Source organism: Pseudorhodoplanes sp., assembly GCF_035565795.1.
Taxonomy (GTDB): domain Bacteria; phylum Pseudomonadota; class Alphaproteobacteria; order Rhizobiales; family Xanthobacteraceae; genus Pseudorhodoplanes.
Genome location: NZ_DATMRV010000089.1, coordinates 1 through 42,939, shown reverse-complemented (window position 1 = coordinate 42,939; position 42,939 = coordinate 1). Strand labels below are relative to the sequence as shown.

45 protein-coding genes and 1 pseudogene are annotated in these 42,939 nt (G+C 63.9%); 22 read left to right on the top strand and 24 right to left on the bottom strand.

Going from position 1 to position 42,939, the window contains the following annotated elements; all coding sequences use genetic code 11:
* Positions 1-115 precede the first annotated feature (115 nt).
* The 3 genes from VNZ93_RS08790 (at position 116) to VNZ93_RS08780 (ending at position 1,773) form a co-directional block, all read left to right on the top strand.
* A complete protein-coding gene (locus VNZ93_RS08790) occupies positions 116-358 on the top strand; it encodes a hypothetical protein (protein WP_325703038.1) in 243 nt (80 codons plus the stop codon).
* A gap of 180 nt (positions 359-538) precedes the next feature.
* On the top strand, positions 539-1,330 hold the full coding sequence (locus VNZ93_RS08785; protein WP_325703035.1) for a transporter substrate-binding domain-containing protein: 792 nt from the start codon (positions 539-541) through the stop codon (positions 1,328-1,330).
* 98 nt (positions 1,331-1,428) lie between these two features.
* The gene (locus tag VNZ93_RS08780) at positions 1,429-1,773 is read left to right on the top strand and encodes a hypothetical protein (RefSeq protein ID WP_325703032.1); all 345 of its coding nucleotides are present in this window, start codon (positions 1,429-1,431) and stop codon (positions 1,771-1,773) included.
* 77 nt (positions 1,774-1,850) lie between these two features.
* Here VNZ93_RS08780 and VNZ93_RS08775 read toward each other — a convergent pair whose 3' ends face one another.
* From VNZ93_RS08775 to VNZ93_RS08765, 3 genes are all read right to left on the bottom strand, one after another.
* Positions 1,851-2,267, bottom strand: coding sequence for a CBS domain-containing protein (locus VNZ93_RS08775; RefSeq protein ID WP_325703030.1), 417 nt, complete (start codon positions 2,265-2,267; stop codon positions 1,851-1,853).
* 288 nt (positions 2,268-2,555) lie between these two features.
* The gene (locus tag VNZ93_RS08770) at positions 2,556-3,227 is read right to left on the bottom strand and encodes a DUF1236 domain-containing protein (RefSeq protein WP_325703027.1); all 672 of its coding nucleotides are present in this window, start codon (positions 3,225-3,227) and stop codon (positions 2,556-2,558) included.
* A 220-nt stretch (positions 3,228-3,447) separates the two neighbouring features.
* Positions 3,448-4,377 (bottom strand): DUF1236 domain-containing protein, encoded by a 930-nt coding sequence (locus VNZ93_RS08765; RefSeq protein WP_325703024.1) that lies wholly within the window; start codon positions 4,375-4,377, stop codon positions 3,448-3,450.
* A gap of 152 nt (positions 4,378-4,529) precedes the next feature.
* Here VNZ93_RS08765 and VNZ93_RS08760 point away from each other — a divergent pair, with 152 nt between their 5' ends.
* The 3 genes from VNZ93_RS08760 (at position 4,530) to VNZ93_RS08750 (ending at position 6,302) form a co-directional block, all read left to right on the top strand.
* A complete protein-coding gene (locus VNZ93_RS08760) occupies positions 4,530-5,387 on the top strand; it encodes an amino acid ABC transporter substrate-binding protein (RefSeq protein ID WP_325703021.1) in 858 nt (285 codons plus the stop codon).
* A 166-nt stretch (positions 5,388-5,553) separates the two neighbouring features.
* A complete protein-coding gene (locus tag VNZ93_RS08755; RefSeq protein WP_325703018.1) occupies positions 5,554-5,946 on the top strand; it encodes a hypothetical protein in 393 nt (130 codons plus the stop codon).
* Between the two features lie 104 nt (positions 5,947-6,050).
* Positions 6,051-6,302 carry a hypothetical protein gene (locus tag VNZ93_RS08750; protein ID WP_325703015.1) on the top strand — a complete coding sequence of 84 codons (252 nt, stop codon included), beginning with the start codon at positions 6,051-6,053 and terminating at the stop codon, positions 6,300-6,302.
* A gap of 80 nt (positions 6,303-6,382) precedes the next feature.
* Here VNZ93_RS08750 and VNZ93_RS08745 read toward each other — a convergent pair whose 3' ends face one another.
* Positions 6,383-6,892, bottom strand: a complete 510-nt coding sequence (locus tag VNZ93_RS08745; RefSeq protein WP_325703013.1) for a DUF1993 domain-containing protein — start codon at positions 6,890-6,892, stop codon at positions 6,383-6,385.
* Positions 6,893-7,166: 274 nt separating this feature from the next.
* Entirely contained in the window at positions 7,167-9,002 is a 1,836-nt protein-coding gene (locus tag VNZ93_RS08740) for a caspase family protein (RefSeq protein WP_325703011.1), read from the bottom strand.
* A gap of 273 nt (positions 9,003-9,275) precedes the next feature.
* On the opposite strand from VNZ93_RS08740, the gene VNZ93_RS08735 reads away from it, so the two are divergent.
* Entirely contained in the window at positions 9,276-10,517 is a 1,242-nt protein-coding gene (locus VNZ93_RS08735) for a TIGR03862 family flavoprotein (RefSeq protein WP_325703008.1), read from the top strand.
* Entirely contained in the window at positions 10,514-10,963 is a 450-nt protein-coding gene (locus VNZ93_RS08730; RefSeq protein WP_325703005.1) for a YqaA family protein, read from the top strand. Before VNZ93_RS08735 ends, VNZ93_RS08730 begins: the two co-directional genes overlap by 4 nt.
* Positions 10,964-10,969: 6 nt before the next feature.
* On the opposite strand, the gene VNZ93_RS08725 is transcribed toward VNZ93_RS08730, so the two are convergent.
* Positions 10,970-12,781 carry an ABC-F family ATP-binding cassette domain-containing protein gene (locus VNZ93_RS08725; RefSeq protein ID WP_325703002.1) on the bottom strand — a complete coding sequence of 604 codons (1,812 nt, stop codon included), beginning with the start codon at positions 12,779-12,781 and terminating at the stop codon, positions 10,970-10,972.
* A 112-nt stretch (positions 12,782-12,893) separates the two neighbouring features.
* On the opposite strand from VNZ93_RS08725, the gene VNZ93_RS08720 reads away from it, so the two are divergent.
* The 5 genes from VNZ93_RS08720 (at position 12,894) to VNZ93_RS08700 (ending at position 18,593) form a co-directional block, all read left to right on the top strand.
* Entirely contained in the window at positions 12,894-14,051 is a 1,158-nt protein-coding gene (locus VNZ93_RS08720) for an acyl-CoA dehydrogenase family protein (RefSeq protein ID WP_325702999.1), read from the top strand.
* A 160-nt stretch (positions 14,052-14,211) separates the two neighbouring features.
* Complete coding sequence (locus tag VNZ93_RS08715; protein WP_325702996.1) at positions 14,212-15,420, top strand: acetyl-CoA C-acetyltransferase; 1,209 nt, start codon at positions 14,212-14,214, stop codon at positions 15,418-15,420.
* 7 nt (positions 15,421-15,427) lie between these two features.
* On the top strand, positions 15,428-15,886 hold the full coding sequence (locus VNZ93_RS08710) for a cupin domain-containing protein (RefSeq protein ID WP_325702993.1): 459 nt from the start codon (positions 15,428-15,430) through the stop codon (positions 15,884-15,886).
* A gap of 128 nt (positions 15,887-16,014) precedes the next feature.
* Positions 16,015-16,389, top strand: a complete 375-nt coding sequence (locus tag VNZ93_RS08705) for an endonuclease domain-containing protein (RefSeq protein WP_325702991.1) — start codon at positions 16,015-16,017, stop codon at positions 16,387-16,389.
* Entirely contained in the window at positions 16,386-18,593 is a 2,208-nt protein-coding gene (locus VNZ93_RS08700; protein ID WP_325702988.1) for an FAD-dependent oxidoreductase, read from the top strand. Before VNZ93_RS08705 ends, VNZ93_RS08700 begins: the two co-directional genes overlap by 4 nt.
* On the opposite strand, the gene VNZ93_RS08695 is transcribed toward VNZ93_RS08700, so the two are convergent.
* The 3 genes from VNZ93_RS08695 to mscL form a co-directional block, all read right to left on the bottom strand.
* Positions 18,594-19,787 carry a pyridoxal phosphate-dependent aminotransferase gene (locus VNZ93_RS08695; RefSeq protein WP_414710021.1) on the bottom strand — a complete coding sequence of 398 codons (1,194 nt, stop codon included), beginning with the start codon at positions 19,785-19,787 and terminating at the stop codon, positions 18,594-18,596.
* Between the two features lie 31 nt (positions 19,788-19,818).
* Positions 19,819-20,820, bottom strand: coding sequence for an outer membrane beta-barrel protein (locus VNZ93_RS08690; RefSeq protein ID WP_325702985.1), 1,002 nt, complete (start codon positions 20,818-20,820; stop codon positions 19,819-19,821).
* A 147-nt stretch (positions 20,821-20,967) separates the two neighbouring features.
* Complete coding sequence (gene mscL / locus VNZ93_RS08685; RefSeq protein ID WP_325703051.1) at positions 20,968-21,390, bottom strand: large conductance mechanosensitive channel protein MscL; 423 nt, start codon at positions 21,388-21,390, stop codon at positions 20,968-20,970.
* A gap of 164 nt (positions 21,391-21,554) precedes the next feature.
* Between mscL and VNZ93_RS08680 the strand changes: the two genes are divergently transcribed.
* Positions 21,555-25,043 carry a NahK/ErcS family hybrid sensor histidine kinase/response regulator gene (locus VNZ93_RS08680; RefSeq protein ID WP_325703048.1) on the top strand — a complete coding sequence of 1,163 codons (3,489 nt, stop codon included), beginning with the start codon at positions 21,555-21,557 and terminating at the stop codon, positions 25,041-25,043.
* Between the two features lie 248 nt (positions 25,044-25,291).
* Here the strand turns inward: VNZ93_RS08680 and VNZ93_RS08675 are convergent, their stop codons facing one another.
* From VNZ93_RS08675 to VNZ93_RS08665, 3 genes are all read right to left on the bottom strand, one after another.
* A complete protein-coding gene (locus VNZ93_RS08675; RefSeq protein WP_325702982.1) occupies positions 25,292-25,969 on the bottom strand; it encodes a response regulator transcription factor in 678 nt (225 codons plus the stop codon).
* 130 nt (positions 25,970-26,099) lie between these two features.
* Entirely contained in the window at positions 26,100-26,585 is a 486-nt protein-coding gene (locus VNZ93_RS08670) for a secondary thiamine-phosphate synthase enzyme YjbQ (protein ID WP_414710023.1), read from the bottom strand.
* A 14-nt stretch (positions 26,586-26,599) separates the two neighbouring features.
* Positions 26,600-27,052: a hypothetical protein gene (locus tag VNZ93_RS08665; protein WP_325702976.1), complete on the bottom strand. Its 453-nt coding sequence runs from the start codon at positions 27,050-27,052 to the stop codon at positions 26,600-26,602.
* Between the two features lie 245 nt (positions 27,053-27,297).
* Here VNZ93_RS08665 and VNZ93_RS08660 point away from each other — a divergent pair, with 245 nt between their 5' ends.
* The 6 genes from VNZ93_RS08660 to VNZ93_RS08635 all read left to right on the top strand — a co-directional run bounded on the left by VNZ93_RS08660 (position 27,298) and on the right by VNZ93_RS08635 (position 30,694).
* Positions 27,298-27,678, top strand: a complete 381-nt coding sequence (locus tag VNZ93_RS08660) for an AtpZ/AtpI family protein (RefSeq protein WP_325702973.1) — start codon at positions 27,298-27,300, stop codon at positions 27,676-27,678.
* A gap of 43 nt (positions 27,679-27,721) precedes the next feature.
* Complete coding sequence (locus tag VNZ93_RS08655) at positions 27,722-28,471, top strand: F0F1 ATP synthase subunit A (protein WP_325702970.1); 750 nt, start codon at positions 27,722-27,724, stop codon at positions 28,469-28,471.
* A 45-nt stretch (positions 28,472-28,516) separates the two neighbouring features.
* A complete protein-coding gene (locus VNZ93_RS08650) occupies positions 28,517-28,744 on the top strand; it encodes a F0F1 ATP synthase subunit C (RefSeq protein WP_325610028.1) in 228 nt (75 codons plus the stop codon).
* Positions 28,745-28,803: 59 nt separating this feature from the next.
* On the top strand, positions 28,804-29,340 hold the full coding sequence (locus tag VNZ93_RS08645) for a F0F1 ATP synthase subunit B (protein ID WP_325702967.1): 537 nt from the start codon (positions 28,804-28,806) through the stop codon (positions 29,338-29,340).
* 3 nt (positions 29,341-29,343) lie between these two features.
* Positions 29,344-29,835 carry an ATP F0F1 synthase subunit B gene (locus tag VNZ93_RS08640; RefSeq protein ID WP_325702964.1) on the top strand — a complete coding sequence of 164 codons (492 nt, stop codon included), beginning with the start codon at positions 29,344-29,346 and terminating at the stop codon, positions 29,833-29,835.
* Positions 29,836-30,037: 202 nt separating this feature from the next.
* Positions 30,038-30,694 carry an HAD-IA family hydrolase gene (locus tag VNZ93_RS08635; protein WP_325702961.1) on the top strand — a complete coding sequence of 219 codons (657 nt, stop codon included), beginning with the start codon at positions 30,038-30,040 and terminating at the stop codon, positions 30,692-30,694.
* A 28-nt stretch (positions 30,695-30,722) separates the two neighbouring features.
* On the opposite strand, the gene VNZ93_RS08630 is transcribed toward VNZ93_RS08635, so the two are convergent.
* The 12 genes from VNZ93_RS08630 to coxB all read right to left on the bottom strand — a co-directional run bounded on the left by VNZ93_RS08630 (position 30,723) and on the right by coxB (position 41,464).
* Complete coding sequence (locus VNZ93_RS08630) at positions 30,723-31,385, bottom strand: hypothetical protein (RefSeq protein WP_325702959.1); 663 nt, start codon at positions 31,383-31,385, stop codon at positions 30,723-30,725.
* A 121-nt stretch (positions 31,386-31,506) separates the two neighbouring features.
* On the bottom strand, positions 31,507-32,085 hold the full coding sequence (locus VNZ93_RS08625; RefSeq protein WP_325702956.1) for a GNAT family protein: 579 nt from the start codon (positions 32,083-32,085) through the stop codon (positions 31,507-31,509).
* Between the two features lie 108 nt (positions 32,086-32,193).
* Positions 32,194-33,465, bottom strand: coding sequence for a pitrilysin family protein (locus VNZ93_RS08620; protein WP_325702953.1), 1,272 nt, complete (start codon positions 33,463-33,465; stop codon positions 32,194-32,196).
* Positions 33,462-34,877: a threonine synthase gene (thrC, locus tag VNZ93_RS08615; protein WP_325702950.1), complete on the bottom strand. Its 1,416-nt coding sequence runs from the start codon at positions 34,875-34,877 to the stop codon at positions 33,462-33,464. Before thrC ends, VNZ93_RS08620 begins: the two co-directional genes overlap by 4 nt.
* A gap of 184 nt (positions 34,878-35,061) precedes the next feature.
* Positions 35,062-35,802: an SURF1 family protein gene (locus VNZ93_RS08610; protein WP_325702947.1), complete on the bottom strand. Its 741-nt coding sequence runs from the start codon at positions 35,800-35,802 to the stop codon at positions 35,062-35,064.
* Positions 35,799-36,176, bottom strand: coding sequence for a DUF983 domain-containing protein (locus VNZ93_RS08605; RefSeq protein ID WP_325702944.1), 378 nt, complete (start codon positions 36,174-36,176; stop codon positions 35,799-35,801). The genes VNZ93_RS08610 and VNZ93_RS08605 overlap by 4 nt, the downstream gene beginning before the upstream one ends.
* 144 nt (positions 36,177-36,320) lie before the next feature.
* Positions 36,321-37,172 (bottom strand): cytochrome c oxidase subunit 3, encoded by an 852-nt coding sequence (locus VNZ93_RS08600; RefSeq protein ID WP_325702940.1) that lies wholly within the window; start codon positions 37,170-37,172, stop codon positions 36,321-36,323.
* Positions 37,173-37,223: 51 nt separating this feature from the next.
* The gene (locus tag VNZ93_RS08595; RefSeq protein ID WP_325703045.1) at positions 37,224-37,823 is read right to left on the bottom strand and encodes a cytochrome c oxidase assembly protein; all 600 of its coding nucleotides are present in this window, start codon (positions 37,821-37,823) and stop codon (positions 37,224-37,226) included.
* 2 nt (positions 37,824-37,825) lie between these two features.
* A complete protein-coding gene (locus VNZ93_RS08590) occupies positions 37,826-38,002 on the bottom strand; it encodes a CoxF protein (RefSeq protein ID WP_325702937.1) in 177 nt (58 codons plus the stop codon).
* Complete coding sequence (locus VNZ93_RS08585; protein ID WP_325702934.1) at positions 37,996-38,982, bottom strand: heme o synthase; 987 nt, start codon at positions 38,980-38,982, stop codon at positions 37,996-37,998. Before VNZ93_RS08585 ends, VNZ93_RS08590 begins: the two co-directional genes overlap by 7 nt.
* A 25-nt stretch (positions 38,983-39,007) precedes the next feature.
* Complete coding sequence (ctaD, locus tag VNZ93_RS08580; RefSeq protein ID WP_325702931.1) at positions 39,008-40,630, bottom strand: cytochrome c oxidase subunit I; 1,623 nt, start codon at positions 40,628-40,630, stop codon at positions 39,008-39,010.
* A 42-nt stretch (positions 40,631-40,672) separates the two neighbouring features.
* Positions 40,673-41,464: a cytochrome c oxidase subunit II gene (gene coxB / locus VNZ93_RS08575; RefSeq protein ID WP_325703042.1), complete on the bottom strand. Its 792-nt coding sequence runs from the start codon at positions 41,462-41,464 to the stop codon at positions 40,673-40,675.
* Positions 41,465-41,916: 452 nt separating this feature from the next.
* On the opposite strand from coxB, the gene VNZ93_RS08570 reads away from it, so the two are divergent.
* Together VNZ93_RS08570 and VNZ93_RS08565 are read left to right on the top strand one after the other, a co-directional pair.
* Positions 41,917-42,438 (top strand): invasion associated locus B family protein, encoded by a 522-nt coding sequence (locus VNZ93_RS08570; RefSeq protein ID WP_325702928.1) that lies wholly within the window; start codon positions 41,917-41,919, stop codon positions 42,436-42,438.
* Positions 42,439-42,631: 193 nt separating this feature from the next.
* Positions 42,632-42,939, top strand: a pseudogene (locus VNZ93_RS08565) (hypothetical protein); the annotation flags it as partial.

The following is a 42,939-nucleotide window of genomic DNA, read 5'->3' as shown; positions in this document are numbered from 1 at the left end:
GGCGGCGCGGAACATCGACGTCGCGTCGTGACGCTTCAAGTCTGCAACTGAATTTAAATGCGCTGTTAATCCGCGGACCTTATGCGTGGCCGCATCGTTTCAACGAGAGGCCACCATGCGTGCATTGTTCCTCGCGGCAATCGCTGCCGCGACCGTTACCGTGACTATCAGCTTCAATTCGACCGACGCCGAGGCCGCCTGTGTTCGCGGCGCGCGCGGTGTCGCCTGCGCCGCGCCGCGCCCCGTGGTGGTCGCGCCGGTGGCTCGCCCCGTGGCGGTTGCTCCGCGCCGCGCGGTGGTGGTTGCGCCGCGTCGCGCTGTCGTCGTCGCTCCGCGCCGCGCCGTCGTGGTGCGCTGAGGCGCTTCGCCTCGCTGACAGGTTCTGAACCGGACCGTGCAGCCCGCATTCTCGGAATGCGGGCTGCATGTCGTTTCGGGCGGCCTGCCCAAGGCCCGGTCCGCGCTTTTGCGGCAACGAGCGGCGGCGGCGATGTTGCGCTAGTGTCGTGCCCGGTTGTCCCGCACGCATGGTGTCGTAATGATCGTCCGCTTCGCGCTCGTCTCGCTCATCGCCCTGACCGGCACGCTCGCCCATGCCGGCGACGTCGCGACGCGCAAGACCCTGCGCGCGGCCTACCTGGCGACCAATCCGACGCAGGCGACGCGCGATGCCGCATCCGGCGAGATGCGCGGGCCGGCGCCGGCGCTGGCGCGCGAACTGGCGCGGCGCGAAAACCTCGAGCTTGTGCTGAAGCCGATCTCCAGTCCGCCCGCGGTGATCGATGCGGTGCGGAGCGGGGAGGCAGATATCGGTTTCGTCGCCTATGAGGCGACGCGGCTCGGCACCGTCGATTTCTCGCAGGTCTACATGCTGGTGCGGCAGAGTTTCCTCGTGCGCGAGGATTCGCCGATCCGTTCGGTTGCCGACATCGATCGCGCCGGACAGGCGATCGCCGGGACGGCGAATGACTCGATCACGCTGTGCATGAAGCGCGTGCTGAAACATGCGAGCGTCGTGGAGGTGCCGAACGATCCGGCCGAAATCGGCAAGGCGCTCGCCGCGCGATCGATTGCCGCGTTCGGCGCGAACCGGCAACGCCTGACGGCGATGATGAAGGCGGCGCCCGGGACGCGCATCCTCGCGGACGATTTCTTCAGCGTGCCGCAAAATATCATCGTGCCGAAGGACCGTCCGGCGGCGCTGGCGGTTGTCAATGCAGTGATCGACGAGATTCGCGCATCCGGCGCCCTGCAGCGCGCGATCGAGGCCGGCGGCGCCTCGGGCGTGGCTCTCGCACCGGCCGGCGTGAAAGCGGGCTGTCCGGGTTAACGCCTGACCGCGATACCGTGGTTGCGGTGCCGGCATGCCGCATATTTGGCAACATCCGCCCGCAATGTGCTTGACGGCCGGTCAATGGAGTATGCGTTATGATAGGGCAACATCGCTTCAACCCGTGGATTTTCGCCGGCGATCTGGTGGTCGCGAACATGCAGATCGGCGCGGTGCTGTGGCATCGGCTGGCTGCGCCGCAGACCAGCGTGGAACGCGCGCGCATGATCAGCGAAAAGGTGGCCGCCGCATCGAGTGGCGTGTTCGAGACGCAGAAGGCGGCGCTACGCCTGTCGCGCGACATCTCGCTCGGTAAAGTGTCTGCCACGCGCATGGCCTGTGCGCCTGCCGAACTCGGCGCAGCCGCGTCGAAGCCCGCATTGAAGACCGTGAAGGCCAATGCGAAGCGGCTCGGCAAGCGCAGCGCGAAGAAGGTCAAGTAGGCGGGCATTTGCACGGCGCGCATGTGCTGCGCGCCGGCGAGGTAAGCCGGCCGCCACCGGCCGGTTCTGCAAACGCATCAGTGATGTGACGACACCGCCTGCGTGAGTTCGGCGGTGAGGCTCGGCGTTGCCGCATGCGAGATATCGCCGAGCGACAGCATGCCGACCATGCGCTTGTTCTGGTCGATCACCGGCAGACGGCGGATCTTGCGCCGCTCCATCATCTCGGCCGCATCCTCGACATCGTCGCTGTCACGGCACCAGGCGATGCCGACGGTCATCACATCACGCGCGGTCAGCATGTCGATGTCATGACCGTTGGCGACACCCTTGCAGCAGATGTCGCGGTCGGTGACCATTCCGATCAGCTTGTCGTTCTCGCCGACCGGGATCGCACCGATGTCGCTCTTGCGCATCTTCTTCGCGATGTCGGTGACCTTGGTGTCGGGGGACACCCACTCGCAGCCCTCGTGCATTGCGTCTTTCACTTTCATGGCGGCACTCCTTCCATGCGTGTTACATGCGCGCTCACCGCGTGTGCGGCACAAGTCAGGTCCCCCATCACCTATGGTGTGATTGTCCGCCTGTGCCCGGCGCTTGTCCACGTCCCGAATGGCCGAGACGTCGCATGTTGCACGCGCTGCGCGCATAGCTTCACACGCAACCAAATGCCCCAAGATGAATGGGCCCGGGCTGGCGCTCCCGGGCCCATTCTGCGCGGTGGATCGGGGTCGCAGATCCGCCGTGCTATCCGCGTCGCCGTTGCGGATGTTCTCTATGATCTAGCGAAACACGTAGACGATGCGCCGCGTCGCCGGATCGACCAGCACGGCCGTGTCATTCACGTAGACATACTGGTAGCGATAGTCGGGCACGTTGTTCAGCACGATAGTCTGCGGCAGGCTCGCGCCGACCACGACTTCACCGACATACGGGAATGACGGCGCCGGATTGGTGGTGACATAGGTGTTCACCGCGGGCGGCGGCGGTGCGTAAGTCGATGCATAGATGGTCGGCTTCGGTGCGCCGATGGCGCCTGCGCCCGTGCCGCCCGCACCGACGACGGGAGTGGTGATGGCTTCTGCGACCGGCGCGACATCCGCGCGATAGGTCGGCTCGACGTAACCGTTATAGGTGACGACCGGAACGCCGGCGACCGCGACATTGGCAGGCTCGCGCACGACAATGCGGCCGCCACCGGCCTGCAGCGCCATGTATTGCGAATAGGCCCAGCCCTGCTTGCCGCGATATTCGACCTGGCACCACAGGCTGCCTTCGACGCAGCCCAGCACCTGCGCTTTGTGACGCGCCTTGATCAGGCCGATCACTGGCTGTTCGGGTCCGGGTCCGGAGCGGAGATTAAGATCGGTCGTTGCTGTGCCGACGGTCTGCGCGTGCGCCGCGCCAGCCAGCGTCAATGTCAAAACAGCTGCGGCAATAAGAATGCGTTTCATGATGTGCCCCTCTGTGATCGGACGTCTGAAATGAATGTCCAACCGCCTAACGGGGATGTGGGAACTTGGTTCGTGTTCGACGAGGCGCGCCGCCATCAAAGCGCCGTGACGTTGCCGTGATCCCGGCACGCGAAGCCGTGATCACGATTGGCCTGAATATTGCGGAGACCGGAAAAGGCCAGGGCGGACGACGCCACATGCCGTCCGCCCTGTGATTGTGTTATCGCGACACGTAGACGATGCGCCGGCTGCCCGGTTCGACCAGCACCGCATAGTCGTTCACATAAGCGTATTGATAGCGCGATCCCGGCACGGGCATCAGGTCGACCTCTTCCGGAAGACTCGCGCCCGTCACGAGACTCCCCTCCAGCCAGACCGTGTCAATGGGATTGGCCGTCAGATAGGTCCGTACCGCCCGCGGCGGAACGTAAGCACGTGGCGCGTTGGTCGCTGCATAGATCGTCTCGCGCGGCGGGATTAGCCGGCCGGCGAAATCTCGCGGCGCCGCGGCGGTGGTCTCGACCACAGTCGTTGCGGGAGCGCGATAGGCCACGGTCGGAGCCGTCTGGTAAGTGACGGCCGGAGCCGTCTGATAGGCGACCACAGGCGGCGCCTGATACGTCACTGCGGGCGCGGTGTCATAGGCCACGACCGGTGCGGGAGACTGATAGGTCACGGACGGGTAGGCCGGCTGATAGGTTGCGACCGGCTGGTAGGTCACGGGCGGGTACGCAGGCTGATAAGTCGCAACCGGCGCCTGATAGGTGGCGACCGGCGGCTGATAGGTGGCCACAGGAACGGGCGCGCGATACGCAACGGCCGGCGGCGCGGCGATGACCGGACGCGTCGCAACGTCTACCTCGAGCTCCGGCACCGGCAGTACGGCTGCGATGTCGCCGGACATCAGCATGTATTGCGAATAGGCCCAGCCGGTGCGGCCGCGCAGATCGATCTGGCACCATCGGCTGCCTTCGATGCAACCGATGACGGTGGCTCGTTGGTTGTTCCGAAGCATGCCGATCACGGGAAATTGCGGATCGGGACCGGACCGAATGTTGAGATCGGTGGTGGCGGTGCCGATGGTCTGCGCCTGCGCCGCAGTCAGCATCGCGGCCGACGCGAAGGCGACGGTGATCAAGGTGCGCTTCATGGCATCCTCGCAAGATTGTGAGTTGTCGAGCTTGCGGTGAACGCAGCGCAGCAAGGGTTCGTTCCGCCGCCGTTTCCACCGGCGCGGGACGAATTGCCGGTTCCATCGCAACCCGGTAACGTCCCGCCGCCAATTATTGGGGGGATCTGCTGATGCTGCGTGCTGCGATTGCCTTTGTCGCCCTCGCCCTGACCGCCTCACTTGCGAGCGGGCAAACCCCGGCGGACAGCCGTCTGAAGCGGATCACGGACTCGAAGACGATCAAGATCGGCTATCGCGCGGCGGCGACGCCATTCTCGTTTTATAACGAGCAGGCGAAGGAGCCGGCGGGCTACACCATCGACCTCTGCAAGCTCGCCGTGGACTCGATCGGCAAGTCGCTGAACATACCGCTCAAGATCGAATGGGTCGAAGTCACGACGCAGAACCGCTTCGACATGGTGGCGCAGGGCAAGGTCGATATGGAATGCGGGTCGTCCACCATGTCGCTGTCGCGCATGAAGCAGGTGGATTTCTCGTTGGTGACCTTTGCAGAGAGCACGGGTCTTGTGGTGCGCAACACGGCCAATGTCGCAAAGGCAGCGGACCTGAGCGGGCAGAAGATCGCGGTTGCCGCGAATACCACGAACGAGGCCGCGCTAAACAATCTGGTCAAGCAGGGCAAGCTCAAGATCACGGTCGTTCCGGTGAAGGACCGCGCCGCTGGTATTGCCGCACTCGAAAAGGGTGAGGTCGATGGTTATGCGAGCGACAAGCTGCTGCTTGTCGGTGCGAAGTTCCAGGATGCCAAGGCACTCACCATGTTGCCCGACGATCTCTCGTTCGAGCCCTACGCCATCGTTCTGCCCCGCGGCGACTGGGCATTCCGCCTCGCCGTGAATTCGGCGCTCGCCGAGGTGTTTCGCACCGGTCTCATCTTTACGGTATTTGGGAAGTGGTTCGATCAGATCAATCTGAAGCCTGGCCCGGTGCTGCTGAACACCTTCGCGCTCGGTGCGCTGCCGCAATGATCGCGGCACTGCACTCGGCAGAAATGCATTAATCTGTCTGGCAATTCGTTCACCTTCATTCATGAAAGTGTGAACGCTGTTCAGAAAGTCGAAGCCTCCTCGCGTGTTATAGTTCTGCCGGGTTCGATCCCTGTGGGGCGATCCAACGCGTGTTGAGGAGAGTGTGATGCGTAAGATTCTGTTGACGCTTGTCGCCGTCGCGTCGATCGCTGCGGCGACCGTCGTCGCGCCGAAGAACGCCGAAGCGCGCTGCTATGGCTGCTGGGTCGGCGCGGGTGTCGCTGCGAGCGTGATCGCCGGTGCTGCTATCGCCAATGCAGGCTACGGCTACTATGGCTATCCGGCCTATTACGGCAGCTATGGCGGTTACGGCTATGGCTATGGTGGGTACGGCGGCGGCTATTACCAGCCGGCCTATTATGGCTATCGCCCGTATTACGGCTATTACGCGCCGCGTTACTATGCGCCGCGCTACGGCTACGGCTATTACGGGCCGCGCTACTACGCGCCGCGTTATGGCTACGGCTATCGTCCGTATCGCTACGGATATCGCTGGTAAGGGTCCCTCATGACGGCGCCAATTGGCGCCTTCATGAGAGAGAAACATCACGAAGCGGCGCGACTGAGTGCGTGGTTTACAGGTTCAACAGGAGAGGAGACGTCATGCGTAAATTGATGATGTTTGCCGTCGCTGCTGCGAGCCTCGCTGTCGCGGCTGTCGCCGCGCCGACCAACGCCGAAGCCCGGTTCGGTCCGTCGCCGGGAATGCCGGAGGCGACGACCGCTCAGCCCGTGTACTACTATGGCTACCGTCCGCGCTATTACGGCTATTACGCACCGCGCTATTACGCGCCGCGTTACTATGCGCCTCGCTACTACGCACCGCGCTACTACGCGCCGCGCTACTATTACTGATCGTCTCGCGCGACCGTTTGAAAGGTGGGTTGAGTTCTGCTCAGCCCGCCTTTTGCTTTTTGGCTGGTGTTGCGATTTGGCTATCCCTGCAACCTCAGAAAGTCGCGCTTGCTGAGCGGCACGCCGCGGTGGCGCAGGATGTCGTAGGCGGTGGTGACGTGAAAATAGAAGTTCGGAAGGGCGAACCCGAACAGATAGGACGTGCCTGAAAATACCGGATTGTAGTCGCGCAGCTTGAGTTCGATGCGCCTTGTCTCCGCTCCGGACAGCTGAGCTTCGGTGACGCCCTTTATGTAGGCCGTGGTTTTCTGAATGCGTGAGTGCAGGTCATCGAATGTCTTTTCGGTGTCCTCCATCTTCGGCGCCGGCAAGCCGCTCAGCCGCTCGACCGACAGCTTCGACGTGTCGCTCGCCCGCTGCACCTGACCGGCGAGCGTGAGCATGTCCGGCGCGAGCCGCGCGTCGACGAGCGATTGCGGATCGATGCTGCTGGTGCGGGCATGTTCTTCGCCCTTACGCAAAATATGGGAGAGCGTATCCAGTCCCTGGATCAGAACGGGGACGGAGGCCTGGTAGATCGAAATGGACATGGGTGTGTTCCGCGATTGTGACCACGCACCATGTAGGGTGAATTGGCTCTGCAGGCGCTGCCCTCAACCAATGATATTTTCGCATGCGAAAGAGCCGCCGCATGCAAAAAGAAGATCACGGGCCTCGCGCGTAAATCACAGTCGCGCCGTGCGTTCGCGCAGCCTGCACTTCTCGCAAGACAGCGCGTGCGTTCGACATGGAATAAACTCGAAGCGCCGCGGGCCTTCCGGCGCGCGGCGTTTCCTTTTCGGTTCGGTTGTCCGTGGTGCGTCGTCAGCGGATGTTCATGCGTCCGCCGCCGCCTCCGCCCATTCGTGGAATGCCGCCACCGCCCATCCGGGGAGGTGCCTGGAAGCGTGGCGGCGCTTGAATCCGCGGCGCTGCAATTCGTGGCGCTGCAACGCGAGGCGCCGCGGTTCTTGGCGCTGCGATCCTTGGCGCTGCGCTCCGCGCGGCGACACGGCCGCCGGTGCCCCGCCTGGTTATGCGAGGTTGGTCGGGAATTTTCGGTTTGGTTGCGGGAGGTCGATTGCCGGCGTCGGGTTTGACGGGTGTCGTGCCGGCTTTGCCTGTCCCGCGATCGGTCGGCTTTGCCGGATCGGTGCTGCTGGTTTTGGATGGTCCAGCGGACGGCTGATCCGTCTTGCCGGTCCCGCGATCTCCGGGCTTCGTATGGTCTGTCCCGCGATTGCCCGGATCCGGATATCGGTCGGGCTTGTGCGGATCGCGAATGCGCACCGGATCGATGCGCGGCTGGATGATCGGGACGATCGGAACATAGACCGGGCCGGTTGGCACGATGACCGGGCCTCCCGGCCCCACCGGCGCACCCGGTCCGACCGGGGTGAATCCGGGTCCGCCCGGCGCGACCGGGATGGATGCGCGCGTACCCGGAGGCGTCGCGCCCGGATTGGCTGGCTGGTTCGGCGCGCCGCCGGGCTGCGAGCAGGGGCATGTGCCGCCCGGTGTCGAGACCGCGCGGATGAGATTCGCGTCGCGCCCGCCGCTCAGGACCGACGCCATCGCCATGCGACTCTGTGCGCGCTGCTGCATCCTGCGCGCGGTCGCACTGAGATCGGTGTTCGGATAGCGCGCGAGAAACGCCGCAAAGCCGGCTTCGCTGTTCAACGCCACGGCTTCCTGCCACGCCAGCATCATCAACCGGCGATCGAGAATGGAGCGCAAGCCCGCTGCCAGCGGGTCGTTGCCGTAGATCGCGAGATATTGCTCGTAGACCACGACATCATTCTCTTGCACCGCGACCGCGAAGGCGTCGCGCGCCGTCCTGCCTTGCAGATCCTTGCGCCACTCTTCGGCAGTCTTCTCCGAGCTCGCAACCGGCTTCACGCCAGCACCCGGAAAGAATGCGAAAGGCTCGGTCAGAGCCGACACTTCCCACGGCGTCTGGCGTCCGCCGGTTGCGCCATGCACGGCGAGCCGCACATTCTTCAGGGCTGCCTCGATCGGCAGGCCGGGCTCGCGCGCCGACCTCAGCAGCGCCTGCGCGAACGGCGAGTTGCTGCCGGACCCGTCCTCGGCGGTGTGGCCCGGTGAGGTCGAATAGGCGAGTAGCGTACCGGCCGGGGCGTTGACCAGAGCAAGTCCGCGCGGGGCGGTCTTGGCGATGTCGTCGAACGGATTATCGCGGCATGCGTCGAGGATCACGATGCGGGTCTTGCTGCGAACCGATTCGAACATCGACATCAGGTCGGCCATGCGCATGGCTTCGAGTGGAACGTCGGCTTCGCGCGCGATCGTGGCATCGACCGGGACGAGGAAGTTTTCACCATCGACTTGCACGCCATGACCGGCGAAATAGATCAGGACGACGGTGTTTTCCGGCTTCTCCGCAACATTGTTCGTGAAGAAGCGGATCACCTTGCTCATGCTCGCCTTGTCGAGGTCGAACGCGGAGGTAACCTGGAAGCCGGCATCCTTGAGGAGTGTGCCGACCGCGTCGGCATCGCGCACGGGATTGGTCAGCGCGCTGACGCTCCGGTATTTCGAATTTCCGATGACCAGCGCGAACCGGTCTTGCGCGAAGGCGGTGATCGGGGCGGACGCGAAAACGGCCAGCGTCACGCATGCGCATGCGAGTTGCTTCAGCATTCCAGCCTCCCTGGTCGAGCCGGCCGCAAGATTTTTGCGGCGCCTCACCCGCAGATCACGGTTGCTGTACGCACGCCGTTGCGACGGCGGGACTGAACGCGGTCGGTCTTGCGGGCCTGTCGCTTGGTCGACCTGGATTGTTCAAAGGTTCATGCATTTCTGATGGCTTGGCGCAGACACCGCATTATCGGAACCGGCATGCGCGCTATCTTCGATCCTGCCTGAGCGTGCGACCGCTTGCATCCGAAAGGCTGCATCTGTCACATGAAGGTGATGGATACGGAACTTCGCAAAGCTGCAATCGTGGGCGGCGGGCCTGCTGGCCTGATGGCGGCAGAAGCGCTGGCGCGCGTAAATATTGATGTGACCGTATTCGACCGGATGCCGTCACTTGCGCGCAAACTCCTGATGGCCGGGCGCGGCGGACTCAACCTGACGCATTCGGAAAGTCTCGCGACATTCCTGCCGCGCTATGGCGCGGCGGAATCGCGTCTGCGGCCGGTCATCGATGCGTTTCCGCCCGAGCGCCTACGTGCCTGGAGCGAGGAACTGGGGCAGCCGACCTTCGTCGGAACCAGCGGCCGCGTATTCCCGAATGCGATGAAAGCATCGCCGTTGCTGCGCGCATGGTTGCGGCGGCTCGATGCGATGGGCGTGAAGGTGGCATTGCGCCACCGCTGGTCGGGCTGGTCGGACGAGGGCGCGCTCACCTTCGAAACGCCGGACGGCGCGATCCATGTGACACCGGACGTCACGGTGCTGGCGCTCGGCGGCGCAAGCTGGCCGCGGCTCGGGTCGGATGGCGGCTGGTCCGATGTGCTGATCCGCGAAGGCATCGCGGTCTCGCGCCTGAAGCCCTCGAATTGCGGCTTTCGCGTGGGCTGGTCCGATCACATGCGAACGCGCTTTGCCGGGCAGCCGCTGAAAAACATTGCGCTGTCGTTCGAGGGCCATCGCGTGCGGGGCGAGGCCGTGGTCACGGAGGAGGGCCTGGAAGGCGGCGCCATTTATGCGCTGTCGCCGATGCTGCGCGACGCGATTGAGAGCAATGGCGCGGCCGTTATCGCTATCGACCTTCTGCCGGACAGTGGCGCTGACGATGTTGCGCGCAAGCTGGGCGCGCCGCGCGGCAAGCAGTCGTTGTCCAATGTGTTGCGAAAGGCCTTGTCGCTGTCGCCCGTTGCGATTGCGCTGGCGCAGGAGGCGACGCAAGGAAGGCTCGGTGCGCTCGAGCCGGGAGAGATGGCGGCCTTGCTGAAAGCTGTGCCAATCACGCTGATCGCGGTTGCGCCGATCGACCGCGCGATTTCAAGTGCGGGTGGCGTTGCTTTCAGTGAGATCGAGGAGACCTTCATGCTGAAGAAAAGGCCAGGCGTCTTTGTTGCCGGCGAAATGCTCGACTGGGAAGCGCCGACCGGCGGCTATCTGCTGCAGGCCTGTTTTGCGACTGGCATTGCCGCAGGTGAGGGCGCAGCGCGCTATCTTGCGGCATCGAACGCGGCGCAGCCGGCATGACCGAGCTTGCGGCTTACGCCGGCCTGTTCGCGGTGGCGTTCGTCGCCGCGACCATTCTGCCGGCGCAGTCGGAATTGGCGCTGGTCGGGCTGCTCCTCACGGGCAAGTTTTCGCCGGTGCTGCTGATCGCGGTTGCGGCCGCGGGCAATATTCTTGGCTCCTGCGTGAACTGGCTGCTCGGCGGATTTGCCGAGCGCTTCCGCGATCGCAAATGGTTTCCGGTATCGGCGCAGGCGCTCGACAAGGCGCAGGGCTGGTACCGGCGCTATGGCCGCTGGTCGCTGCTGCTGAGCTGGATGCCAGTCATCGGCGATCCGCTGACGGTCGCGGCCGGCTTCCTGCGCGAACCGTTCTGGTCGTTTCTTGTTCTGGTGACGATCGCGAAGACGGTGCGCTACGTGCTGCTGGCGTTGGGCGCTCTGGGAGCGATGGGACCGGTGGTGTAAGCGCCGCTACCCTTCGATTTCCTCGCGGAGCATTTCCAGCTCCAGCCATTTCTCTTCCGCGGCGGCGAGTTCGGCCTGCGCTTTCGCCATCGCCTCGGTTGCCGCATCGAACGCCTTGCGGTCGCGCGTGAAGAGATTCGGATCGTCGAGCTTCTTCTGCAGCGCGCCGATGTCGGCTTCCAGCTTCGCGATCTGCTTTGGCAAATTGTCGAGCGCGTATTTCTCGTTAAACGAGAGCTTCTTTTTCGGCTTCGGCGCGGACGGAGCCGTGCGGTCGGCTGCTTTCGTTTCCTTCGGTGCGGCATCGCGTACCGGCTTGGTCGACGCGATGTCGGCGCCGCGCTGCGCCAGCATGTCGGAATAGCCGCCGGCATATTCGTTCCAGACACCGTTGCCTTCCGGCACGATCACCGCGCTCACCACGCGATCGAGAAAGTCGCGGTCGTGGCTGATCAGGATCACGGTGCCGGTATAGTCGGCGAGCGTCTCCTCAAGCACGTCGAGGGTTTCGAGATCGAGATCGTTGGTCGGCTCGTCGAGCACCAGGAGGTTCGACGGCTTGGCCAGCGCGCGCGCCAGCATCAGCCGCCCCCGTTCTCCGCCGGACAGAGCGCGCAAGGGCGTACGGATCTGCTCCGGCGCGAACAGGAAGTCCTTCATGTACCCGACGACATGCTTGGTCTGTCCGCCGATCGAGACGGTGTCTCCGCGACCGCCCGTCAGCGCTTCGGATAGCGTCCAGTCCGGATCGAGGCTGTCGCGGTCCTGTTCGAGCGATGCCATTTCGATATTGGCCCCGAAGCGCACGGAGCCTTCGTCCGGCTGCAGCGTGCCGGTGAGAAGGGAGAGCAGCGTGGTCTTGCCGCTGCCGTTCGGGCCGACGATGCCGATGCGGTCGGCACGATTGATGCGCGTGGAGAAGTCCGTGACGATCGGACGGCCGTCATAGGCCTTTCCGATGTTTTTTGCCTCGATCACCAGCGCGCCGGACTTGTCGGCTTCCGCCACGCTGATGCTGGCCTTGCCGAGGCTGCCGCGATAGTCGTGCCGCCGCTGGCGCAGCGCCTGCAATTCGCCCATGCGGCGCATGTTACGCTTGCGGCGTGCGGTGACGCCGTAACGCACCCAGTGCTCCTCGGCGACGATCTTGCGGTCGAGCTTGTGCTGCTCGCGTTCTTCCTCGGCGAGGATCTCGTCGCGTCGTGCTTCGAAATCCTTGAACCCGATTTCAAGCCTGCGCGTGCGGCCGCGATCGAGCCACACCGTGACGCGCGACAGCGTTTCCAGAAAGCGCCGGTCGTGGCTGATCAGCACCAGCGCGGAGCGCCGGCTCTTCAGTTCGCTTTCCAGCCATTCGATGGTGACGAGGTCGAGATGGTTTGTCGGCTCGTCGAGGAGGAGAATATCGGGGTTGGGCGCCAAGACGCGCGCGAGCGCCGCGCGCCGGGCTTCTCCGCCGGAGAGGTGGGCGGGGTCTTCCGCCCCGGTCAGTCCGAGTTGCTCGATCAGGTAGCGCGCCTGGTACGGATCGTCGCCCGGCGCGAGCCCGGCCTCGACATAGGAAAGGGTGGTGGCGTGGCCGGAAAAGTCCGGTTCCTGCGGCAGGTAGCGGATCGTGGCGCCGGGCTGGATGAAGACGCTGCCGCGGTCGGCCTCGATCATGCCGGCGGCGATCTTCAGGAGCGTCGATTTGCCCGAGCCGTTGCGGCCGACAAGGCATACCCGTTCGCCCTCCGACACCGAGAGATCGGCCGAGGTCAGAAGTGGCGTGCCGCCGAAGGTGAGGGCGATGTCGCGAAGCTGGATCAGGGGAGCCATGAGGGGTGGGTGTATAGCGCGGCTGCCGCTTTGCACCATCGAAAATCGATCAGACGCTCTCGCGCCCGTCAATCGCCCGGAATAAACTTCTGGCTCCGGGAGAGAATCGCCAATGGACGTCCTGAACCTGCCGCGGCCGTCGTGGATGACGGAAGACCTGGTGCTGCTGGAAGACCAGGCCCGCCGGTTCATGGCGGCGGAATACGCCCCCAATATCGAACGCTGGAACGAGGCCGGGATCTACGACCGCGCGATCTGGAACAAGACCGGCGAGGCAGGTCTGCTCTGCGCCGCCATACCTGAGCAATACGGCGGGGCCGGCGGAACATTCGCGCATGAGGCGGTGATCAACCGCGAAATCGCTTTGTGTGGCTTCGACTCGTTCGGCGCGCCGCTGCATTCCGGCATCGTCGCGCCTTACATCCTGCATTACGGTACCGAGGATCAGAAGAAGCGCTGGCTGCCGAAGATGGCAACCGGCGAAATGGTCGGCGCGATTGCGATGACCGAGCCCGGCACCGGCTCCGACCTTCAGGGCGTGCGTACGACCGCGAAGAAATCCGGCAACGGCTACGTGCTGAACGGCTCGAAGATCTTTATCACCAACGGCCAGCATGCCGACCTGATCATCGTGGTTGCGAAAACCGATCCGTCAGCGGGTGCGAAGGGTGTATCGCTGTTCGTGGTCGAGACGGCGGATGCGCCCGGCTTTCGCCGTGGACGCAAGCTGAAGAAGCTCGGCCTCGATTCATCCGACACGTCGGAACTGTTCTTCGAAGAGGTGAAGCTGCCGGCCGAGAGTCTGCTCGGTCCGCAGGAAGGCCAGGGCTTCGTTCAGCTCATGCAGCAATTGCCGCAGGAGCGGCTGACGGTCGGCATCCATGCCGTGTCAATGATGGAGCGCGCGCTGCGCCTGACGATCGACTACGTCAAGGAGCGGCAGGCGTTCGGAAAGGCAATCCTCGATTTCCAGAACACGCAGTTCACGCTGGCCGAATGCAAGACCGAGGCGACTGCAGCCAGGGTGTTTCTCGACCATTGCATCGAGCGGCACATCAGGGGCGAACTCGACAGCGTCACTGCGTCGATGATCAAATACTGGACCACGGACGTGCAGGCAAAAGTGATCGACCGTTGCCTGCAATTGTTTGGCGGCTATGGCTATATGGACGAATATCCGATCTCGCGCATGTACCGGGACGCGCGGGTGCTCCGCATCTATGCCGGCACGAACGAGATCATGAAGCTGCTGATCGCGAGGAGTCTATGACGGAGGCCTTCACCTCCCCCTGAAAGGGGGGGCGGCGAGCGAAGCTCGCCGGGTGGGGGTCCTGGGCGACGTTGAAATTATGATCCCTCCCCGGACCACCTTCGGTGGTCCGACCCTCCCTTTTTAAGGGAGGGTGACAAGAGAAAGCGGATACAGAGTCATGGCCGACGCCTTCATCTACGATCATCTTCGTTCTCCGCGCGGGCGCGGCAAGGTGGATGGCTCTCTGCACGAGGTGCAGACGGTCAACCTCGCGGCGCAGGTTCTGAAAGGCGTGCGCGAGCGCAACAACCTCGATCCTGACCTCGTGGACGATGTGGTGATGGGCTGTGTCGATCCGGTCGGTGAGGCGGGCGGCGACGTCGCGCGGATTTCCGCGCTGCTTGCGGGCTATGGCGACCACGTGCCGGGTATCCAGATCAACCGCTTCTGCGCATCCGGGCTCGATGCCGTGAACTTTGCGGCGGCCGAGGTGATGAGCGGCCAGCACGACATGACGATTGGCGGTGGCGTGGAATCGATGAGCCGCGTCGGTATCGGCGCGTCCGGCGGCGCGTGGTTCATGGACCCGATGGCGGCGATCCCGACCTACTTCATGCCGCAGGGAATTTCCGCGGACCTGATCGCGACCAAATACGGATTCTCGCGCGATGACGTCGATGCCTACGCGGTGGAAAGCCAGAAGCGCGCGGCGGAAGCCTGGGCCGATGGCCGCTTCAAGAATTCGATCCTGCCGATCAAGGACGTGAATGGCATCACGCTGCTCGACCGTGATGAACATATGCGCCCGACGACCACGATGCAGTCGCTGGCATCGCTCAAGCCATCCTTCGTCGAGATGGGGCAACTTGGCGGCTTCGACGCCGTCGCGACGCAGCGCTATCCGGAGGTGGAAGAGATCAACCACGTGCATCACGCCGGCAATTCGTCCGGCATCGTGGATGGCGCGGCAGCGGTGCTGATCGGCAACAAGGACGCCGGCAAGGCGGCCGGCCTGAAGCCGCGCGCACGCATCAAGGCATTCGCCAATATCGGTTCCGAGCCGGGCATCATGCTGACGGGTCCGATCCCGGTGACGCAGAAGGTGTTGAAGAAGGCCGGCATGTCGACTGCCGACATCGACCTGTGGGAGCTGAACGAGGCGTTCGCGTCCGTGGTGCTGCGCTACATGCAGGCGCTCGACATTCCGCACGACAGGATCAACGTGAATGGCGGCGCCATCGCGATGGGCCATCCGCTCGGCGCGACCGGCGCGATGATCCTCGGCACCGTGCTGGACGAACTGGAGAGGCGCGATCTCAATACCGCGCTGGTGACATTGTGCATCGGCGCCGGAATGGGCACAGCGACGATCATTGAGAGGGTGTGAGCGCCGCATGCCGAAGATCGATGTGTCAAAATGCCCGGTGCGCACCAGCACCATCTATCCCGCGGAATTCGCGAAGGTCACGCACGGCCGCGAAAAGATCGCGCTCGGCAATGCGGCGGGCCTCACGCAATTCGGCGTGAACCTGACGAGGCTGAAGCCCGGTGCAGCATCATCGCTGCGGCACTGGCACGAGGGCGAGGACGAGTTCGTCTATGTCCTGGAAGGCGAGGCGACGTTGTGCGAGGACGGCGGCGAGACCATCCTGCGCGCGGGCGAGTGTGCGGGTTTCAAGGCCGGCGTCGCCAATGGCCACTGCCTGGTGAACAAGTCGCAGGCTGATGTCGCTTATCTCGAGATCGGCACCCGCGCATCGGTCGACCGCTTTCATTATTCCGAGGTCGACATGACGGGCGACAAGAGCGAAACCGGCGTGCGTTTCACGCGCAAGAACGGTGAGGCGTATTAGATTTTTCCGCGACGGCGCATTTCCCCTTTCCCCGCGAAGCGGTGGGGAGGGGTTAGGGGTGGGGGCGATGAATGGTCAGGCTTCGCAGTGATCCTAGAACGCCAAGTGCAAGGAGCCTTCGCCGTCAGATGACCGATGCGGAAAGGAAGCTGTGGCGGCGGTTGCGGAGCGATTTTCCCGAACTGCATTTTCGGCGACAAGCGCCCGTCGGGCCGTATTTCGCAGACTTCGCCTGCCACAAGAACGGGATCGTTGCTGAGGTCGATGGCGGTCAGCATATGCTTGCGGATCACGCAGCGAAGGACAGCGCCCGGAATGCGTATCTCGCGAGGCACGGCTACCGTCTGTTTCGCTTTTGGAACAAGGATGTCTTGAAGAATATCGACGGTGTCGTGACGGCGATCCAAGACGAACTCGCCCGTGGTTCCGAAAGTGCCCCCCACCCCCGACCCCTCCCCACCGCTTCGCGGGGGGAGGGGAGCGCCGCCCGGAGCAATTCATGACGACCAATTTCTCTCTTGATACTGACGCCGATGGCATCGCGCTCATCACGTGGGATATGCCGGGACGTGCGATGAACGTCATCGACATCGCCACGATCCAGGAATTGTCCGAGCTCGTCGAGCAGACGACAGCGGATGAGAAGGTGAAGGGCGTCGTCATCACCTCCGGCAAGGATACGTTCTGCGCCGGCGCCGACCTCACGCTGCTCAATACGATGAGCGCGACCTTTGCCGAAATGGTGAAGACGCAAGGCGAGGAGGCCGCGGCCAAGCGCCTGTTCGAGGAAAGCCGCAAGCTGTCGCAGCTGTATCGGCGGATCGAGACCTGCGGCAAGCCGTGGGTCGCCGCGATCAACGGCACGGCGCTCGGTGGCGGCTTTGAACTCTGTCTCGCCTGTCACCATCGCGTCGCATCCGACAACGACAAGACCCGCGTCGGTTTGCCCGAGATCAAGATCGGTCTGTTTCCCGGCGCAGGCGGGACCACGCGCATCTCGCGGATGATGTTGCCGGCCGATGCGCTGCAATTCCTGGCGAAGGGCGACCAGCTTCGCGTCGCGCGCGCCAAGGGCATGAAGCTGATTGACAATGTGGTGCCCGCGGCCGATCTTGAGAAAGCCGCGAAGGGCTGGATCAAGGCCGGCGGCAAGGCGGAAGCGCCCTGGGACGTGAAGGGCTTCAAGAATCCCGGCGGACTTGTCTGGTCGAAGGCCGGGATGATGGTGTTCTCGCCGGCGAGCGCGCTGTATCGCAAGCAAACCTACGACAATTATCCGGCCGCACGCGCCATCATGCAGGTGGTGTTCGACGGCCTGCAGCTTCCGTTCGATCTCGCGCTGACGGTGGAGTCGCGCTACTTCGCGCACATCCTGCGCTCGAAGGAAGCGGCGGCGATGATCCGAACGCTGTTCGTGTCGATGGGCGAATTGAACAAGGGTGCGCGCCGGCCGGCGAACGTGCCGCCATCGAAGCTGAAGAAGGTTGGAGTCATCGGCGCGGGTTTCATGGGCGCCGGCATCGCCTATGTCAGCGCGCAGGCCGGGCTTGATGTGGTGCTGATCGACCGCGATCAGGATGCGGCCGACAAGGGCAAGGCGCTGTCGCACAAGCTGATGACCGAACAGATCAGCAAGGGCAGGACGAATTCAGCGGCGCGCGACGCGCTGCTCGCGCGCATCACCGCGACGTCCGACTACGACGCACTGAAGGGCTGCGATCTTGTGATCGAGGCGGTGTTTGAAGATCGCAAGGTGAAGGCGGATGCGACCGCGAAGGCGCAGGCGGTTGTGCCCGACATTGTGTTCGGGTCAAACACCTCGACGCTGCCGATCACTTCGCTTGCCGAGACTGCGAAGGACCCGTCGAAATTCATCGGCATCCATTTCTTCTCGCCGGTCGAGCGGATGATGCTGGTCGAGATCATCATGGGCAAGAAGACCGGAGACGAGGCGCTCGCGATGGCGCTCGACTTCGTGCGCGCGATCCGAAAGACGCCGATCGTGGTCAACGACTCGCGCGGTTTCTACACCTCGCGCGTGGTGGGTACCTATATCCGCGAAGGCCATCTCATGCTGATGGAAGGCGTGCCGGCCGCGATGATCGAGAATGTCGGGCGCATCGCCGGCATGCCGGTCGGCCCGCTGTCGCTCAACGATGAGGTCGCGGTCGATCTCGCGTGGAAGATCCTGAAAGCCACCGAAGCCGATCTCGGCAAGGACGCGGTCGACCCGCGCCAGAAGTCGTTGCTTCAGGCGATGGTCGAAACGCATAACCGGCTCGGTCGCAAGAACGCCAAGGGCTTCTACGATTACCCGGAAAAGGGGCCGAAGACGTTGTGGCCTGGCCTCGCCGATCTGCAGCAGACCACGCTCGACCCCGACACGATCGATGTCGACGAATTGAAGAAGCGGTTGCTTGTGATCCAGGCGCTGGAGACAGCGCGCTGCTTCGAGGAGGGCGTGCTGACCGATGTGCGCGAGGCCGATGTCGGCTCGATCCTGGGCTTCGGTTTTGCGCCATTCAGCGGCGGCACGCTGTCCTATATCGACTTCATGGGCGTGAAGACTTTCGTCGCCCTGTGCGAAGCGCTGGAGAAGAAATTCGGTCCGCGCTTCAAGGCGAATGCGCTGCTGCTCGATCTAGCCGCCAAGGGCGAGACGTTTTACGGGCGGTTCGCGAAGGCGGGCGAGAAGGCCGCGGCGTAGTCACAACACTCGCGCGATCCGCTCGCACGCGTCGCGGATCTGCTCCGGGTCGCGTGCGAAGCACAGGCGCAGGAAATGCTCGCCGCCCTTGCCGAAGGCCCTGCCCGGCGCGAGCCCGACCTGCGCCTCGTCAACCAGCCTGCGCGCCAGCTTCTCGCTGTCGCTTTCGCCATCGACCGTGAAGAACAGATAGAATGCGCCCTGCGGCGGCGTGAAGCGGCAGCGGCCGGTGCGTCCCAGGATATCGCAGGCGATGTCACGGCTCGCGCGTGCGCGCGCGACCTGTTGGGTGACGAAGTCCTCTCCCTGATCGAGCGCCACGACTCCGGCGCGCTGCATGAATTGCGCGACACCCGAGGTCGAATATTGGATCAGGTTTTCGACCACCTGACCGAGTGACGGATGCGCGACGATCCAGCCCATGCGCCAGCCGGTCATGCACCAGTTCTTGGAAAACGTATTGACGAACAGAATCCGGTCGTCCGGCGCCATGATGTCGAGGAAGGACGGCGCGCGTCTGCCGTCGCCGTACCAGAACCGTGCATAGGTTTCGTCGGCGACGATCCATAATCCGTGCTGCCGCGCAAGTGCGAGCACGGCGTGAAGGTCGTCACGCGATGCGGTCCATCCGGTTGGATTGGATGGTGTGACGAGAATGATGACGCGGGTGCGGTCGTTAATGGCAGCCGCGATGCGCTCGAGATCGAGCGCCCAGCCGGCATTGCCGAACTGCATCGGCACTTCGACTGGGCGCGCGCCGATCAATCCCGTCGCTCCGGCCGCGTTCGGCCAGGCGGGCGTCGGGATGATCACCTCGCTGCCTTCGGTCGCCGTCATCGCGAGCGTGATCTGGATCGCCTGCATGCCGGAGCCGGTGACGTAGAATTCGTCGGCGGAGAAGGCGCGTCCGTAGAGCCGCGTGTGATAGCGCGCCAGTGCTTCGCGCAAGTCCGGAATGCCGCGCTGCCAGGTGTAGAAGGTTTCGCCGGCTGCAAGGCCGCGATTTGCGGCTTCGATGATGAAGGCCGGCGTCGGCGTGTCGCCTTCGCCCGCCCACAGGCCCATCACGCCGCCGCGCGCGCGGCCGTATTTCATGATCTCGACGATGCCGCTGACCGGCGCCTCGCGCGCGGGTGCGCGCAAGGCCGCAGTCAGGGTGCCGGTCAGGGCGGGGGGCTCGGGTGCGAGTGACACCCGGTTCAGGTGGGCCGCCGGCGCGCCGCCGTCAATATCCTCCGAGCTTGTGGGCGATGCCCGCGAGGAAGGTATGGGTGGATAGGCTGATCGTGGTGTCGAGATTGCCGTCGCAGAAGCAGCCCGTCACCGGAATGAAGAGATGGTTGAAATCTCCATACTGCGAGTAGCGATACTCAATGCGGCCGGTCCAGCCGCCGGCCAGTATGGATTCGACGCCGGCGCCGAATGTCCATCCGGTCAGTGTCGTCTTCTGTGTGTCGACATGGCTGGCGCTTACGCAGACGAGGCCAAAGTTCTCGTCGCAAGTCGCCTGCGCCGTGATTCGCTGCCAGGACATTCCGCCGGTCAAATAGACGAGCGTGTCGGGCATGATGAGGGCCCCGATCCGCGCGCGGAGGCTCGCATCCCACGCCGTTTCAAACGAACTCGTGTCGGTCGGCAAACCTGGGAACAGCGGGGCGAGGCCGACCCAAGTGCCGGGGATCAGATTGGTGTTGGACTTCGTCTTGCCCCAGGCGATGTCGGCTTCGATGCCGGCTACGACTTTCGAATTCAGCTGGAGATTATATCCGAGAAAGCCACCAAACCGCGCGCTGGTGTCGTTGAAAGCTTCGCGGTTCGGTACCATCATGGCCAAGCCAAGGAACGAATTGGTCGTCCATGTGTGATGTTCTCGACGCATGCCACCGGACGCGCCGAGGTAAAGGCCTGTCCAGTTGCGCGGCTGCTCGACGACCGGAACCGCGGCAAAGGCTTGGCCGGCTGCGGGCGCAAGCGTCGTGGTCACGGGGGTACGGCCACGCTGGGCCGGGGCGCCCTGGGGCACGGACGTGGGCAGCGACGCCACGACCGGCCGCTCGCGATCGCCGGCTTCGAGCCGCTGCACCCGCTTGCGCAACGTGGCGTTTTCCTTTTCGAGCGCCTCGAGCCGCGCCAGAACGTCGTCCAGCGTGCGCGACGCATGCGCCACCGGAGCAAAGGAAATCGTCGAAACCGCAATCAGCGCGGCCGCAAATATGACGCGGACCATAGCCACCCCCCAAAAATTGCTGGGGCGAAGGCTAGGGACTTTTACCTCCGGAACCTAGGTCAAAAACGCCGCGGGCAGGCTTCAGCGGCGTTGCTGTGGATGGCTGTTGCGCGCAGGTATCATTCTGCGCGCCGCCGGACCGGCAAATCAGCCCTTCTTGGCGAGGAGGTCACGTATCTCCTCCAGCAGCTTCTCCTGGCGGGGCGGCTCGGCCGGCTTGGCGGCTTCGGGCTCGGATGCCGCCTTGCGGCGCAGGTAGTTGATGCCTTTCACCACGAAGAACAGGGCGCCCGCGACGATCGCGAAATTGATGGCGACGGTGAGGAAATTGCCCCAGGCGATGACCGGGCCCTGCTTTTTGGCATCGGCCAGGTTGGTCGCCGTCACGTCCTTGGACAGGGCGATGAAATAGTTCGAAAAGTCGAGCCCGCCGATGGCGCCGAAGATCGGCATGACCATGTCACCGACGATGGATTCCACGATCCGGCCGAAGGCTGCACCGATGATCACGCCCACCGCCAGATCGACCACATTGCCCTTGACGGCGAACTCACGAAACTCGTTGAGCATCTTCTTCATGCGCGGCTCCTCTTCCAGGTCCCGGGTTAACGATAGGGCGGAACGGGGGATTCTGGAAAGCCGGGGCGATGCATGGCCGGTAGCCACGAACCGGAATTTGTGATGTTTTGTCCTGCGGGAGTGCAGAGGCGGCCCTGGAAGGGGCAAAAGCCATGATGCTTCAAGGCTGGGTCGTTATAGCGATTGCGCTGGGCTATATCGGCCTGCTGTTCGTCGTCGCGAGCTATGGCGACCGCCTGCACAAGATTGCGCGGGGCGATCGCTCCCGGCTGCTGATCTATCCACTCTGCCTCGCGATCTATTGCACCTCGTGGACGTTTTTCGGTTCCGTCGGCCTCGCTTCGAAATCGGGGTTCGACTTCCTCACCATCTATGTCGGTCCGATGCTGATGATCGGGCTGTGCACGCCGCTGGTGCTGCGCGTCGTGCGGCTCGCCAAGAGCCATAACATCACTTCGATCGCCGACTTCATCGCCGCGCGCTATGGCAAGCGCCAGTCGGTCGCGGCCCTGGTCGCGCTGATCGCGATCGTGGGAACGATCCCTTATATCGCGCTGCAGCTCAAGGCCGTGTCCGCAATGTTCGGCACGGTGTTTATGCATGTTGCGCCGCAATTCACCCCGAACGCGTTGGGCGACACCGCGCTCCTTGTCGCGCTCGCAATGGCGGCCTTCGCCATTCTGTTTGGCACGCGTCACATCGATGCCACCGAGCACCAGGACGGCCTGATGCTGGCGATCGCGACCGAGTCGATCGTCAAGCTTGCGGCGTTTCTCGCGGTCGGACTGTTCGTCACCTACTGGATGTTCGGTGGTCCGGCCGATCTGTTTTCGCGCGCGTTGAGCCGGCCGGATACGGCGGCGGTGCTGACCACGCCGCCGAATTTCTCCACCGTGATCGCGATGACGCTGCTCTCGACCGTTGCGATCATCCTGCTGCCTCGGCAATTCCATGTGACGGTGGTGGAGAACCACTCGGAAGCCGAGGTCAAGCGCGCGCGCTGGCTGTTTCCGCTCTATCTCGTGCTGATCAACCTGTTCGTTGTGCCGATCGCGCTTGCAGGACTTCTCACGTTTCCCGCCGGCAAGGTCGACAGCGACATGTTCGTGCTGGCGCTGCCGCTCTCGGCGGATGCGTCGTTCTTCACCATCGCAGCCTTCATCGGCGGGCTCTCCGCTGCCACCGCGATGGTGATCGTGGAATCGGTCGCGCTCGCGATCATGGTGTCGAACGATCTCGTCGTGCCGCTGTTCCTGAAGCGGCGCTCGCAACTCGTCACCGGCAAGGGCGATGTCGGCGAATTCCTGCTGCTCATCCGCAGGATCGCGATTTTCCTGATTCTCTTGCTGGCCTATCTCTATTACCGGTCGGTCGGCGACGCCCAGTTGGCTGCCATCGGCCTTCTGTCATTCGCAGCGGTTGCTCAGCTCGCGCCGGCCTTTTTCGGCGGGCTGTTCTGGCGACAAGGCACCGCACGCGGCGCGATTGCGGGCCTGACGGTCGGCAGCCTTGCGTGGTTCTATACGCTGCTGCTGCCGAGCGCGGTCGCCACCGGGCTGGTCAGTCCGTCGGTCCTGTCGGACGGCCCGCTGGGCCTCTGGTTCCTGCGGCCGACGGCGCTGTTCGGGCTCGATCTGCCGCAGCTTGCGCACGGCGTATTCTGGAGCCTCGCGCTCAACATCATCGCCTATATCGGTTTTTCGCTGAGCCGCGCGCCGGAGGCGATCGAGCGCGTGCAGGCCGATCTGTTCGTGCCGGATTCGGCGCCAGCGCCAAGCTTCCGGCTGTGGCGTTCGGCGGTGACGGTGGACGAACTGACCACAGCGGTCGCACGCTATATCGGCGAGGAACGTACGCGATCCTCGTTCGAGAGTTTTGCAGCGGCCAAGCGCATCGACCTTTCGCCGGGCAGCTCTGCCGATTTCCAGCTCCTGCAGCATGCGGAGCATCTGCTCGCTTCCGCGATCGGCGCGGCATCGTCGCGCCTCGTGCTGTCGCTGCTCCTGCGCAAGCGAACGGTGTCGACACGCGCCGCGCTCAAGCTGCTCGACGATGCGAATGCCGCGATCCACTATAATCGCGAGATCCTGCAGACCGCGCTTGAGCACGTTAGCGAAGGCATCGCGGTGTTCGACAAGGAACTGCAACTCGTCTGCTGGAACCGGACCTTTGGTGAAATCCTCGATCTGCCGCGCGACATGATCGGCATCGGGACGAGGCTCGATGAAATCCTGAGACTGCATGCCGAGCGCGGTGTCTACGGCGCGGGCGACATCGACACGCTGGTCGACGAGCGGCTGCAGCGTTACGCCGCCGGTTCGGAGCCGTTCACCGAGCGCTTTTCAGAACGTGGCCTTGTGCTCGAGGTGCGCGCCAACCAGATGCCGGGCGGCGGCATCGTTACGACCTTCACCGATGTCACGCCAAGTGTGGAAGCGGCCGAGGCGCTGGAGCAGCGCGTGCTGGAGCGCACCACCGAACTGACGCGGCTGAATGCCGAACTCGCTCGGGCGAAGGCTGACGCCGAGGAGGCCAACATCTCGAAGACGCGGTTTCTTGCGGCCGCGAGCCACGACATCCTGCAGCCGCTCAATGCCGCGCGTCTTTACGTGACCTCGCTGGTCGAACGGCAGGGGCAGGGTGAGGACGGTCGGCTGGTCGGCAATATCGATGCCTCGCTCGATGCCGTGGAAGAAATCCTCGGCGCGCTGCTCGATATCTCCCGGCTCGATACCGGCGCGATGAAGCCCGAGATCGGCTCGTTCCGCGTTGACGAGATGATGCGCCAGCTTGAAGTGGAGTTTTCGCCGCTCGCGCGCGAGAAGGGACTGGACCTGACCTTCGTCCTGTCCAGCGCGACCGCGCGCTCCGACCGGCGCCTGTTGCGCCGGCTGCTGCAGAACCTGATCTCGAACGCGATCAAGTACACGCCGAAAGGCCGCGTGCTGGTCGGATGCCGCCGCCAGAGCGGAAGCCTTCGGATCGAGATCTGCGATTCAGGTCTCGGCATTCCCGAGAACCAGATGCGCGCGATCTTCCGCGAATTTCACCGCCTGCAGGAAGGCGCCAGAGTGGCGCGCGGCCTTGGGCTGGGGCTTTCGATCGTGGAGCGCATCAGCCGCGTGCTCGGACATAATGTGCGGCTAAAATCCGAACCGGGACGTGGCTCCGTCTTTTCGGTCGAAGTGCCTGTGACCGCGCCGGTAAGCGCGAGCCCGCCTCGGCATGGTCCGGTGCGCACCGATCCTGCGCAACTCTCCGGCATGGCGGTGCTGTGTATCGATAACGATCCGCAGATTCTGGACGGCATGGAAGCGCTGCTCGGCGGGTGGGGCTGTCAGGTCCTCAAGGCCTCCGATCTGCCGTCCGCGGTTGCGACCATCGAAGCCACGCGGCCGATCCTGAGCGGGCTGCTGGTCGATTATCACCTCGACAACGGCAACGGCATTGACGCCATTGTCGAGTTGCGCCGGCGTTTCGGTTCGGACCTTGCCGCCATCCTGATCACCGCCGACCGCACCCCGCGCGTGCGCGACGAAGCGCGTGCGCGCGATGTGCCGATCCTCAACAAGCCGGTGAGACCCGCCGCGTTGCGTGCATTGCTCGCGCAGTGGCGCATTCAGCACGCGACCGCGGCCGAATAGTCTTAAAGCCTTCTCACGGACGCGTTCTGTTCAGTCAAGCGGATCGGCCGGCAGGCCAATGCGGAACTTGCCGTGATTTTCATACGCCGTATCGCTCATCACCTGATGGATGCCGGCGGTGTTCAGATCGCGCAGCAACCGTCCGATCACGTGCGGATGATGAAGTCCGGTGTTGCCCGCAAAAAGCGTGGGAGATCGCGCGCCGTCCGTGCCCGGATCTGCTCCGCGAGTAGACTGTCAGCAGGCGGTCAGTTCGGCATCGAAGCGGTCTGCGGCCACTGACCAACCTCGATCTTGGAGGCTGCGATCACCGCCTGGGTGCGGCTCTCGACGCCGAGCTTCTGCAGGATCGCCGAGACGTGGGCCTTCACGGTCGCTTCCGACACCGACAGCTCGTAGGCGATCTGCTTGTTGAGCAGGCCTTCCGACAGCATCATCAGCACACGCACCTGCTGCGGAGTCAGTGTCGCGAGCCGCGACAGCAGGGCAGTGGTTTCCGCGTCGGTGCCGGCATCGAGATTGACGTCCGGCGGGGTCCAGATGCCGCCCTTCAGCACGGTCGAGATCGCCGCGCGCATTCCTTCCGTATCCAGCGTCTTGGGGATGAAACCCGAGGCGCCGAAATCCATGCAACGCCGGATCACCGCGGGGTCGTCATTCCCCGACACGACGACGACCGGAACGCCGGGATATTGGGCCCGCAGATACATCAGCCCGGAAAAGCCGCGCACGCCGGGCATCGACAGATCGAGCAGGATCAGATCGACATCGGCGCCGGCATCAAGGAGTTTGGACACCTCGTCGAAGGAACCGGCTTCCGAAAATTCCACGCGCGCGAACATGCCGCTTACGGCTTCGCGCAAGGCGCCGCGAAACAGCGGATGGTCGTCGGCGATAACCAGCCTGTAGAGTGTGGTGTCGGTCACTCTGGCATTAATCCCTCGCGCTCCAATTCCCGGGGCACGTTCTGTGGCCACTTTACAACATTTTCGCCTGAGTCGAGAGGCGCTGTTTGGCCCGCGTCGAGCTCGGGAGGTTCATCGTTTACACCGGCATTCATGCCGCTCGCTGGCTGCCTGCGAACTGAAGAACGATCTGCCGCCGGTGGGGTCGCGCGCGGTGTTCGACCAGGTAGACGCCTTGCCAGGTCCCGAGCTGGAGCCGGCCTTCCATGACGGGAATCTGCAGCGAGACACCCGTCAGCATGGTCCGGATATGCGCCGGCATATCGTCCGGTCCCTCGGTATCGTGGACCCAGCCGAAATCCCGCGGCGCCAGATGGCGCAGGGCCGAGACCAGATCGCGCAGCACATCCGGGTCGGCATTTTCCTGAATGGTCAGCGACGCCGATGTGTGCCGCAGGAACAGCGAGGCGGCGCCTTCATGCGCCCCGGCTTTCCCGATGAACTCACGCAGCTGCGCTGTGATATCGAGAAAGCCTTCGCCAGGCGTGTCGATGACGAGTTCTGCGGTGGCGATGACCGTGGGTGTGACGATCGAGATGGGCGAGAGACTTCGGGGCACGGTCGCGCGCGATGTTATTGGCACGAGTACGCTCAGATGATCTCGCGCTGCCAGCGCTGCACCATCTCGACCAGCCGCTTCCATAACCGCTCCATCGCCGCCATGGCGCGGTCGAGGTCGGCATCGCTCGGCATTTTCAACGCCGGCTTGTCCGATGTCGCAGGCGGCTGTCCGGCCTGTCCGCCGGGCGGCGTGATGCCGCGTGCCAGCATCTCCTTTTTCAATGCTGCGTTGTCGCGCTGCAGCCGTGCGATCTCCTCCTCGAGCGCGGCCCGCTCGTCCGGGACCGGATGGCACGACCAGCCCATCGCGCGGCTGGAGCAGATCGAGACCTGACCGGTCCGCTGATCGAGGCGCAGATAGCCCTCGTCAATCCGGTTGAAGGAATATCGGCCGTTCTCGGTGTCGGGCGCGCTCTGCGCCGAAACGGTCACGGGGAGGGCGGCGAGGAGCAGTGCCAACGGCATGGTGGACGAACGAGTCATGGCGTTGAGTCTCCGGTCTTGGTCATTTTCGTTCTAGCACTCTGTGCGCCTGCGTCGAAAGTCGTGGGTCCGGTCCGTGAGGCGCGGTGTCGCCGCGCGCTAAGTGACTGAATTTACTTGCCTATCCATCTATTGCGCGGCGCACAGCGTTTCTTGACTCGACTTGACCCCATAAGTATGGTCCGCGCGGTTTTTGAGGGGTGCGAGGACGTTTGGTCGTCTTCCCGGATACGGGTGTCGAAAGCATGGCTGACGGCGCGCGTGACAAGGGTAACGGGTCTACGAATCGCGCTTCCGAGGAAGCCGCTCTCTCCGCGAGGCTCAAAGGTCTTGGCGCGAAGCTCGGCGAGGCCGGGCGTCCGAAGCCGGACGAAAACGACTCCCGGAAATACGCGTCCGATCCGCAGGCGATGGCGAAAGGTTTTCGCCTCTCCACGGAGCTGGTCGCGGGCGTAATCGTGGGAGCGATCATCGGCTGGGTCTTCGACCGGCTGACCGGGTTCTCGCCCTGGGGATTGATTGTGTTCCTGCTGCTGGGTTTTGTGGCGGGCGTGTTGAATGTGATGCGGGCAGCCGGTGTGGTTGCTCCGAGCAAGCTTCCCGGCGGCGACGCCGACAAAATGTAAAGTCGCGCTTCCGCGCGGCGATTGAAGGACAAGACCAAAGGCCATGGCCGATCCGATCGCACAATTTCAGATCAAGAAGATCGCCACGCTCGGCACGATTGGCGGGCACGAGATCGCCTTCACCAATTCCGCGCTCTACATGCTGATCGCGGTCGCCGGCATTTCGCTGCTGATGATCGGGGCGACCACGAAGCGCCAGCTGGTGCCGGGGCGCATGCAATCGGTGGCGGAGCTGACCTACGAATTTGTGGCCGACATGTTAAAAAGTTCGGCCGGCAACGAAGGGATGAAGTTCTTCCCGCTCGTCTTCTCGCTGTTCACCTTCATCCTGTTCGCCAACATGATCGGGTTGATCCCCGGCACCTTCACGGTGACGAGCCACATCATCATCACGGTGATGATGGCGATGATCGTGTTCCTGACCGTTCTCGGCTACGGCATCTACAGGAACGGCGCGAAGTTCCTGAAGCTGTTCGTGCCGAGCGGCATTCCCATCGTCATCCTGCCGCTGATCGTGATGATCGAGCTGATGTCGTTCCTGTCGCGGCCGCTGTCGCACTCGGTGCGTCTGTTCGCCAACATGCTGGCGGGCCACATCACGCTGAAGGTGTTCGCGGGCTTCGTCACGATGCTCGGCGGCATCGGCGCGCTCGGCTGGCTGGTTGCGGTCCTGCCGCTGAGCCTGACCGTCGCCCTGACGGCGCTCGAATTCCTGGTCGCGTTCCTGCAGGCCTATGTGTTCACCATCCTGACCTGCATCTACATCAACGACGCCATTCACCCGGGCCACTAAAGCCCGACACTGAAATCCAACGGACAAACGAAAGAGGAGTTCTCCATGGATCCCGTCGCAGCGAAGTACATTGGTGCCGGCATTGCCTGCATCGGCATGGGTGGCGCCGGCGTCGGCGTGGGCACGATTTTCGGCAACTACCTTGCCGCCGCGCTCCGCAACCCGTCGGCCGCTCAGGGCCAGTTCGGCAACCTGATCTTCGGCTTCGCCGTGACCGAAGCGCTCGGCATCTTCTCGCTGCTGATCGCGCTGCTGCTGCTGTTCGCGCTCTAATCTGACGTAACGCGTGCGCGGGCCAACCGGTCCGCGCGTGCGCCTTGAGGCGCTTTCCGATGGCCATCCTTCTCGCGACAACGCAAGCTCCGGGCGGCGCCAAGCCGCAGTTTCCGCCGTTCAATTCGGAAACCTTCGCGTCCCAGGTCTTCTGGTTCGCGATCACTTTCGTGCTGCTCTACCTCCTGATGTCGCGAGTGGCATTGCCGCGTGTCGGCGCGATCGTGTCGGCCCGTGCCGACAGGATCGCCGGCGATCTTGCGGATGCGCAGAAGACCAAGGACGAGACCGACGCGGCCATCGCGGGCTATGAAAAGAAGCTTGCCGATGCGCGTGCCAATGCTCAATCGATTGCCGCGCAGACGCGCGACAAGCTGATGGCGGAAGCCGATGACCGGCGTAAGTCGGTCGAGGCCAAGCTTACCGAGCGGTTGCACGATGCCGAGAAGACCATCGCCCAGACGAAGACTGCGGCGATGGCCAATGTCAAAAGCATTGCGACCGACGCCGCATCGGCCATCGTGGAGCGGCTGATTGGTAACAAGCCCGATGCGGGTGCCGTGAACGACGCGGTCGAGAAGTCTCTGAAGGGCTAGGTTATGCACCTCATTTGGGAAGCGGAGTTCTGGGTCGCGGTTGCGTTCGTGATCTTCCTTGCCGGCCTGCTTTATGTCGGCGTGCACAGGACGATTTCCGATACGCTCGACAAGCGCACATCGCGCATCCAGTCCGAGCTCGACGAGGCGTCGCGGCTGAAGAAAGAAGCGATGGCCCTGCTTGCCGAATACAAGCAGAAGACCGCCAATGCCGAGCAGGAAGCTGCTGCGATCATCGAAAGCGCGAAGGCCGACGCCGAGCGGCTGGCCGCCGATGCCCATGCCAAGCTTGAGGATTTCGTGACCCGCCGCACCAAGATGGCGGAGACCAAGATCGCGCAGGCCGAGGCCCAGGCGCTCGCCGAAGTCCGCAGCATCGCTGCCGACGTCGCTGCGGGCGCTGCCGAGAAGCTCCTCGCGCTGAGCGCCAAGGGTGCGGTCGCGGAGCAGCTGATCGCGCGCGGCATCGACGACGTGAAGAAGAAGCTGAATTGATCGTCGCTTCAGGCGTCGCAGACGTTCGCCCAAAAGACCTCGTTTCGCATGGCCGCCGGTATTCCCGGCGGCCATGCTTTTTTGTGTGCAATGGGTCGCGCGTTTCGCGCCCCGTTCGCACGACGTTCACCCTGTCGCATACTCTTCCGCCACGAATCAGCCGTGAAAGCGGGCCACTGAACAGGCGGTGGGCGATCGATTCATGATTATCTTCGATTGCAACGGCGTATTGGTCGACTCCGAGCCGATCGCGACCGCGGTCGCGGCGGAGGCGTTTCAGCGCGTCGGCATCAACATGACGCCCGAGATGGTGACGCGCTATTTCACCGGCCGGCGCCCGACTGACATGTTCGTCGATGTCGAGAAGGCCGCGGGCGTTCAACTCCCCGCGCGATTCGCAGCAACGGTGGCGGCCGCGACGCTGGTCCGGATCAGCCAAGAGGTGCGGGCGATCCCCCACGTGGAGCATGCGCTGAGCTGGCTGCGCGGGCCGAAATGCGTGGCTTCGTCGTCAAGCCTCGATCGTGTGCGCGTCAGCCTCGATTCGACCGAACTGGCGCGCTTCTTCGGACGCAACGTGTACTCGGCGAACGATGTTGCCGAAGGCAAGCCGGCGCCGGATCTGTTTCTGCATGTGGCGCAGCAGACGGGGGTGGAACCGAAAGACTGCATCGTGGTCGAGGATTCCGCAGCCGGCGTCTCGGCCGCAGTTGCTGCCGGCATGGTCGCGATCGGTTTTGTTGGCGGCAGTCATGCCGATGAAGCGCTGCCGGGCAAACTCGAAGCTGCTGGCGCGACGCTGGTCATCGCGGATATGCGCGCGCTGAAGGGTGCGGTGATGGAGCTGCGCGGCTTTTAACGTCGCGCGCGTTGCTGCGTTCGGCAGCCTATTTCGCCGGACGCTTCTTGGCAGGCTGCTTCTGCCGGTCCTGCGCCGAACCAAGCGGGTCGAAGCCCACATAGATGACATAGCGCTCGAATACCGCCGCTGACGGCATCGGGACTGACATGGCCTCCTCGATATGCGTGAAGGACACGCTGTTCTGTCCTTCCGAGACCGTCACCGGAACGCGATAAAGCTTCGAGTAGAGCGTTTTTGGCTCCGCGCCTTCTTCGACGAGCGCGTAGCGCACCGGAACTTCGATCGAACCGGGCGTGCCGGCAGGTCCGAGGACCACGCGTCCCTGAAGCCCGACCTTGATGTTCAGGTTGCCGGCGACATTGGCGCATTCGCGCGCGGTCTGACCGACCGAGATCTGATACCGCAGCTGCATCGCCTGGGGATCGCGCGCGTTCGTGTTGATCGAGATGGTGCCGGCGCCCCTCCGGATGTCGACGTTGGGACATGTATCGAGATTGGTGGCGGCGCCGGTGGTCGAGGGCGCGGCCGGCGCGGTCGGTGTCCCGGTTGCGACCGATTGGTTGAAGCGCTCGCCAAATGACGTGCCATCGCCGCCCGATGACGAACAGCCGGCAAGCGCCAGCGTCAACGCGGCAAAGGACGCAACATGGACAATGCGGCCGCGACGGCCGCCCGATCCGCAACACATAACCTGGTTTAGCCCGGTTCTTATTGCCCGTCCGTACGGACGGACCCCAATTCCCCGCCGGTTATAGCAAGGGAACCATGGCCAGCCCAAGGCACGATGAAGCCGCATTCCGGTCCGGTGGTTAATCGCCGCGCAGCCGCGCGTAGAGCAGGTGGTCCTGCCAAAGGCCGTTGATGCACAAATATTCGCGGGCATAGCCTTCGCGCTTGAAGCCGGTGCGCTCCAGCAGCCGGATCGAGGGCTGGTTGGTCGGGATGCAGGCGGCCTCGACGCGGTGCAGCCGCAGCACGTCGAAAACGAAGGGCACCAGCGCCGACACGCCATCGGTCATGAACCCTTGCGCCGCGAAAGGCGCGCCGACCCAATAGCCCATGCTGGCGGCCTGCGCGACGCCGCGCCGCACATTGGTCAGAGTAATGCCGCCGAGCAGTTCGTTGTCGGCTTTCCGGAACATCAGGAACGCGTAGGCCAGGTCGCAACGCGTGTCTTCCGCATAGCGCCGCAGGCGGCGACGGAAGGATGGGCGCGTGAGATCGTCCTCGGGCCAGGTCGGCTCCCACGGTGTCAGGAAATCGCGGCTTCGTTCGCGCAACTCCGACCAGCTGTTGAAGTCCGACATCTGCGGTGCACGCAGATACACGCCATCGCCGTGCACGATCGGATGCGTTTCGCTGAGCTGGATGGATCGAAAGAAAGCCATGGCCACCGTGGCGCTTGTTAGACCGCCCGCCCCCGCTAAAGCGGGGAGCTGATCCTAGCGCTGGATTTCGCGGGAATGAACGGAGAAACGAAATCCGTTCGTGCGCCGTTATGCTGCGGCGCGAGCGAAATTCTCGACGATCTCCGCCGCACGCTCGACGCCACGGCCCGGTCCAAGACCCGCGATCGCAAGCCGGCTGCGTGCCAGCAGCGCAAGCCCTGCGGCCTGGGTGCTTTCCGCGGTGACCCCTTCGATCTTGGCGACGATCTCCGGGAGCGGCAGCGGACGGCCATGGACCATGATCTGACGCGCGATCTGCTCGGCACGCGCGCTGGAGCTTTCCAGCGCCATCAGCAGGCTGGCCTTCATCTGCGCCTTGGCGCGCGCCACTTCCTCTTCGGTGATCGAGGTGACGGCGCGCTCCAGCTGGTCGACCACGACCTGCACGAGTTCAGGCGCATCGTTGTCGTCGGTGCCGGCATAGATCCCGAAGAAGCCGGTGTCCGAATAGGCAATGTGGAAGCTGGAGATCGAGTAGCAAAGGCCACGGATCTCACGCACTTCCTGGAACAGCCGCGAGGACATGCCGCCGCCGAGAATGTTGGTGAAGACCTGCAGGCTGAACAACTGCGGGTGACGTTGTGGCAACCCCTCCATCGCGAGCGCGAGATGCGCCTGTTCGAGGTCCTGCCGCTCGATATAGGTTCCGCCGCCAAAGCGCGCCGGCTCGCGGGTATGATGCTCTGCGCCATTGAAGCCGCCGAACAGACGCGCGGCTTCCTCGACGATCATGCCGTGTTCGACCGAGCCCGACGCCGCGATGACCATGTCCGGTCCGCGATAGTTGCGCGCAAGATACTGGCGCAGTCGGTTCGCGTTGATCGAGCGCACGCTCTCGCGCGTGCCGAGCACCGGCCGGCCGATGGCTTGATCCGGGAAAGCGCAGCGCTGGAGGTGATCGAACACGATGTCGTCCGGCGTATCTTCCGAAGCGCCGATTTCCTGAATGATGACGTTCTGCTCGCGCGACAACTCTTCGGGATCGAAAGCCGGGTTGCTCAGAATGTCGGACAATACGTCGAGCGCCAGCGGCACGTCCGCCTTCAGGACGCGGGCGTAATAGGTCGTGGTCTCGATCGAGGTCGCGGCATTGAGATCGCCGCCGACGGCTTCGATCTCCTCGGCAATCTGTCGCGCGGTGCGCAGCTTCGTGCCCTTGAACGCCATGTGCTCGAGCAGATGCGAAATTCCGTGCTCGTCGCCGAGTTCGTCGCGGCTGCCCGCGCCGACCCACACACCGAGCGAAGCCGTCTCGAGATGCGGCATGGCATCGGTCACGACAGTCAGTCCGGAGGGGAGGCGGGTGACTTCGACACTCATGCGGCGGCTCCTTCACGCGCGGCCCGGGAGGCCGCAAGAACAAACGCTTCGATCTTCTTCTGGTCGGGCGGCAGCACGGTCACGTGCTCGCGTCGCTCGTTCAGTCCGGACAGCCATTCCGGCAGCGGCGGACGCGCGCCACAGGCCTGCTCGACCGCGTCGGGGAATTTCGCCGCATGCGCGGTGGAAAGGACAACCATCGGCAGCGACGGGTCGCGCGGTTCCTTCTCCGCGACCGCAATGCCGACGGCCGTATGGGGATCGATGAAATGGCCGGTCTCGCGCAGCGCTGTGCGCATGGTCGCGGCGACTTCCTCCTCGCTGGCGCGGCCGGCGGCAAAACCTGCACGGATCTCCGCGAGCGGATCGCTCGCGATCTCGAAGCGCTTCGACTGCGCAAAGCCGTTCATCAGGCCGCGGATCGCTGCCGGATCGCGGTGATAGGCCTCGAACAGCAGGCGCTCGAAATTCGACGAGACCTGAATATCCATGGAGGGCGAGGAGGTCGCAATCACCTCGCGCGGTTCATACGCGCCGGTGGTCAGCGTGCGCACCAGGATGTCGTTGACATTGGTTGCGATCACCAGCCGGTCGATCGGCAGCCCCATGCGGCGTGCGACGTAACCGGCGAAGATGTCGCCGAAATTTCCGGTCGGGACCGTGAAGCCCAGCTTGCGCTGTGGCCCACCAAGCGCGACGGCCGCGGTGAAATAGTACACCGCCTGCGCAACGATGCGCGCCCAGTTGATGGAGTTCACGCCGGCAAGCCGCACGCGATCGGCGAAGGCGTGGTGATTGAACATGCCTTTCACCAGCGCCTGGCAGTCGTCGAACGTGCCTTCGACGGCGACCGCGTGAATATTCGCGTCCTCGACCGTGGTCATCATCCGGCGCTGCACATCGGAGACGCGGCCATCGGGGAACAGCACAACGAGATCGATGCGGTTGCGGCCGCGGAATGCTTCCACGGCGGCGCCGCCCGTATCGCCGGAGGTGGCGACCGCGATGGTGACGCGCTCGCCGCGCTGCTCCAGCGCATAATCCATCAGCCGCGCCAGGAACTGCATCGCCAGATCCTTGAAGGCGAGAGTCGGCCCGTGAAACAGTTCCAGGAGGAAGGTGTTGGCGTCGACTTGCGAGAGCGGCGCAACGGCAGGATGGCGGAACGTGCCGTAGGCTTCGCGCGCGATCCGCGAAAGCTCGTGGACGCTGATCTGATCGCCGGTGAACGGACGAATCACCTCGACCGCAACTTCGGCATAGGGGCGACCGGCGAAGGACGCGATGGTCTCATGTGTCAGACGCGGCCATGACTGCGGCAAATAGAGTCCACCGTCGCGCGCGAGACCCGCGAGCGTCACATCGATGAAGCCAAGTGCCGGGGCTTCGCCGCGTGTCGAAATGTATTGCAATGCCGGTCCTCAAACCCGCCGCCGGCGGACCTATCCACAGGCGAGGGAAGTCTTAACTGTTTGATTTGCTGGAGATTTCCGAACTTCGGAAACGCCGGGCCGGCTATTAGACTAGTAGCTCGGGGGCGCTTCCACAAGGAAGCTCGCGTCGGGAACACGGTTCCATCGTACCAATCGCACGGGGCTATGCGGTTCTTGAATACCGTTCCCGGATTGCCCAGGCGAGGAATACCGCAACCAGGGACAAGGCCAGCCCGAACCAGGTGATGGCGTAGCCGAGGTGGTCGTTCTTCAGTTTCACAGTGAGCGGCCCCGGCTTCGGGAGCCGGTCCGGGGGAACTGGCGCTTCCTGGTCGATATAGAACGGCGCGACGGGGCCCCAGCCATGCGCGTGCGCCATCGCAGCGGGGTCGCGTAGGAACCAGACGTCATCTTTTTCGTCGCGGGCCGGGACGAACCAGCCGGATGATTCGGGCCAGCGCAGATAGCCTGTGATCTCAATCGGGCCGGTGGATGGTTCGGTCTTGCGGTCGGCGGGAACGTAGCCGCGATTGACCACCACGGTCTGACCGCCCGGAAGTCTCACCGGCGCGAAGACGAAATAGCCGGCCTGCTTGACGTCGGTGCGCAGCGCCGACGCGCCGGTGTACAGATAGACCGGCTTTGCATCCGCGATAGCGTCACCGCGCAGAGTGACGCGCCGGAACTCCGAATTGTCGCGGTTCAGCGCGGGCCATTGTGAGGGCGGGGGCAGCGGGACCGGTGCGGCGGCGAGTTGCGCATCGAGCGTTGCGATCAGGCCTTCCTTCCACGCCTTGCGGTGCAATTGCCAGACGCCCAGCGAGGTCAGGATAACGAGGCTCACGATGGTGAGGAGCCCCGGAACGATGATCCGCCGCAGATAGGGACGGTCAGCAGCCGTCACGGTTTCGGCTCTCGCAGCTCGATGCGGCCCTCGGCAGCCTTGTTCCGGTACTGGAGCGCGATCAGCAGCGCCTTGATGGGACGCAGCGGCAACAACGTGGTCGCAAGGATGAGCGGCAGCCAGAGCAGCGCATGCACCCAGAAGGCCGGCTGGTACACGACCTCAACGATCAGGGCCGCGAACACCACGATGAAGCCCGCGCCAAGAATGACAAACACCGCCGGGCCGTCGCCCGCGTCGATGAAGTTGTAGTCGAGCCCACAGACCTCGCAGCGTGGCCGCAGCGACAGGAAGCCCTGAAACAGCTTGCCCTTGCCGCAATGCGGGCAACGGCAGGTGAGGGCAGTGGCGAGAGCGGAGGGTTGTGTCGTCATCGGTGTTCAGTGCGGAAAGCCATGTCCAATGTAAGGTCTGTCACTCACAGGCGTAAGCCGCAATTCCGCTTCCGTGACCCGCCTGCACCAAAAGAAAAAGGCGGCCGGGTGGCCGCCTTTTCCAGATCCGTCAGATGCTTGCCGTCAGGGCGCGATGCCGGCGAAGTGCGACCCTGCACCCCAGACGTAGATGCAGGCGAACAGGAAGATCCAGACCACGTCGACGAAATGCCAGTACCAGGCGGCGAATTCGAAGCCGAGGTGCTGCTTCGGCGTGAACTGGCCCGCATAGACCCGCAGGAGACACACGATCAGGAAGACCGTGCCGATCAGCACGTGGAAGCCATGGAAGCCGGTCGCCATGAAGAACGTGGCGCCGTAGATGTTGCCTTTGAAGCCGAAGACGGCGTGGCCGTATTCGTAGGCCTGCACGCAGGTGAACAGCGCCCCCAGGATAACGGTCAGCCACAGGCCCTTCTTCACCGATTCGCGGTCGCCCTCGAGCAGAGCGTGATGCGCCCAGGTCACGGTGGTTCCGGAGGTGAGCAGGATCAGCGTGTTGAGCAGCGGCAGGTGCCAGGGGTCGAAGGTTTCGATGTTCTTCGGCGGCCACACGCCTCCGATGAACTCGGCGCGCAGGAATTGCTGCGCGTCGCCCGGGAACAACGCGACGTTGAAATAGGCCCAGAACCAGGCGACGAAGAACATCACCTCGGAGGCGATGAACAGGATCATGCCGTAGCGGTGGTGGAGCTGCACGACGCGGGTGTGGTCGCCGTGCTCGGCCTCGTTGATGACGTCGCGCCACCAGCCGATCATCGTGTAGAGGATGCCGATCATGCCGGCCGCGAATACCAGCGGCGCCAGGGCGAAACTCTTATGCATCCAGGTGATGGCGCCGACCGCCATAACGAACGCAGAAAGAGAGCCGACCACAGGCCACGGGCTCGGATTCACGAGGTGGTAGTCGTGATGCTTGGTATGACCCCCAGCCATGTCTTCAGTCTCCGTCTCGATCCTTATGCGGCGCGACCAGCGCCGTAGCTTCTAAATCCGTCCCGCTTCGGCGCCCGTGCCGGTCTGTGCGACCGGCCGCTGCGGCGCGCGCTGCGGGTAGAACGTGTATGACAGCGTGATGCTCAGGTTGCCCTCAGCATCCGGGTCGTTCGCGAGCGCCGGGTCGACATAGAATACGACCGTCATCGCGCGCGTCTCGCCCGCCTTCATCGTCTGCTCGGTGAAGCAGAAGCAGTTGATCTTCTGGAAATACGCGCCCCAGCTCAGCGGGGCAACGTTGTACCCGGCAACGCCGGACGTCTCGCGCGCCACCAGGTTGGTCACGGTGTAGTCCACCGTCACGACCTCGCCGAGGCGCGCCTGAATCTCGGTGCGTTCGGGGGTGAATCTCCACGGCAGGCCCGGCCCGACATTGGAATCGAATCGGATCGTCACCATGCGATCGCTGACCTGGGCGGGTGCGGCCGTCGCGACCTGGGTGGTGCCGTTGAAGCCGGTCACCCGGCAAAACCAGTCATAGAGCGGTACGGAGGCGTATGCGGCCCCGACCATTAGCGCGACGAAGGCGCCGCAGGACGAGGCGACGACAACGTCACGAACGGGGGTGCTGCGTTTTGGCTGTGCGGTCATGGTCACAGCGGCCGGTTCAGGACGCCGGGGCCTTTCACCAGCGTCACGACATAGAACAGCACGACAAGCACGCCGAGCAGGATTGCGAGAGCAACCGAGCGCTGGCGGCGTGCGCGCTTCTGTTCGGGGGTGAGGACAATGCCCTCCTCGTCGCGCTGATCGTTCACGGCGGTCACCATACCAATTGCCCGAACGACCAGCCGACGCTCTTCTCGGCGAGAAGCACGGCGAACAGCAGGAAGAGATACAGAATCGAGAAGCCGAACAGGGACTTCGCTGCCTTTACGGTCGCTTTGCCCTCGGCGGCCTTGCGCAGGCGCAGGGCGTACATGACGAACATTGCGCCGGTCACGAGGGCGACGGCGCCATAGACCACGCTGGCATAGCCGAGGATCCAGGGCAGGACGCCGACCGGCGCCAGCAGCCAGGAATACAGCGCGATCTGACGGCGGGTTTCGCTATCGCCCGCGACGACCGGCAGCATCGGAATGCCCGCGCGCGCATATTCGTCGGAGCGCAGCAGGGCCAGCGCCCAGAAATGCGGGGGCGTCCAGACGAAGATGATCAGGAACATCACGATCGGCTCGAGCGCGATTGTGCCCGATGCAGCCGCCCAGCCTATGACCGGCGGGAGCGCGCCGGCGGCGCCGCCGATCACGATGTTCTGCGGCGTCGAGGGCTTCAGCCAGACCGAATAAATCACGGCGTAGAAGAAGATGGTGAAGGCGAGCAGCGCGGCCGAGAGGACATTGACCAGGAGGCCCAGCGCCACCACCGAGAACACGGCGAGGAAAATCGCGAAGCCAAGCACTTCGCCGCTGCGGATGATTCCCTGCGGAATCGGGCGCTTGGCCGTGCGCGACATCTTCGCGTCGATATCGGCTTCGTACCACATGTTCAGGGCGCCAGACGCGCCGGCGCCGATGGCGATGAACAGCAGCGCGGTAAATCCAAGGACCGGATTGATGTGGCCGGGCGCGGCCACCATGCCGGTGAGTGCGGTGAAGACCACCAGAGACATCAGCCGCGGCTTCAGCAGCGAGAAATAGTCGCGCGGCGTCGCAAGGCTGGGAGTGAAGGCGTCCGAACCGACGCGCGCGCCCGCATCCGCCGCGGAGAGCGGCGAGTGCAGGGGCGCAGTATCGGTTCGGGTCGACATTGTCAGCAGATCACCAGACGGAAGGTCACTTCACCTTCGGCAGGATTTCGAACTGATGGAACGGAGGAGGAGAGGACAAGGTCCATTCCAGGGTCGTTGCACCAGGTCCCCACGGATTGTCCGCAGCCTTTTCCTTGCGGCTGAAGGCGACGATGAGACCGTAGAAGAAGATCAGCAGGCCGATTGCCGAGATGTAGGAACCGATCGAGGACACGTAGTTCCAGCCCGAATAGGCGTCCGGATAGTCCGCGATACGGCGCGGCATGCCGGCGAGGCCGAGGAAGTGCTGCGGGAAGAACAGGATGTTGACGCCGATGAACGTCACCCAGAAGTGCAGCTTTCCGATGGTCTCGTTGTACATGTAGCCGGTGATCTTCGGGAACCAGTAGTACCAGCCCGCGAAGATCGTGAAGACCGCGCCCATCGACAGAACGTAGTGGAAGTGCGCGACCACGTAGTAGGTGTCGTGCATTGAACGATCGACGCCGGCATTGGCGAGCACGACGCCGGTGACGCCGCCGACGGTGAACAGGAAGATCATGCCGACCGCCCAGAGCATGGGCGTACGGAACTCGATCGAGCCGCCCCACATCGTGGCGATCCAGGAGAAGATCTTCACGCCGGTCGGAACCGCGATCACCATGGTGGCCGCGACGAAATAGGCCTGCGTCGAGGTGTTCATGCCGACCGTGTACATGTGGTGCGCCCACACGACGAAGCCGATGCCGCCGATCGCGACCATGGCGTAAGCCATGCCGAGATAACCGAAGACCGGCTTGCGGGCGAAGGTGGCGATAATCTGGCTCGCAATGCCGAAGCCCGGCAGGATCAGGATGTACACTTCCGGATGGCCGAAGAACCAGAACAGGTGCTGGTAGAGGATCGGGTCGCCACCGCCGTCAGGCGAGAAGAACGTGGTGCCGAAATTGCGGTCCGTCAGCAGCATGGTGATCGCGCCGGCGAGCACAGGAAGCGACAGCAGCAGCAGGAACACGGTCACCAAGATCGCCCACACGAACAGCGGCATCTTGTGCAGGGTCATGCCCGGCGCGCGCATGTTGAAGATGGTGGTGATGAAGTTGATCGCGCCGAGGATCGACGAGGCGCCTGCGATGTGCAGCGCCAGGATGGCGAAGTCGACAGCCGGCCCGGGATGGCCCGTCGTCGAGAGCGGGGCATAGAGCGTCCAGCCGCCGCCGACGCCGGGAGCGCCCGGCTCGCCTTCTACGAACAGCGAGATCAGCAGCAGCGCGAACGAGGCGGGGAGCAGCCAGAACGAGATGTTGTTCATGCGCGGGAACGCCATGTCCGGCGCGCCGATCATCAGCGGCACGATCCAGTTGCCGAAGCCGCCGATCATCGCCGGCATGACCATGAAGAAGATCATGATCAGGCCGTGCGCGGTCGTGAAGACATTGAACATATGCGCGTCGTGGAAGATCTGCATGCCCGGCTGCTGCAGCTCGAGCCGCATCGCGATCGACAGGATGCCGCCGATGACGCCCGCGATGATCGCGAAGATCAGGTACATCGTGCCGATGTCTTTGTGGTTGGTCGAATAGACGTACCGCCGCCAACCGGTCGGATGGTCATGCGCATCGTGCGCATGGTGGTCGGCGTGGGCGTCGGTATGCGGCGTGGCTGCCATGGTCTTACCCTTCAGTCGTTCTAGTCCGGCGGTTAGCCGCGCTTATTGAGCGTTCGGAGCGTCCTTCGAGGCGACGGCAATGCCGTCTTCCGACGAAGGCTTGTATGCAAACTTCTTCTTCGCCTGATCGAGCCAGGATGCGTAATCGCGGTCATTCACGACGCGGACCGTAATCGGCATATAGGCGTGATCCTTGCCGCACAGTTCGGAGCATTGACCGTAGTAGATGCCCTCGCGTGTGGCGCGGAACCAGGTTTCGTTCAGGCGGCCCGGCACGGCGTCGATCTTGATGCCGAAGGACGGCACGGCGAATGCGTGGATCACATCGGCGCCGATGACCTGCATGCGGATCACCTTGTTGACCGGAACCACGATCTCGTTGTCGACCGCGAGCAGGCGCGGCTGATCGGGCTTGCGGTCCTTGTCCTGCAGCATCAGCGAATCGAAGCTGAAGCCGTTGTCCGGATAATCGTAGGTCCAGAACCACTGCTTGCCGGTCGCCTTGATGGTGACATCGGCGGCAGGGATCGTGAGCTGGTTGAACAGCAGGCGGAAGGACGGAATTGCGATCGCGACGAGGATGATCACCGGGACCACGGTCCAGACCACCTCGATCAGCGTGTTGTGGGTGGTCTTGGAAGGAACCGGATTGGCGCGCGCGTTGAACTTGAAGATGACGATCAGGAGCAGCGCCAGCACGAAGACGGTGATCAGCGTGATGATCACGAGCAGGAAGTCGTGAAACCACGTGATCTGTTCCATGATCGGGGTGGCGGCCTCCTGGAATTTGATCTGCCAGGGCGAGGGCTGTCCAAGTCCGGCCATTGCCTTCATCGGGATCAGGGCTGCCGCCGCACTTGCTGCCGCGACCAAGAGTTTCTGCACCCGCATCTCGTCTTCGCTCCTTCGACAAATCGGCCGTTTTGGCCGCCAGCCGGGCCCGTCAGGGGTGGCGGCAGCCTGTAGGCGCGGAATCGCCAGGCCAATTGTGGCTTGCGGAAATGGCGATGCGCGCCAGGATTTCTGGGAAAATCCCGGCTTCTCAAACCATAATTCCGCCCGCCTCGCAATGCGCCTGCACATTGAAATAATGAGACATTCAGCCTATCCGGCAACCGAGCGGAGAATGTCCTTTTTCGGCCTGAAAAGTGCGCTTTTCACGCCGCCGGTCCACGCTTGACAGCGCCCGGCGCGCGTGGTGCCACGCTGCTCTATCCACCGCAAACGGCGATTCGACGGAATCGCCGACGCCAGCCAACAAGGCCTTCATCAGCCCGGACGGTGACATGCCGATTTCACAACATGCTTGGTTTGCCAGGATAGTCCGTCTCGCCGGAATTCTCGCCATCCTGGGATTGCAGACCGGCCATGCCGGTGCGCAGGGTGCTGTGAAATCGGTCCATGGCGACTGGCAGATCCGCTGCGACACGCCCCCCGGCGCTCAGGCGGAGCAATGCGCACTGATCCAGAGCGTCACCGCCGAGGACCGGGCCAATATCGGCCTGACCGTCATCGTGCTGAAAACGGCGGACAACAAGAGCCGCCTGATGCGGGTGATCGCCCCACTCGGGGTGCTTCTGCCGTCGGGCCTCGGTCTCAAGATCGACACGACCGATGTCGGCCGCGCCGGATTCGTGCGCTGCCTGCCGAATGGCTGCGTCGCCGAGGTGGTGATGGACGACAATCTGATGAAACAGCTCCGCGGCGGGCAGACCGCAACTTTCATCATTTTCCAGACCCCGGAAGAGGGGATTGGCTTCCCGATGGCGCTGAAGGGCTTCGGAGAGGGCTTCGACAAGCTGCCCTAGACCAGCCTGCCCCGGACACCGTGCTGGAGGCCGGGCCGTGAGCCCGGCCTTTTTTCATTGAGGCCAGGAATCCGGCCGGCCTGCCCGCACAGTGAAACCTCGGCGGCGCCCTTGCGATAACCGCATATAGGTTTATATTCCTCTCATGCGCCTTTATCCCTTTGCCCCTCATTCTCCGATCGCACGGCTCCGCGTGCGGCCCGATCATGACGACCCGGCCGCGGTGGTCGGGCGGTACGGGCCGCGGCAGCCGCACACCGACGCTACGGTCGCGGCGGTCCGCCGCCTCATTGAGCAGAGCACGCTGAATTACCGTCAGATCGCAGCCCGCACCGGCGTCAGCACCGGCAGCATTTCCAACTGGGCGCGCGACGGGGGTTGGAAGCGGCCGCCGTTTGCGCCGCGCGCGTGCGACACGATTCCGACCCCGCGCGCCACCGCGAAGCTCAAGCGCCGGATGCTCGGGGCGCGCCTCCACGCGCTCGCCGAGCGCCATGTCCG

Coding starts and splice junctions, on each gene's coding strand:
- VNZ93_RS08790 (WP_325703038.1), top strand. CDS start 116: ATGCGTGCATTGTTCCTCGCGGCAATCGCTGCCGCGACCGTTACCGTG.
- VNZ93_RS08785 (WP_325703035.1), top strand. CDS start 539: ATGATCGTCCGCTTCGCGCTCGTCTCGCTCATCGCCCTGACCGGCACG.
- VNZ93_RS08780 (WP_325703032.1), top strand. CDS start 1,429: ATGATAGGGCAACATCGCTTCAACCCGTGGATTTTCGCCGGCGATCTG.
- VNZ93_RS08775 (WP_325703030.1), bottom strand. CDS start 2,267: ATGAAAGTGAAAGACGCAATGCACGAGGGCTGCGAGTGGGTGTCCCCC.
- VNZ93_RS08770 (WP_325703027.1), bottom strand. CDS start 3,227: ATGAAACGCATTCTTATTGCCGCAGCTGTTTTGACATTGACGCTGGCT.
- VNZ93_RS08765 (WP_325703024.1), bottom strand. CDS start 4,377: ATGAAGCGCACCTTGATCACCGTCGCCTTCGCGTCGGCCGCGATGCTG.
- VNZ93_RS08760 (WP_325703021.1), top strand. CDS start 4,530: ATGCTGCGTGCTGCGATTGCCTTTGTCGCCCTCGCCCTGACCGCCTCA.
- VNZ93_RS08755 (WP_325703018.1), top strand. CDS start 5,554: ATGCGTAAGATTCTGTTGACGCTTGTCGCCGTCGCGTCGATCGCTGCG.
- VNZ93_RS08750 (WP_325703015.1), top strand. CDS start 6,051: ATGCGTAAATTGATGATGTTTGCCGTCGCTGCTGCGAGCCTCGCTGTC.
- VNZ93_RS08745 (WP_325703013.1), bottom strand. CDS start 6,892: ATGTCCATTTCGATCTACCAGGCCTCCGTCCCCGTTCTGATCCAGGGA.
- VNZ93_RS08740 (WP_325703011.1), bottom strand. CDS start 9,002: ATGCTGAAGCAACTCGCATGCGCATGCGTGACGCTGGCCGTTTTCGCG.
- VNZ93_RS08735 (WP_325703008.1), top strand. CDS start 9,276: ATGGATACGGAACTTCGCAAAGCTGCAATCGTGGGCGGCGGGCCTGCT.
- VNZ93_RS08730 (WP_325703005.1), top strand. CDS start 10,514: ATGACCGAGCTTGCGGCTTACGCCGGCCTGTTCGCGGTGGCGTTCGTC.
- VNZ93_RS08725 (WP_325703002.1), bottom strand. CDS start 12,781: ATGGCTCCCCTGATCCAGCTTCGCGACATCGCCCTCACCTTCGGCGGC.
- VNZ93_RS08720 (WP_325702999.1), top strand. CDS start 12,894: ATGGACGTCCTGAACCTGCCGCGGCCGTCGTGGATGACGGAAGACCTG.
- VNZ93_RS08715 (WP_325702996.1), top strand. CDS start 14,212: ATGGCCGACGCCTTCATCTACGATCATCTTCGTTCTCCGCGCGGGCGC.
- VNZ93_RS08710 (WP_325702993.1), top strand. CDS start 15,428: ATGCCGAAGATCGATGTGTCAAAATGCCCGGTGCGCACCAGCACCATC.
- VNZ93_RS08705 (WP_325702991.1), top strand. CDS start 16,015: ATGACCGATGCGGAAAGGAAGCTGTGGCGGCGGTTGCGGAGCGATTTT.
- VNZ93_RS08700 (WP_325702988.1), top strand. CDS start 16,386: ATGACGACCAATTTCTCTCTTGATACTGACGCCGATGGCATCGCGCTC.
- VNZ93_RS08690 (WP_325702985.1), bottom strand. CDS start 20,820: ATGGTCCGCGTCATATTTGCGGCCGCGCTGATTGCGGTTTCGACGATT.
- mscL (WP_325703051.1), bottom strand. CDS start 21,390: ATGCTCAACGAGTTTCGTGAGTTCGCCGTCAAGGGCAATGTGGTCGAT.
- VNZ93_RS08680 (WP_325703048.1), top strand. CDS start 21,555: ATGCTTCAAGGCTGGGTCGTTATAGCGATTGCGCTGGGCTATATCGGC.
- VNZ93_RS08665 (WP_325702976.1), bottom strand. CDS start 27,052: ATGACTCGTTCGTCCACCATGCCGTTGGCACTGCTCCTCGCCGCCCTC.
- VNZ93_RS08660 (WP_325702973.1), top strand. CDS start 27,298: ATGGCTGACGGCGCGCGTGACAAGGGTAACGGGTCTACGAATCGCGCT.
- VNZ93_RS08655 (WP_325702970.1), top strand. CDS start 27,722: ATGGCCGATCCGATCGCACAATTTCAGATCAAGAAGATCGCCACGCTC.
- VNZ93_RS08650 (WP_325610028.1), top strand. CDS start 28,517: ATGGATCCCGTCGCAGCGAAGTACATTGGTGCCGGCATTGCCTGCATC.
- VNZ93_RS08645 (WP_325702967.1), top strand. CDS start 28,804: ATGGCCATCCTTCTCGCGACAACGCAAGCTCCGGGCGGCGCCAAGCCG.
- VNZ93_RS08640 (WP_325702964.1), top strand. CDS start 29,344: ATGCACCTCATTTGGGAAGCGGAGTTCTGGGTCGCGGTTGCGTTCGTG.
- VNZ93_RS08635 (WP_325702961.1), top strand. CDS start 30,038: ATGATTATCTTCGATTGCAACGGCGTATTGGTCGACTCCGAGCCGATC.
- VNZ93_RS08630 (WP_325702959.1), bottom strand. CDS start 31,385: ATGTGTTGCGGATCGGGCGGCCGTCGCGGCCGCATTGTCCATGTTGCG.
- VNZ93_RS08625 (WP_325702956.1), bottom strand. CDS start 32,085: ATGGCTTTCTTTCGATCCATCCAGCTCAGCGAAACGCATCCGATCGTG.
- VNZ93_RS08620 (WP_325702953.1), bottom strand. CDS start 33,465: ATGAGTGTCGAAGTCACCCGCCTCCCCTCCGGACTGACTGTCGTGACC.
- VNZ93_RS08605 (WP_325702944.1), bottom strand. CDS start 36,176: ATGACGACACAACCCTCCGCTCTCGCCACTGCCCTCACCTGCCGTTGC.
- VNZ93_RS08600 (WP_325702940.1), bottom strand. CDS start 37,172: ATGGCTGGGGGTCATACCAAGCATCACGACTACCACCTCGTGAATCCG.
- VNZ93_RS08595 (WP_325703045.1), bottom strand. CDS start 37,823: ATGACCGCACAGCCAAAACGCAGCACCCCCGTTCGTGACGTTGTCGTC.
- VNZ93_RS08590 (WP_325702937.1), bottom strand. CDS start 38,002: ATGGTGACCGCCGTGAACGATCAGCGCGACGAGGAGGGCATTGTCCTC.
- VNZ93_RS08585 (WP_325702934.1), bottom strand. CDS start 38,982: ATGTCGACCCGAACCGATACTGCGCCCCTGCACTCGCCGCTCTCCGCG.
- ctaD (WP_325702931.1), bottom strand. CDS start 40,630: ATGGCAGCCACGCCGCATACCGACGCCCACGCCGACCACCATGCGCAC.
- coxB (WP_325703042.1), bottom strand. CDS start 41,464: ATGAAGGCAATGGCCGGACTTGGACAGCCCTCGCCCTGGCAGATCAAA.
- VNZ93_RS08570 (WP_325702928.1), top strand. CDS start 41,917: ATGCCGATTTCACAACATGCTTGGTTTGCCAGGATAGTCCGTCTCGCC.